The organism is Bacillus sp. GW823-FHT06A11 (assembly GCF_058795355.1).
The window spans coordinates 272,884-325,756 of record NZ_JBXAHS010000005.1 but is presented as its reverse complement, the minus strand read 5'-3'; the positions used below and the strand labels follow the sequence as shown (position 1 = coordinate 325,756).

The window sequence follows — 52,873 nt, the reverse complement described above, 5'->3', positions numbered from 1 at the left end:
CGGTGCTTTTTAGGTAGTTCTAATACAACCTTCCACACATCATTCATTTCTTCTTGCTTAAAAAATTCTTGTTCTGCCGAAGAAGACTGCTTGTCGTCACTAAAAAATCCCACTAAAGATATCCTTTTAAAATAGGATGATTTTAAATAGTTTATGGCTGTATTTCTTGTGATTTTTAATATCCACGTTTTAATGGATGAATCCTTTCGAAACGAATGCCAATGTTTAAAAACCTTTATAAAGACATCTTGTGTGATATCATCTGATAAGTGTGGATCTTTTGTAATAATAAATGAATAATTCCATACATCTTGCCAATAGTCTTTAATAACATAGTCGAGCTCGTCATGATTACATTTTCCAGTAAACTTCTGTTCCATTTCCACACCTCAAACTTATTTGAATAAACATAAAACTGCCCTCACTTTTAATATGGTTTCAATATATAGACATGATACAAGTTTCATTTGTTCCATAGCGCTTTTTTCTATATAGCTACGCTTTCTGTATTTGAATATATTGTCGTTCTTCTGTCTCTTTCTTTATTTTCTCTTGACGGTTACGTAGCTCTTCTTGCTCCCTTTGTATTTTGGTTCTGATGCAAAAACAAAGTAAAAGAGAATAAAACATATATATTCCTAACGGAATCGTATTCTATGTTACAAGTCCATCTTCTATATGATTCAAGTAATTTTGTTGTCTAAGTTGCTTACTATCAGGTATGCCTTTTTCTTTTTTCAACTACCCAATTGCTATAGAATAAGCCGGATTCTTATCGACTGTTATTACACGTGGCTTTGAAACATGAAAAGGCCGCAGCGCTTTCCTAAAAAAGCGCTTTGCAGCCTTTTCATCTCTTGTTTTGTTTAGACAAAAATCGATTGTGTTTCCTTTCGAATCAACAGTACGTTACAGGTACATCCATTGCCCTTTAACTTTAATTAAATTCCGGATTCAAACTTTCTATTTTGAGTACGTTTAATTTATAGAAAACAGATAACAACATAATTTTCTCAATAAGTAATATTCTTATTTCAATACAAAATTCTTACAATTGATGCTATACCTGTATTAAGGGGAGCGTTTTAGTTAATTAGGGAGAAAAATTGTAAAAATGATATGGGAGGAACAAAAAATGTCATTGAAAAAGAAATTAGGTGTTGGAGTGGTTTCAGCCGCTCTTGGTATGTCTTTAATCGGTGGGGGAACATATGCATATTTTAGCGATCAAGTTGTGACAAATAATACATTTGCTGCAGGTACATTGGATTTAGCTATGCAACCAACTACTTCACTTAACTTAGAAAATTTAAAACCTGGGGACAAAATATTAAAAAAATTCAATTTAAAAAATAGTGGTTCCTTAGATATTAAAGATATCATGATGAAAATAGACTATACTGTAAACGACTTAAAACAAAATAATACTACAGAAGATTTCGGTAAACATATTAAAGTACAATTTCTTTGGGATTGGGATCCTGCAAAAAGCCCTGCATACGAGACAACCCTTGCAGAACTAAAATCACAAAGTTCAGAGATTGTCTCCAAAAAAGTATTTCATTCTAAGTGGACTGAAACAGGGGGGTTAAAACCTGGGAAAATGGATTGGTTTTGGATAAAGTTTGTATTTGAAGACAACGGTACAGATCAGAACGTGTTCCAAGGGGATAGTATTGCGTTAAAAATGGAGTTCCAAGCCAATCAAACAGAGGGAAAAGAAAGATAATTTTACAAAAATATCGTTGGGAAAATGTAAAACTGAGCTTGTAATTTTTTATAATTTGTCAAATTGACCATCAAATTTCCATATAAAAAACCAGTGATACTAGTACATGTGTAGGATATCACTGGTTTTTTGAGTTTAAAATTTTGTATGTTTTGTAAAACTATTTTTCTTTCGGAAGTACAATTCTTTTATACAATTGAACTGTAATCAAGTAGTAAATCGAGTAAATTACTACGAAAATAATAATTGGTAGCCAAATACGAAAGTACGGATCAGCCAAAAGAACGCTGAACATGTTTATACCAACTAATACGTGAACAATACCCACAATTTCTGGGACTAAAAATACGAAGAATAACTCTTTATAAATCGATTGTATTAATAACTCCCTGCGAACACCAATTTTACGAAGCATTTGATAACGTGTACTATCTTTGGATGCACCGGATAGAATTTTAAACATTAAGCAGCTTGCCATCATTGCTAAAAATGCAACTCCAACGAAAAAACCCATAAATATTAGTCCGCTGGCAAAATTATGACTCACAATATACGCTTGATACTTACTATCCAATTCTTCCGCTCTCACATTTTTATATTTTGCCATCTGTAATTCATCAAGTTTTTTCCATTCTTTTATGTATGATCCAAAATCATCTGTTCTCCCCATAAACACAGTACTTTCTTTACCCTTCATACCATCGTATATGTTTTGATCTACAATTTTCATTTCATAATCAGGATACATATAATCTGGCTGGATCGTTCTGAAAGCCTGGATCCATTGTTTTGTGTTCGTCTCTCCTTGAACCCGTTTTATTGAAAATGCACCAATGGGTATTTCCTCTGAAACTTTCTCTATTTTCATACCTTGCAAGAAAGGACGATTTTTTTCTACATCTTCTTTAAGATAATAAACATACCTATCATCAACTTTGTAATGATATTCATGTTTTTCTTGAAATAAGATACCACCCAAAATTTTCTTTTCTTCCGCTGTTGGATTATGAATGACTGAATCGTAAATTCGCATTTGATCTGTCGTTTTTAGGATGTTGTTTTTAAATGCCATACCACAAGCAATTCCACCAGCACCAAGAGCCACTAAGATTGCTACTGTTGCAAGCACATTTGTTAGACCATTAATGCGGAAATTTAATTGTGCAAAAGTAAAAGCATTTAAGCCTTTTTCACTATGTTTTTTATTACTCTTTAGCTTGTTAATCATAACTGGGAGAAGTGATCCAAATATAAGGTAAGTACCAACGGTTGCTGTGATTAATCCAACGGCCATTAATCCCAAAGCAATTAGCGGATTTACATATGACATATAAATCAATGATGCATAACCAATACCCAATAAAAGAATACCAAGGAATGCAACTACAACGGTCATTTTTCCTTTTACGGCGACACGTTCAGTTTGTGCATCTGCATGTACAAGTTGCAGTACAGAAATACGCGATAATTTAATACTATTCATAATTGCTGATAATATAAATAGTACAAAGAAGTAGACGCAAGTAATAGTTATTGATGGTAGATAAAATGCTTTATAACCTTCACCAGCAAACTCGAGTTGTTTCATTAATAGTTGACCGATACCTTCTGCAAGTCCTACACCAATTGTAATTCCAATCGCAAGAGACACAGCGCCTAATACGATTGTTTCGATAAACATAAGTAATGTAACTTTATGCTTTTTTGCTCCTAACATCATATACATACCAAATTCTTTTTGACGAAGAGCTGATAAGAAAGAGTTTGCATATAAAATATAGAAAAATGTGATAACCGCTAACAAAAAGGAACCAATTTTAAAGACAGCCACAATATCCCTAATAGAAGAATTAGATTCAAGGAACGTTTTATTGGATGCTAGCGTTTGAAACATATAAAAAGTTGAAATAGAGACAATAAGACCAACAAGTAAAACAATGTAATCTTGCAACTTACTTTTTAGGCCTGACATAGAAAGTTTAAATAACATGATTGAACTTCCTTCCTTACGCTTTTTGTGTGCCTAAGTTTGCAAGCACGTCTAAAATTTCTTTATAGAATTCTTCACGGGTACCACCGCGATGAATTTCTTTATATAACTCACCATCTTGAATGAATAAAATACGCTGACAGTAACTTGCGCTGTAAGGATCATGCGTCACCATCATAATGGATACACCTTGTTCTTTATTTAAGTTTGTCATCGCATCCAGTAAACTTGTTGCATTTTTAGAATCAAGCGCTCCTGTTGGCTCGTCCCCTAAAATAATTGCTGGCTCATGCACTAACGCACGTGCTGCTGCTGAACGCTGTTTTTGTCCACCAGATACTTCAGATGGATACTTTTGAAGGATTGCTGAAATTCCTAACATATCAGCTACCTTTTCTACTTTCTGTCCAATATTTCGTGATGGGACACCCTGAAGTGAAAGTGGAAGTGCAATATTTTCGTAAATAGATAAATTTTCTAATAAGTTAAAGTCTTGGAAAATGAATCCTAATTTTTGCGAACGGAAATCAGAAAGCTCACCTTGCTTCATTTTCGTAATATCCGTACCCGCAATTTCAACAACACCGCCTGTCGCTTTATCTAACGTTGAAATTACATTTAATAATGTTGTTTTACCAGAACCAGATGGCCCCATAATTCCGACAAACTCCCCCTCATGAATTGAGAATGAAACACCTTTTAACGCGTGTGATTGGTTCTCACCTTTTTTACCGTAAACTTTTTGGACGTTTTTCACGTCTACAACTGGTTTCGTCATATATATCCTCCTACGTTTGTTTTTTCATTTCTTTAAAATAAGTTGCTATTCATATTTGCTACTAACAAAATAGTCATGTTGCATCTACCTTTTCCATAAGGCTGTCACGATGTATCCACTTGGAAGCTGTAAAGAAAATTTTATTTTAATTTCTCCACTCACCTCATCGCTTTGAATACATACATGATAAACTATAAAAATTAGGAAACACCCTGAAAAAACCTTAAGAATTCTTAAGGTTTATAAAAAAAAGCTTATGGAACCTGTAATTCCATAAGCCAATCTATTCGATTGGATGTTCAACAATAAAGGATATCCAACCTTCTTTATATTCTGCATGTATATTACCATGATGAAGTTCAACAATTCTTTTTGAGATAGCAAGCCCCAGTCCATTTCCTTGATCACTTTTTCTTGCCTTATCACCCTTGAAAAATCTTTCAAACAATTTATTAGGATCGCTAACAGGTGGTTTCTCGACTTTATTCGACACTTTCAAAATTGCTTTATTACCTATTCGTTCAAGACATACGAATAATGCCGATGGTTTCATGCTGTACTTTATCGCATTCATAAACAGATTTTCATAAACACGTACCATTTTTTCTACATCTATGAAGATAGGTATTGTTTCTTCCGTGATTGATTTTTGAACGATTAAACTTTCCTTTTCAAATATAGGAATGTATTCTCCAACTATTTGTTCCAACAAACCAGATAAATCGACTTCATTAAGATTTAACTTAGCATCTATGCCTGATAAACGAGTATATTCAAACAGCTCATCAATTAAATATCTCAGTCTCTGTGACTTTGAATACGTGGTTTCAAGGTATTCCTGTAATTGTGTGTTATTGTTGTATTGCCCTCGTTTTAATAAATCTATATAGCCAATAATAGATGTTAACGGTGTGCGTAAATCATGAGATACGTTCGTTATAAGTTCATTTTTTGTACGTTCTAATCGTCTTTCTTGTTCAAATGTATTTTCCAATTCCTTAGACATATAGTTGATATTTTGAGCAAGTTGGGTCAATTCGTCCTTCCCCTTAATCCCAATTGTCAAACCCAGTTTTCCATTGGCAATATCATTTACATTATCCGAAATGAGCTTCAAATATACTATTTTCTTTCGAACCAATATCAAAAAAAGTATGATAAAGTTAAAGATTGCGAACGCGAATAAGAAAAACAGTGCCAAATTGGCTTCAAAGATACCAAATTCTTCGTGTTTTACAAATAATGGATCTACGACGTATACCAAAATGAGGATTGTTAAACCAAATGAAATAAAAAAACTAACTGCAACAGCACCAAGAAGTTTTATAATGATCTTATTTCTAAAACTAACATTCTTCATATTTTATATCCAATTCCCCACACAGTTTTAATATAAATGGGATGTTTAGAATCCTCTTCTATTTTGTCTCTTATTTTTGTAATATGCACCATGACAGTATTGTCTGATTTATAAAAAACCTCTTCCCAAACTGCTTCATATATTTTTGCTACACTCAGGACAATCCCTTTGTTGCGGGCAAGTAGTTCGAGAATAGCAAACTCTTTTGGAGTGAGCCTTGTTTCCTTTTCCCTTACCCATACTTGACGAGTATCTGTATTCACGGTTAAGTCACCAATTTCTAGAATGCTTTTATTATGTTCTATGGACGTATTGTATTTTTTAAACCTTCTTAATTGCGATTTTACCCTAGCAATTAATTCTAATGGGTTAAACGGTTTTGATAAATAATCGTCTGCACCAGAGGCTAGACCCTGAATTTTGTCTATATCCTCAGATTTTGCAGATAGCATAATGATAGGCATATTGCGATTCTCCCTAATCTTCATGCAAGCTTCAATACCATCCATATTCGGCATCATAATATCTAAAATAATAAGATCAAATTCATTTTCTTCTAACAATTGTAAAGCTTCCATAGCATCTTCAGCTTTTTGAGTTTTCAGACCTTCATTTTCCAAATAAACAGAGATAAGATTTCTAATCTCTTTATCATCATCAACAATAAGAATTTTTAACTCCATATGATTCCTCCACATTTTTTCTCGTATTGAACAACTAAAGACATAAACAGTTGAAACATTTCTATCTTATTTTCTTCAAATTAATTCCTTAAATTATTTTGACTCCAATAAACCTTGAAATTGAAAGGGCTACACCAACTGATTTCTAGTTCATTATATACAAAAATAAGAAAATGAATTATTTTCATACTTAATCCACCCACAGGTTTGAATTCATAATTATACACTAGCGTCCAAATCTTAAAAAAAAGGGGGAAAAGTTCTTAAGAATTCTTAAGCTTTCTACAGCATTTTGTCATAAGGATATATAGCCACTCTTGAAGTGTTCACTATTAGGCCTCACCATACATGCCCATCAATCTAAAATTTTATAGTACCTCAGAACGAAATTTTGTACTAACTTGTAACAAAATACTCATTTTTTGTTTTGAGGTATTTGCATTTTTTAGCTTGATGGGCATGGGGTATCGCCACATGCCCATCAAGCTAATCAAATAAATTACTAGATACGAAATGATTCTTGTTTTAAAACTAGCAAGTGATAAAAAAGTAGGCATGCTAAAGAAGCCTATTAAAACGCGATTTTTTCGCTAGGCAGCTTGTCTATCCTTCACTGTCGTTTTATACACAATCCCTAGAATATCAAAGACGGTCATCTTCTTATACCGATGACATTTACGGCCGTTCTTTTTGAGCAGTTGATAAAGGCGATGCAGAATTTTTAAAAGTTCTTCTGTGCCAACGGATATCGCTTGAAACAGTAATGGAAAGTAATCTTTAATCATATAAATCGCTTTATATTCACTCAGCTCCTGCTTTTTCTTTTCAAACAAAAACTGACGCATTTGAAACATCGTAGAAGAACAGAGGAGAATGCCAATGAGTTGTCCATATAAATGGCACTCTAGGCGTTCTCTTTTTATATTTTGACATTCATCAATTTCAAAGAATGATTTCCACGTTTTAAACAAAATTTCAATCTGCCAACGAAGTGAATATAGTGAATGCACGTAGTTCGTCGGTACTTCTTCTAGTGACGTATTCGTAATATATACATTCATGCCCATTAAACGTTTACTTTTATCCTTCATGACAATGCCTTTCTTCTTTTCACGTATCGCTTGGTTTTTCAGACGTGTTTGTGTTTGATCATCGGTTAAACGATGGATAATGACACGTGCTGGAAGTTTCTGATTTTGGCCAATGTATGCCTCGGGGATTTCCATCGTTTCACCAGGGATTAGACCAGACAGCATTTGTGTCATATCAAGCTGGATGTATTCTGTTTGCTTTTTTAACGTACCATTGTTGAAGTATTCTGGTTCAGGGTTCTTGATATAAATGCGTGTATTCAACTTCAACCGCGAGATATAGTAAGCCTCTTTATCATGAATGGCTTGTAAGTCTCCTAAATCGAAGTAACCAAGATCACGTAAACACAAATCGCCTGCTTTTACGGTTCTAAGACAGATGGTACCATATGTTTTATCATTATTTTTTCCTGGTCCAAGCTGCACGTTAAGGAATTGACCATTAAGTAAATCGTATTCCAATTGGATTTTCACGCCTGCCTTATTACTACTCCCACCTGAACCTTGATAGTCAGTGGCGAATTGATCAGGCAGTTGAAACACTGTTGCATCTAGAATACGGATACGATTGAAAGTAGAGATTATATGTGCAGAAAGTGAGTGATTTGAACAGAGTTTTTGTGTGAGAAGAGAAGTAAAAACTTCTCGAAGAAATGCGACAGCTGCTGGATTAAAGCGTTGATTCAGTCCTTCTGGACTTATGAGTGTAGCTGTATTTGCATAAAGCTGACTACATAATTGAGTGAGAGAATCACTTGCTACATGTTGACTAATCCAAATACATAAAGCAGCCAAATCGCGTGCGCCATACTTACTTTTACGTTTTACAAACCCTGTTTCCTGTGCGAGTTGTTGAAGAACATATGGAGATAGATATCGCTGTAGTTCTTCGGCGAACAAATGAAACCCATTTTGAATCGATAGATTCATAAAAAAACGCCATCCTTTCTGTATATTTCTACAAAAAGAATAACGTTTTCTGTGAATTATGGATATAAATTTATCTTAGATTGATAGTGATATATAGTGACCCCAACTACTTTAAAAATATTACTGTACATCTAAATTTAGCACAAAGATTTATTCTCTAATCCCCAGCTAAACCAGCGTGCATGACCGTCCGTTTCTCCGACCGTTTCATTGTATTCTTTACCATTAATAAAATAATCAAGATGAAGATCTCTATCCCACATGTTATTGTAAAGGTGGAAAACATCTCGTTTCGCACCAATTTCTTTAATCTGCTTTACTAGTTTATGCTTTTCACTCTCTGGTATTTGATTCGCTACATGTGTATGGAAAACACAAATCACTGAATCCTCTGGAATTTGTTCTTCAATTTCAGAAAGAAGAGATACCCCATCGCCTTCTATAAGTTTCACTGATTGTTCTTTTAAATAAGTTGCTGCATGATCGAACATTTCAAGCCTTTCTTTATGCTCCGGCCAAATGAGCGAGCGTAACCATAAATAATCTTCCTCATCATTCAAATCATTTATATGTAAATCTAGTCCAATTCTTTCTGTGACAGGAGGGCTTTGTTGTAAAAGAAATGGTTGATTTTCACCTTTTATTTCCGATTTTAATTGAGCCTTAGAATTTATGTTACCATACACTTTCTCTGTCCCATACGAATAACAATATTGATCCCAAAATAATTGTAAACCAGCGCTTGTTCCGATTTCAATTAATGCTAAAGGTTTATTAACTTTATTAAACATATAGCAAAAACTCGGATATAAATATGTACATCTTCTTACTTCGTTTGTCTGTACTAACTTCGTTTTTAAAATAGCAATAATTTCTTCTCTATGAAGCTGGCAAAAATCTTTAAAATGGTGAAATGCCTGGTCTAAATCTTTTTCTGGAGTTGAAACGAGGCTACCGTAGTATTGTTTTAATACATGACTGTTGCCTTTCAATAATAAATAGTGAACGGCACCAAATAATAAATTTGGAATAGGCTGACCAATTTGTGCATGTGACACTAATGCAAGAATTTCCTCATCTTCTGCAATTCTTAATGATAAATTTTCATATAAATCGCTCGACCCTTTACATTCTTTTTCTGAAAAGTTTCTAAATAAGTTGGAGATTTGTTCTGGTGTAAGCATTTATAATCCTCCTGACAATAATATTAATATTCAGAATAATTTTAACATAAAACAATTCAAATATGGTATAAATATCCTTTTTGATTCTATATAACACTACAAATGAATTTTATAAAACTATCTCTACTTCAGTAGGTTCTTTCAAAACTTTTTTGTTTGAAGTAGTAAAGAAAGACCTGTTTCAATGTCGTTTTATCACAAGGAATACTCTCAATACTATGTCTAACTACATTTTATGAATGTAAGGGGAGCGATTCACATAGGTACACACATAAAACCTATAGTATTTATCGCCACATCACCATTAACTCCATCAACTTAAGAAACGGATACTTCCCAAAACAAAAAAATAAGCAGTTTTTTGTCAAAAATGTACGAAAATTTCGTCCTGGGGGTATTCGCTTTTGTTAACTTGATGGGCATGGGGTATCGCCAGCATTTTGGAAAAACCCCACGCTAAGAGTATGCAAGATTTTATACAGTTTTTTGGCTAATGCAGTAACAAACAAGAGCCCTGAACACACGCCAGGACAGGAATGTATAAAAAGATGAATAGGGTTATAGAAAAAGAAAAAGACGAAACCCTACTTTCAAAGGGAATTCGCTTTTTTCTTGCTACCGATAATTTTATGTTATGTTAACTCCCTTTGAATAAATATTCGTAGAAGTTTTTTATAAAATTCACTATAGGTTATCAAACAAGCATTTTTTCTATTAAAACATAGAATAATATAACTCTTGTTTGAGAGGAGGTATAAAAATGAGTTGGAGTAATGACTGTTGGAAACATAGTAGTCATTCTAGTAAATGCGAGGATCATAACGACTGGTGGAAACATAGTAGTCGTTCTAGTAAATGTGAGGATCATAACGACTGGTGGAAACACAAACATGATAATGATTCTTGTAGATGTAGACATCATAGAAAATGTAAATGTTTTATTATTTGTTGTCATAGTAATCGCAAACATTGGTAAGATTATTTATCATTTTTGATGAAGAATTTTAAAAAGACTTGTCCTTTATAAAAAAAGACAAGTCTTTTTATTTGCTATTAATAATAGGACGTTATGTTAACCGAGCATGAATACAATATACATATTGCATTTTATCTATATTAGATAAGAGTAACTGTATATAATAAAGATATCATTGTGAATAATATGGGGGATAGAAATGAAAAAATTTATAGTTAGTTACTTAGTATGTCTTATATTTTTTTCTATATTTACATCTAATTTGGAATTTATAAATAACTCTGAAGGTATGAAAGCATCATTTGGTTCCCCCTGGTCGATGACTCTTCTTTACATTATGTATGGGAGCATACCTGTACTTATAGGCTGTTTACTAGGAGAATTTTCTTATAGAAAAATAAAAATAAGTTATAAATTAAGTATTGGGATTCCCCTGTTTATATTATTAGGTGTTTCCTATACATATTTAATATACATTGGATTATCTGGAGCATATGTATCTTATTCTATAATGGATTTTATTAAATTTAGTCTTCCTATTACTTTGTCCTCCTTAGTTTTCTATTTTATAAGACGAATAAACTGATGTTGATCAACTTCTGATAACGATAATTATGTAAATAAGCTGTCCATATGGACAGCTTATTGTATTTTTGGCTTAGCGTGGTTTTTTTCCGAAATGCTGGCGGTACGCCAGAAAGATAAACCCATTTAAAAACATTGTAGAATTTATGACAATTAACAGTAGATTTCTTAATTTCTATATATCTTTTTATCTTAAATATGACATTAACAAAAAAAATTAACATATTTCTAGATGCATATATGTAATAAAACCTAAAAAACTAGTTAATTTTATCCGATAGTGACAGATTAAACGGAATATTGAGTATTTTCCGTCAATTAGATATATTAATAGCATAATGCTAAATCTATTAAGAGAGGTAGAATATTGATGAAATCATATAAAAAAATGGCTGTAATGATGCCATTCGCATGTATGTTAAGTATAGGAGTAGTAAGTATGCCTACTACTTCTTTTGCAGATGCTACAAAAAGTACAATATTAAATGTTAATACAAAGAGTGATAATGTTTATAATGAAGATAAGTTTATACAAGATATAAAAGATAGAATGACTCCAGAAGGTACTGCAGCTAATCCAAATACTGCAACTAAATATGTATCTAAGCCCGAATATCATACTGATGTTAATAACTTAGATATAACAGCACATTTTGATAGTTGGGGACCTACACAACAAATAGAACTACTATCATACAAAAATGATGGATTAGTAGACCAAACATGGTATTCTCCTGAAAAAAGTATCAAAACAACAGAGTCTTTTACCTATTCAAACCAAGAAGGGGTTAAATTAGGAGTATCTTCAAAATCAACGTTAGCAGTTAAAATTCCTTTTGTTGCTGAAGGCGGTCAAGAGATTACACTTTCATCTGAATTTAATTATACTCATACAAGTTCTAACACATCTACTCATGAAGAACAAATTATATTTAAATCACAGCCTGTAATTTGTAAGGCTGGTTATACCACAACATATTTTGGTATAGTGAAAGCCGCTAATTTCTCAGGAACATTTAAAACAAAATCAACAGTTCATGTTCCGAAACTATCCTACTATGATCAAAATGGATATGGATGGACGTGGCAGGAATCACGTCCTAATTTTTACAATTCAAAAGTGTATTATTTACTTACGAATGGTTCAAAACCAACACCATCATATTTGAACTTTGAATCTTATCTACAACCAGATAATAAAAATATACAAATACCAGTAGTAGATATTCAATCTGAGTTTAGCGGTGAAGGTGGTCATTATTCTGAGATATATGTTAAAGCAACTCCAATAGATGCACCAAATAAATCTGTTACACTGCCCCTTAAAGAATATCAAAATAGAGTAGCCAAAGGATTACCATTATAATAAGAACTAAATTTATATATGCTACAATCGTTTATATTTTGTTATTTCCTGTTGCAGAATCCTTGTTATAAGGATTCTTTTTTTGTATCAAAAATCTACAAAGAAAAAAGATAAGATCGGGAACACAATCTTATCTTTAGCACAAGGAGTAAACAAAGGGAATAACCATCATATTTTTATTATAATTTATTTTTGTTAATTTTGAATATTATAACTATAATTAGCAATTATATCTATATTGAGAAATTTTTTGCAAAATTAGTTATAAAATGATTCAAAACTCCAAAGTAAACTTTTACCCAAAAGTTTACTTTCATTTTAAGAAGAATAAATGCCACCAAAACAAAAAAAGCCCCAAATTTTTCTTGAAAATAAGTTGGGGTTTTTGAACCAGAAAAGTATATTTTTAACTATGAAAAAACGATAAATTTTTCCTTTTTTCCTACTTGCTAAATTCAGCAAGTAAAATTTTTTTAAAAGGATTAGGACTGTCAGTTCTACCCAAACTATTCCAATTGACAACCAACGTATGCTTGCCTCCAAGTTTACCCCCAGCAAAGGTAGTAAACCCTAGAATGCCACCTGTGTGTCCCCATATCGAGACACCGCTTGGAAGCTTAGTTTCATAGATTCCAAGACCATATCCATCCATTCCTTCTTTTCCTGTAGGCACAGTAGTAAGCATTTGTTTTAGTTGCTGTTCCTTCAGTAATTTGCCACCGAGCAAGTAAGAGAAGAATTTGTTTAAGTCGTCAGCAATAGAAATCATATCTCCAGCAGAGCTACCTGCACTTGGGTTATAATAAGTAACGTCTTTTAGCTCACTTGCTCCGTCTGGTTGGACATATCCACGGGCATGGTTAGTGCCTGGAATAACACTTGAATTGCCTGGTAGGAATGTATTCGACAATTCAAGTGGTTCAATAATCCGATTTTCAATCTCTTCCGCATAGCTGTTTCTGGTTACTTTTTCAATAAGAATGCCCAGTAATACGTATCCTGTGTTTGAATAAGACCAGCCCTCTCCTGGGGCAAAGTCTGGAGGGAGAGAAACCCCCATCTTCACTAACTCTTCAGCCGTATACGATTTTTTTATATCCGTAAAATCACCGTCTTTTGACCTTGAGTATTCAGCGATACCACTTGTATGGTTCAATATATGCCGAATAGTAATCTTGTTACCATCATATCCATTTCCTTGAATGACACCAGGCAACCAGTCTTCGATGTAGTCGTCTAGCTTCAGGCGATTCTCTCCAACTAATTGAAGTACAACTGTTGCGGTGAACGTCTTCGTCACACTCCCAATGCGAAAGCGAAAATCTGTTTTCATTGGTTTCTTGGTTCTCAGATCCGCTATTCCAGCGGCATATCCCCACGTTTTTCCACCCTCAGAAGTTTTAGCAAGTATCCCCGGGTATCCAAGTTGCAATGTATCCCGCATTGCTTGCTTGACGGAAGTACGATCTCGTTGAGTATTTGTTTGTAACGAAATAGATACATTTTGAGTAGGCTCTGCCTTTACAATTGAGGTTGATGTTGTATATAACAGGGAACTTCCAGCTATTAAAAGGGCCAGACTTGCACATGTAATTTGACTACGTATTTTCATAAGGCATTCCTCTCCTCTATTCATATTGTATAAGTGTTTGCTTACCGATCCTTACTTCCTGAAAAGACTTAGGGAAAGGCCCTCACGCATATAGATTAAAGCCCCAGTACAAAGGTATCTATCAATACCAACAATTTGAGCCATTTAAATCTCCATCCCTTCTATAACAAAATTATTCAATGGTATGAAAGCATATTATGTACCCTTAGTTATTGTTAGGATTAACACAACATGAGACATAGACCCAACCCATATTTCACTTTATTTATCCATGATATGTATTGAGAAAGAATGTAAATTCGAATCCTTTCCGTACCCCAACTATTGATCGTTTTTTTCACCTATTATAATTAGTTATTTAGAATTTCATTATAAAAAACTGTAAAAAAATAACGAGTTCCTTAACGAATAGGAAGTGGTTGAAAATATGTCTAAACGCACAATTATCTTTTTTGATATGGTGACCCCATCGCCATCAAGCTAAGGTTTTGAAGTACGCACTAAATGAAATTTTTCTTTCTCTACAGTTAGTTATTTTGAGAAGTCAGCTCATTTTTTGTTTTTGGGGTGTTTACTTTTCTTAAGTTGATGGATGGTGCTTCCCCTATAAGCTCAATAGGTCATAGTTGGAAAAAAAGTAAGGCTATGGCCTATTTTTACACGTATCTCGGCTGTATCCCTTTAACCGATGAATATTGCAAGTAAGAACGGCCCATTCAATATTTTCTATTCAAATATGATAGAATGAAGATATATCCAAAACGGAGGGAAAACAAATGAACTCAAACACAAAACAGTTTATTTATGATATCCAGCAAAGAAAGAACAATTATATAGAAAATGTATTAATAGCAATACAACACCCTCAAAAAGAGCAATCTGAACAAGTCATTCAAAATATAGTAGAGAAGATGGATATGATGATTAGTTTAGTTACTACTTACATGGCTATTGAATCCGAATCTACAAAAGAATTAAAAGAGCTTCAGGAAGAACTTATTCATGCTCAAGCATATATTCAAAAACGGAAATTTGAAGAAACACAGAGATAAAACCCTGTGTTTTTACTTGGTGGACTATGACATTAATTTTTTATAAATTTGATTATTGCTTTGGCATAATCCATACAATTTGTTGAATGCGTACAATATATGGCGCCGTATCTTCAATGAGCAAATGATCTGGTTTCACATCCTTTAATTTACCTCTTATATTGCCTCTTACAGTTTCAATAACCACATGTTTACCAATTACTGATTGTAATGTCTGATATACATAGGGATTAGGCACACTTACCATATGTTGTTCACTCAAGTCATTTCCTTTCGAATAACTCATTCTATAAGACTCCTTTCTAACTTGCATTCTTTCTACTAATATATGATATAAATCTTATAAATATACTAGAAGGATAATTCATTATAGAAACGAAAATACCATTTTAATAGAGTGCGGTTTCTATTTCTACGTTGCTAAAAAAATGATTTATATAAAGTTACTTTTACTAGTTAATAGGAGATGATAAAGGGATATTTTGAATATACATCTAGGTTGTTCCTTTCTGGATATATATCATTTTAAATACGCCCTTTATTAGAATAGTGCTCATACTTTTTTTGAGATTCCTTCGTAATACGTGCATTAAGTAAAATTGCTAACAATAAAAACACTCCATATTTTCCTCCTGTAGCTCCTATGATAATTACACTACTACAAACAAGTATAATTAATAGGATAAACGAAACTGAATAAATACGGTCATAATTCTTTGACATCTTTTCGTATTTTATGCGTTCTTTCCTTGCATCCATCTAAATTCCTCCTTTAAATTATCCATTTCACTATCAAATACATTTCGTCCTAAAAAAGGAAACAATATATCGTTATATAAATTAGTTTGTTTTTTTATCAACTAATTTATATAACGTAAAAAGAAACCCTACCAATATTAAGCTTTCTACCATGATAATCCAAACCCTCTCCTTCCTTTTAAACCCAACACCTTAAATAAAAGTAGCAGCAAACAAAAAGGATCCTCCCTTCTCTTAAAGGCTGATCCTTTTCTTCTTGCATGAAACTATTTTTAGCTATTCTTGATTAATTAGAATTACAGCTGGTCCATCTACACGAATTCCACCAACTTCGATTTTTTCATAAGGCTCAACTGTAATAGAGATGATCCCTTCTCGCTTCTTTAATTCATTACTTAATTCTTTTGTTAACATTTTTTTCATGTGTGAACTCCTTCTTATTACTTAATTTACTATTTGTATGTAAATAAAATTTAAAATGGTTTCCTGCTCTGGAAACCATTTTTTTGTAGTTGACCATATAGCGTTACCAGTTCGTTTATCAATTTTACGTAAAAAAGATAAACAATTACTAAACACTGTCTCATTAGATGTAAGAAACTCTTAAAGATAGCGGTTAAATTAATTGTTTTTTCTTCTAGAAATAATGACTTAGATAGTATATTACCTAAAACAATGAAAGCCCTACCTCTCTTTCATCCTTACGGCTCCTTGTCCGTGCCAGTGTGAATCAGGATTGCAAAAATCAAGTGACTATTTAATTGAGTTATTTGATGAAATTTCGAACGTTTGTAAAAAAAATTTGAAAATAAAAATGGATTAGATTGAAGTAATAACAAAAGAGGTTCCTACTCTAAAAGTGAGTTGAAGAAATTGAATGTCTTTGAAATGATTCGCTTTTAATACTCATCATATTCCCGAAAGATTTAGAATGTTTTCAGAGGATATAATACATTATTTATAATGAACCTTAACAGAAACTTTTTATTTGATTTTCAGTGATTCCTTTAATTAATTCTAGTTCACTGACCAAAAATCTATATGCATCATCCAACAATTTTTTTTCGCTTGTATTGAGTGCTTTTTCTTTCTTCATACGCATTAAATCCCGTACAACTTCAGCACCTTTTTGTATTTCACCTGTTTTTATTTTGTCCGTGTTCACTTTATGCCTTTGTTTCCACGGCAGTAATTTACAGGATTCTTCATGCTGAAAAATGTGTATAATGTGTTTTAATGCAAGTATATCAGTAACTGGGCGTATATTCGAATTCAATATTTTACCCGTAGGAATCATGACTTGCATATTACTGATTGACATTTTTATGACATAATACTGTTGTTTTTTTCCTGAGAATTCTTTTTCTACTATGGCTTCAATTATACCTGCTCCGTGCATTGGATAAACAATGTTATCGCCAATTTGAAACATATAATCCACCTCCATATGTGGTAACCTTCTCAAGCTTAACACATATGTTGTTTTTTATCAAAAATTTTATAATATCATAAAATTATTTTTGTTGTCAATTTATTTTTTCTTTTAAAATCAAATTAAATAAAACCAGCACAAAAACCATAAGGAATGTGTTAGATTTCCAATAAAGGGAAGGGGAATTTCCCCTCGCATATTCTGAAACCTCTACTCATTAACGTAGATCTGTTTTCCCTTGAAAACGACCAAATCGATCCCTTATTTTTTTCAATCTTGTGTGGTACTCCAAAATCTCAATTCTTGCTTTTTCTGCAAGGGGGGCAATTGGTCGTAAGTCTTTTAACCCCCAATACTCAACCACTACATCAAGTACTTGATCAAAATATTGTAGTGGTCCATAGTTTGCTTCTTTTGCAATCACAGCCATTCTATTTTCAAAATCAGGCATGACTGCACCTGGCATTTTAAAATTCCTAATTACATTGGCAATATGGTAGCAATAATTTGGTTCCAATTCTAAATGAATTCGAATAACGTCTCGATAAAACGCATAATGAAGTGTTTCATCTTTTGCAAGACGGCGTAATAATGTAGCAAGATCTGAATCATGCTTACTTGCAACCTTAGCAACATTATTGTAAAACACCATCGTTGCAAGTTCTTGTAGCGTCGTATACGTCATGGCTTCTATTGGTGTATGAAAATCAGGCTCAAATCCACCCTCAACGACTGACTTTCTTAATTCATGGATTCGCTTAGGATTCACACTTCGAGTGAGTAGTAAATATGTCTCCAATAAATTCGAATGTTGATCCTCTTCTGAGGTCCAAGTATGAATGAAGTCTGTAATAACAGAAAGGGATCCTTTAAAAGTCGCAGATAAATACGTTGTAAACCATGGCAAATTCACTTCTGTTAATAAAGCTGTTTCAATGGCCGTAATTACACCAGAAGGAAGATTAACTTGACTTTCATCCCAAGGAACTCTTTTAAAGTCCATTCCCTTATCCCATGGCAAAAACTCATGATAACCCCAGTCTATCTTCTGCGCTCTTATTTTATGTTGTTCATACATTTCTTTTAAACGTGGTTCTAATCGAAAATCTAAATCATTCGTTAGCATACGAGTGCCCCCTTTTCTTACCATGGATATTCATCCTATTTTTATCCTTAAAAATTTTCTACAAATAAATATTACTTTCCTTTTTTTAAGTTAAACATAAAAAATTTGTAACAAAATTTTTTATGAACGCTATGTTTTCATATGATTTCTTCATATAAAAAGGGATACGGAGGGTAACATTCATGGATGATGATACTCGTCATGTTGTAAATCTTGTTGAGTGTAAAAAGATGCATGACTATAAAGAATCGTTTTATAATAAGTATTGATAGTATTTTATACAAACAATCAACCTATTTAGATGTAAAATACAGTTGATGAGATAGCCTTAAACTACAATTCCCAACAAGATCAATGTACATTGGCTATGATGAGTTAGACCAAATTTTGTGAAATAGCATACAACACAAAAGGAAGAGGCGATAAACATGCAGTCAACGGAAGCGCATATGAGGGAAAAACAACGTAGAGAAAAAATAGAAATTATATTTAGTCACAGGGTAAAAGGAGAGAGTTATTTTCATGGCTCTTCCTATCAATGGAAAAACATTGTATATCAAAATTATAATAGAATACAACAAAAAGAGTTGGAAGTTGAACAACTCATTTCGAAAATGGAAAAAGCAGGGGTTCGTTTTACGCAGCACCGTTCATTCATACACTATCCCGTCATTGATTTTGTAAAATATATAGCTAAGATTTATAATGAACCTCTCGAAATACAATAATTATATTTAAAGGAAACCCTTTAAAACGTTTATTTTCGGGGCTTTTTTAACTAAAACCTTAAAAAATCATTACAACATTCTTTTTATTCTCAATACTCTTCGGTTTTGTTATAATATCAATCATAACGTATTATATTCGTTTGTATATTTTCATATTTTGGGGATTTTATTACACCAAAAGACAACTCTTAATTGGAGTTGTCTTTTATTTTTTTCGATATACACAATACTATTCTGATACAAAAACATCAAGATTCTTATAAATAAAGAAAAGTAGGATTTCTAATAAGAGAGATCCTACTTTATTTCCTCATATTCCTTCATTATTTTATAAAACGTGTTTTTCTTTAGCTCTAACATTTACATAAACATAGTAGCTGTTATTTCTCCACTTTTCCATTAAGAATAAGTTTCTTCTATCATATGCATTTGTTGTTTGCTTAGGGTTGAAAGGTTCACCTGAGGACGTCCTAAATGTTTCCCTTGAGATTTAGCTACAGCAATCCCTTCTGCTCGTCGCTGATGGATTTTTTTACGCTCTTGATCTGCAACATAGGAAAGCAAAGATAAAAATTGATCTTCCATCAACCGACCCATGTCACACATTTCACGAAATTTACGGCTATCGAACAAAGTTTCATTTTCTAACAAGGGTATGTATAGTAATGGAACAGGATAAAGCAACAAGCATTAGTGGGCATAAAATAGCTATTTTATGTCCACTAATATAAGAAATAACCCTTAAAATGAATGTCCACTAGTGTTTGTTGCGTGATTTTGTTCCACTGCTACACATACCCCATATACGTCAATGATTATCATAAAGAAATAGTGAGCTTAATGTCTTTTCTTCACCTTTACATTTATTACAAAAAATGTTATTATTAAAATTAATTATTTTTGTTCGGTGTAAAGGATTTGTAACTTTTCACCTTTATGATCACTGAGAGCAAGGATAGTATTACATTGTGTGTGTTTACACACTAGGAGGCAATACAAATGGAAAAAGGTAATGTAAAATGGTTTAATGGCGAAAAAGGCTTCGGATTCATCGAACGTGAAGGTGGAGACGATGTATTCGTTCATTTCTCAGCGATTCAAGGCGAAGGTTACAAAACTTTAGAAGAAGGTCAAGCAGTGACTTTTGATTTGGAGCAAGGTCAACGTGGACCTCAAGCTTCAAACGTACGTAAAGCTTCTTAATTTTACAAAGCAGGGAAGGCAGGCTCTTTTATGGGAGTCTGCTTTTCTTTTTTCTGTGAAACTATTTTGAGAAGTCAGATCATTTTTTGTTTTTGGATATTTGCTTTTCTTAGCTAGATGGGCATCGGGCATTTCTTTTTCTTAGCTTGATAGCGATGTAGCGGGCCCCCTATTATTAGTTCTTTAAATAAAAACAATTTGTCGAATTATATATAACTACAGCCAACATGATATACTATAAATAAAATAGCCAGAAAGGTGATGAGTTTATGTACCAACAACAAAATAATAGGGATCGAGACCAAGAAATGATGTTTTCTATACAAGGAGTCCCTACAAATAAAGTTAACATGAATCAATTACCAAAATGGATTCGAATTTTTGGTTATAGTGCTTTTACCTTTATGGCATTAAGCGGTTTAGCGATGCTTATTTTAAGTATTTTTAGAAGTTAAAAAATATCTCAATTATAAATACAACTAGCATATAAACACAAAATATGAGTTTATATTTCATAAATAGACAATAAATACAAAATAAAGAAGAATCCATAATTTGTTGGATTCTTCCTTATTTATTTTTTACTTGCTAATCCATTTGGAGATAATAGGATAATGAAAATCTTTCCCTTGTAATACACTTAATATTCCTTTAAGTGGCCCGAAAAATAACAAAATAGTTAGGATTATATAAATTGGGGCTGTCCACAATATCATGGACATATTACTCACATTGATATCGGAATGGAACATAGAAAGCATTAAAGTCCTCATTACAAAAGTATTCCATATCCATACAATAATCCAAGTGAATAGCTGATAAACAGCCGTTTCAATAGCAATTATACGAAGTTTTTTTGATTTGAATATGAAATAAAAAATTAAGGGTATATAAAAAATTGTAATGCTAAAAAAAGTGAGAATGATGAAAGATAATAAAGTAATAATATGCATCATAAGTTCTAGGTTTTTTTCCTGAGATAAATTCATTTAGACTCCTCACATATGTAGATTTGATTCTCTTAAAGTTAACGATAACTCATTATAACACGCCATCTAATGTAACAAAAAATAATTTTTTGTTGGATTTTGTTACATCTTGTATTTGGAAATATGAACTACCCTAACTGTTAAATTTGCTGTATCAAAATACTGTATCAAAAATAATCCGCAACATTATTATTACAATCGCTTTTTGTTACAGGATAATCGGATAATGGAGATAAAATACAAACTATGGCTCAAAATTACATATATCTCGGATGAACCCCGTATAGAGAGTTTATCAAACTAATAAGGTGAATGAAAAAGAGTTCAAAAAACATGTTGAAGACGGTGTAATAACAAATTTCCTAAATTAAGATCTTTAGTTTCTTTTAAAGATCTATTGTAGGTTATTTAAAATGAAAAACAAAAAGAACTTGTAGGAATCCCTACAAGGGGTCACCATACATGCCCATCAACTTAAGATTTTTATAATACCCCAAAACAAAAAAATTGCCCATTTTCGCCTGAAGATGTCAATTTTCTCGTTTTGGGGTATTTGTTTGTCTTAGCTTGATGGTGATGTGGCGAGACCCCTTAATGAGAAAATATGATATTTCGTTACCTCCCTATATGTAATATTGAATATAAAAATGTATCGTTAAAAATGGAAGCGCTCACTACAATAAAAGCATAAAGATAAATCATTAGCATCAACAACAGAGGAGGAAATAATATGGAAATCACAATGACAGTTTTAAAATTTGTAGGTTCCGTCACATCAACATCAAGTTAAAACCACTTTTAAAACATTAATAAGTACTTTTTATTTATTATAAATATGAAAGAGGCAATAAAAAACAGTAGTGCATAAAATCACTACTGTTTTTATTGTTTTTTGTAAGTGAATAATTTAAATTCCTATCTATATAATTTAAACGAATAAATAGCTCCAACGAAGAATACAAAGGCTTCAAATCAAATTTTATTTTTTAATATGATGTTACATAATACCAATTCTTTTCTACCTTTATGATTTCTTTAAAATCACTATTAAAATCCGACTTAATTGGTTTTATATCATTAAACGAATATATAAAACCTGAAAAATTATCTAATATACCACGATAAGTATAAAAGAAAATTAAAGTACTATTTTCTTTTTCTTGAACCAATACATCCCCACCATTTTTGGAAGTTGATACAAATTGTTTAGGTAAATGAATCATCTTACTATTATACTCAACATTTGGAATTAACTTTTTTTGTTCTATAAGTTCTATTACTTGTTTACGATCTTCTTTATAAATTATAAAATCTAGTTTCATATATATTTTTACAAAAGGCACATATATACAAATAATAATTATGATTAATTGTATAACTAAAGGTTTCCAGTTTTTACATTTTATAAAGTTTATAATTCCTATAATAAATATTATAAAAAATGACCCATAAATTGCAATACTAACAAACGGCATGAAAAATGGTGTAACTAATTGAACTAAATACCATTTAGTTAAATTATAAATTATTATAATAATACCGCTTATCATTGTAATTTTAGTTAATTTTTTTTTCATATTTTATACGCCCTTCCAATTTTAAATCATATTTCTAAATCATTCTATATATTTAATTAAAATGATATCATCAAAAATCGAAAAAAGAGTTCTATATTTCTAGGGGTAGTATCACACATCCATCAACTTAAGAAATTGGTAGTTCCCCAAAACGAAGAAAATTTTCGTTTTGAGGACACTTCAAAATATTAGCTTGAGGGCATAGGACTGAACCCCTAATACTTTATTTTAATAATAATTCTTTTCATAAAATAAAACCCGATTATCAGTCTAAACCATTTTTTAGATCTAACAATAACAAGTGGACATTTTTACATTTCAGATAGTCTCTTTTATTCTAATTTCTTCATTTCTTTCAGTCGTTCTATATCCTTTTCTGAAGCCTTTTCTATTTTATACAATTCATAGCTACCCTTTGTCTCATTTATCACTACAAATTCAATTTCATTCCGAATATAGCTTTTAGTTTTTCCTTTTTTATAACCAATAACATTATCTAATATAGTTTCCCCACTATCTTTTTTATATAAATTATAGCTTACAGGTGGACGACCAATTACATACTTATTATCTGAAAACCCGACTATATCATCTCTTCCTAATCCTGTCGAAACACTCCAGACAAAAATAATCTGAAATATAGAAAAAACAACAATACCGCATAAGAAAACAAATAGGATTGATTTAAAAAATAACTTTAAAAATATCCTGCCCAAAAACATTCCCTCCCATTTCATCTCGGGATAGCAAGAACTAAACGTGAGTTTTGTACGTTAAGAAACCGAATTTTTATATTGTTGAACTCAACCCCCGTCAATGCCATAAGAAAAAGGGTTACCGCAGTAACCCTTTTTCTTATAATACACGTCATTTAGGTAAGCTATGGATGAATAAAGTCAATCTATGAAATTTCCCACAATTTTTTAACTTCCACCAATTCCTGCCCATTGAATTCCATTCTATATATATCTGGTTTTGATGTCTGTAGTAAAAAATTCAAATCATACTTACTGTCATAATACCCCATCATCAAAGTCATTACAGCCCCATGAGTGCCTAATACTACTTTCTGTCCTCGATAGGTGTTTAATAATTCTTTTAAAACTTTTATAGCACGTTTCTGACATTCGACATTCGACTCTCCTCCCTTTAAAGCAAAGTCGGGATCTATGAATGACTTTTCTATCAAAGGGAATAATTCTTTATCCGACATTCGTTCCTCTTCAGCAATAAAAATTCTCTCTTTTAAGTCCTCAAATACTATAACTTCTTGTCCTATTTGCTTCGCTAACTGCTGAACAGTTAGAATTGAGCGATTGTATGGACTCGAGATAACAACGTCGATTTCCTCACCTTGTAATGCATCTGTTATTCGTTGAACATCTGATTTTCCTTTTTCAGTTAATCCTCTTGTCTCTTCTTTTCCAAATTTCGGTGAATCCCCGTGTCTCACCATATATATGAAAGTTTTCATAATTGCCTCCATTTTCCTGATTTTCTTTACAATTCCTCCCTGATATTAGCATATATATCCAAATTTGTCTCTTTCAATTAACAGAAAAACGCGCGAATTTGAAATAAATTCACGATATTTGTAAGAAAAACTCGAAGTTTTCACTATCCTCAGGTATAAAAAAACGTTATTCTTTCTAAATAAGCTAGATTAGAAAAAATAACGTTTTTTATGAATCACATGATTCAAGATAAATTACAAACATTTGACAAAGAATTATAACGAGATATTACACCTGCATTTTCAAAAAACTCGAATTCTACAAGTGTTTTTGAAATATATGCAACAAAACTCTTTTTTATAAGTCAGCTTCATTTCTTCCTATGCTATATACGATTATCATGCCAAAAGTTTAACGAAAAATGCTCAGCTTCATGATATGCTTCAAATTCATAACCTTTTGCTTTTAATCCTTCTATTATTGCTGGTATTGCTGCAACAGATTGTGGATGAATATCATGCATTAAGATAATCTCTTTGGACTTTGTTGCACCTGTAATTACACTTTCAGCAATTTTTGCCGCAGCAGCATCCACTGGCATGTTACCATATCTCCAGTCTGAAGTATCTATCGTCCAATCCCAAACTCTTAAACCACTTTCTACAACCTTATTACGAAGTGCTTCATTTAATCCAGGCGAAGAACCATATGGAGGGCGTGTTAGTTTTGGCGATTCACCAATAATATTTGCTATTAACCCCTGGTCTTCTTTCATTTCATTGACATACTCGCCATTTGTATATAACTTCTTGGAATTGTGTGTCATACTATGCATACCTACATAGTGCCCTTCTGCTTTTTCACGTTTTACTAAATCCGGATACTGCTTTACATTTGCACCAATTAAGAAAAAAGTTGCTTTCGTATCATTTTGTTTTAATATATTTAACAATTCAGCTGTATATTTTCCTGGACCATCATCAAATGTAAGATAAGCAATTTTCCTCACTTGACCATTAAATTGATTTGGTGCAGCCTTATTCATCTTCACCTTCGACTGTTCACCTGCAAGATGTACTGCATTTACTTGGCTGGCTACTGCTCTAGCCGGTGAAGTAATTGATTGAAACATAAAATACCCAATTGCGATTGCAATAATAGCCACTATTGTGACTATTATTCTTTTTACATTTAATACATTTCCCATTCTATGAAATTCCTTTCTTTAATAGCATTTCTCTATAATACTTCTATTCATATTTAAATATATTAAATTTTTTCGCTTCTACAAGTACATATTAAGAAAACTTCTACACTTGTAAGACTAACACTCTTTATTTCCACACACATCCCTATTTTTAATACCCTCTCTCCTTTCGAAATAATCCGCAATTTCATATTTTTCAGGATTACACTTAATAGACAATCTACGTAATACATTTGTTCCACATTTACAAAAAAATCAAACCAGTGTGCACCGTATATTATGGTACTCTATTAAAGAAAAGGTATATAAAATTTATCAAATCCATATGAGAATAGTTTCTTAGTTTCCATAAAACGCTGAGAATCATTACTATTTCCCATTACAACAGAAAACATCCTTTTACCATCTTATTTTGCTGTTCCTGCAAAACAGTAACCTACTGTATCTTTAAATCCAGTTTTTAATCCATCAACCCCTTGAAAATATAATATTCTATTGGGGGTCACCATACATGCCCATCAAGCTAAAATTTTGAAGTGCCCCCAAGACGAAAATTTTATTGTTTTACCGTTATTTATGAGAATTCAACTCATTTTCTTCGTTTTGGGGAGCTACCAATTTCTTAAGTTAATGGATGTGGGGCGGTATCCCTACTATTTTAATATTTACCTATCCGATTAGAACGAGGTAATTATCGAGCGAACTTATTTTTTTGAAGGGAAATGGAAATTTTATGTTAAAATAAATATACAGATTGTGGAATGTTGTACTTGAACTGATGAAGAAGTTTAGTAGAACAAGATTTTTAATAAATTCAATCGACGGAAAATTTTAAACATATCAAATTCTAGGAGGGACAAATGGAAACAAAATTAGGTGTAAAAAGTGAAAACAAAATTAGTGATATAAAACCAATTACATTGTATCTTTTCGTATTTTACCTCGCTTGGACTTTTAAAGAATTATGGTTAGCAAAATATATTCATTTATTTGGCGATACTACTGCAGCTTTTTTGACTGCGTTAATTAAGATTTCCATTTGGATTGTTCCAACTTGGTTATACATAAAATATTATTTAAAGACTAATCCAATTGGCTACTTAAAAATAAATATCAATGTGAAAAAAGGATTATTTTTTGGGGTAGTTCTTTCATTGCTACTTGGTTTATATTTTGCCTTTGAAACCTATATGCTTAATAATCAAACATTTGACTTCACATTATCTTTCAACAACTATCTTAATGCTATTCTTTTAGTAGGAATTACAGAAGAGATTGTATTTAGAGGATTAATTCTGCAAGAGATTGGTAAAAGATTACCTTTTTGGAACGCCAATCTTATCACAGCTTTCTTATTTTTAGCAATACACTATCCAATCTGGATTTATAACGGGGATTTTTTAAATTTATGGAGTCAAATATATGTTTTTCTTCTTGGATTAATTTTTGGGTTTGTGTTTAAAAAGACAGGTTCGTTATGGTCGGTTGTTATATTGCATTCATTTCATAATTTTTTTGTTAGTATCACTTAAAACAAAAAATACATAATTTACTTTCCACAACTTAAGTGTGCATCTTGTTTAAAAATAAAATTAAACACACCGAAAACGCTTGGAGATTTCTCCAAGCGTTTTGATAGCATAGTTAAACCATTTATGTGGTTCAGCTCATCAAGAAAAAACGAATTTGTATCCATAAAACGAAAAAAACGCTATTCTTTTTGTAGAAATATACAGAAAGGATGGCGTTTTTTGTATGAATCTATCGATTCAAGATGAGTTTCATTTGTTTGCTGAAGAACTAGAGCGATATCTATCTCCACATATTCTTCAACAACTCGCACAAGAGGTAGGTTTTGTAAAACGTAAAAGTAAGTATGGTGCACGAGATTTGGCTGCCTTATGTATCTGGATTAGTCAACAGGTAGCAAGCGATTCTCTTACTCGATTATGTAGTCAGCTTTATGCAAATACAGCTACACTTATAAGTCCAGAAGGACTTAATCAACGTTTTAACCGATGTGCTGTTTTATTTCTACAACGTGTATTTTCCCTTTTAATCAAAAGCAAATTAAACGATTCGTCTCAAATCTCAAATCAATACACCTCTTATTTTCAACGTATACGTATTTTAGATGCTACTATTTTTCAAGTACCCAATCATTTAGCTTCTATTTATCCTGGTTCAGGAGGATGTGCACAGACAGCTGGTATTAAGATTCAACCAGAGTATGATTTACATAGTGGGAAATTCCTCAATTTTCAAATGGAACCAGGTAAAAATAATGATAAAACCTTTGGTACAGAATGTTTGGATACCTTACGACCAGGAGATTTATGTATCCGAGATTTAGGATACTTTTCTCTAAAAGATTTAGATCAGATGGATCAACGAGGGGTATTCTATGTTTCACGGTTGAAATTAAATAATAGAGTATATGTGAAAAATGAATCTCCAGAATTCTTTCGGGATGGGACAGTAAAAAAGCAATCTTTATATGCTTTACTTGACCTTGAACATGTCATGCATCAGATAAAACCAGGAGATACTTATGAAATTCAGAATGCCTATGTTGGACAACAAAAATTACCCTCACGGGTTGTAATATATAGACTCACATCAACTCAAGTTCATAAACGTAGGAAACAGCAAACTTATGTTGAAAAGAAAAAAGGGGTTACATACTCTGAAAAAAGTAAACGTTTAACAGAAATCAATGTTTATATTACCAACATCCCATGGGAAATTGTTCCGATGGAACATGTTCACGAGATTTACTCTCTACGTTGGCAAATAGAGATTGTATTTAAAACATGGAAATCTCTTTTTGGTATCAATCATTGTCACAATATTAAGCGAGAGCGTCTAGAATGTCATCTTTATGGACAGTTAATCGCTATTTTTCTTTGTTCTTCCACTATGTTCAAAATGCGACAGCTGTTACTACAGAAAAAACAAAAAGAATTAAGTGAATATAAAGCAATTTATATGATTCAAGATCATCTGTACTTAGTATATGAAGCTATACAACAAGACACTCAAGAAGTATCAAAAATTTTTCTTCGTCTGTTTGACCTCTTACAGAAAAACGGACGGAAATCCCATCGATATGAGAAAAAGACAGTTTTTGATATTTTAGGCGTTGTTTATCAGTGCACTATATCCAATATAAATAAAAAAATTGCATAACTTTTAAAAATAAACCTTATTAAGGTTTATTTGGAATGCGTATTTTTAAAAACAAATAAACAAAATATCAAGCATGTAGGCAACAAGAACGGAAGTTCATGGAATACCCAACCTTAGCTTGATGAGCATGGGGGCACCATATCATTGCGAGAAAATTGTAGGTTTAGACACAAAACAAGTGTATAAATTTAGATGGTAGTATAATTTCAAAAGTGGATCAGATTTTTTATTATGACTAAAAAATCTGATCCACTTATTTGTGTCCCTAAAAATAATCATATTTGAAAAAATTAATAACTGAACTTTCATTCATCGTTTAATAGACTTTTACTTTTTCTGTTCTATATGAATATATTTTCTTATTTTTCTGTAATATTCACAAAACTAACGGCTCCCTTGTTCTTAGTTCCTAAAACCATATTCAATTTATCTATTTCCTTACTTAATTCTGGTGCTTTTCCTTGATTGACTAAATTAAGATTCCCAAAAGATTTATTAAAAGATAGAATCTGTCTAGTTTTTTCTTTCCCATTTATTTCTTTAAATAATGTATCATCTACAATTAATAGGATTTCATTGGATTCACCACGATATGGAGATAGCCATACATCTCCTTTGTATTGAACATTCATTTTTTTGTTATCGAATGTTAATTCTTTTAAGTCTTTATATTCTTTATTTGCAAATATGATAGTTTCATTTTCCCCTATTTTTGGTAACGAATCGAGAGGGTCTGAAGATAGGAGCCCCTCGTTATTATCCCTTTCACGTATAAGTCCCTTTTTATTCATTTTTTCAGCAGTTGTTCTACTAATAAATAGTAAATTACTAGTAGCAGTATCCATAGAACCCCCAAAATTAGTCGGTAGCTTTATGTCGAGCTTGTTATTATCTATCGTCCCTTCTTTTAATTGATATAGGTCTTGTGAGCTTGTTATATCTTTGTATGAGTCAATTATAGAGCTTCTTGTTTGTTCGTTTATCGCTCCTACTTCTATTGAAATTCCATTTGCTGGAGAGTCTTTTGTACCAAATAATGAACATGCTCCTAACATGGTAATCGAAATACCAGCTACTATTAATAATCCAATTCTTTTTTTCAACCTATATTCTCCTTCATTTAATTATATTTAAATTAAAAAATCGTTTTATACATTTTTTTCAAATATTGAGCACGAACAAAGTAAAAATATATAATTTGTAAAACTAAGAAACAAACCAATACTATAACGGAACTACCCAAGACTGAAAAATTAGCTAACTTTTGCAAGGCCATAAAAGCTACGGCACTATGGGTAATTGCTATTACAATGGGTAAAAAGAATAGTAATGCAAGTTGACGTGTCACAATTTTCTTTAATTCAGGTTTACTTAAACCAACTTTTGCTATCATTTTATATTGCTGCTGATTTCGTTCTAAGTCTGTGTATAATCGGAAATATAAAAAGCTTGCAGCAAACGTAAAGAAAACAATACCTATTAATACACTCATGATAGATGCCAGTCCAAACCCTTGCTTCATAGCTATCCATGTAAAAATTAAAGTCGAAAATTGATATGATTCGTTGTATACCCTAGGATCATTTATATCTTTATTCCCTTTCTGTAAGGAAGCCAAGATTTTTTCAGCAACTTTTTTTGTTTTCTCCCAATCTTTCACAACAAAACCATTGATAGTGAATTGACCGTATTGATTCTCTGGATCCACAATCATTTGATTATATACAGAATCCGGAATAATAATTGTCGTTATGTTTGTATCTTGTAGTTCTTTTGGCGTTAGTATTTTATTTACATGCATAGCTTTTTTTATATTTCCATGCAACAATTGGAAGTTATTTTGTTTAGATTTTGTATTAGTGACTTTTCTTGATGGTATGACAAAACTTTCATTTTCATCTTTTAAGCTTTCTTTTTCAAAATCAAATGCCTCAGCTAACTTATTATAATCACTTATTTTTATAACACTTAATAAAACATTACTGTTATAAATGGTATCCGAAATTTGTTTGATTGAATAAGTCACTCGTTTGAAATTAAACCCGCCATCATTGAGTTCACTTTCAATCCTTTTTATATGTTCTTTTTCTAAATTGTTATTATTATAAGACCGATAAGAAAATGCAAAAGGGCTATCCGATTCAGCCATGGATGAATTTCCTAATCCCATACAAGTCCCCACTGCAGTGAAGGCAACAGCAGAAATAATAGTTACCATAAAAAACATTTTTGCATTATCTTTTAATTGATACACTAAATCTGAGATGGTGAGTATGTTTGTTTTCTTAAAGAAAATATTTTCCCTTTTCTTTAATACACGTAACACATACACACTGAGTTGTGTAAATAAGAAGTACGTTCCAAGTACAACAAAGCTCACCCCTGTCGCCAACATGGATAATACATATTTCACATCCTTGTAATGAATTGCGTTAACACTATGGAAAACAGCTGTATATCCTAATCCAATACAAATTAGTGCGAACAAAGATAGCCAAAGGGATGCTTTTGGTTCAGGCTTTGGCTTTTCTTCTGCTTTTATTAATTCTACTAATTGCTCTACATTTATTAGTCGAGAAGTAAAAAGTGAAATGAATAAAAATAGTAATAAGAATGCTCCAAATGTTATCCCAATTGCTTTAAATGGCATGTAAAATGGAAGTCCTTTATCAATCATTAACAGATTGTTGCTCATAATTAAGATAAACTTAGAGAACGCCATTCCAATTGTAATTCCTGTTAAAATAGAAGCGGTACCAATTATTATATTTTCAATAAATACTAATTTATTCAACTGTAAACGCGACATCCCATGTAGCATTAGAATTCCAAAATCTTTTTTTCTTGTTTTTAAAAATGCACTTACAGAATATAAGATAAAGAAGAATGAGAAGAAAAATATTAACCCCTGCGATATCTGTAATCCTGACTTTGCAAATGTATTGATTGTTATACTGGCAGCAAGATCCCCTTGTAAATTAGGATGAAATGCAAGTAATGCATAAGTAAAGAAAATCATAATAGCAAACGTACTACTTAAAAAATGAGCCAAATATGTTCGTTTACTTCGAATGACGTTATTAAATGCGAACTGTCGAAAAGTCATTTGCATTTCCTCCTAATAATGCTAAAACCTCTAGAATTTTTTGATAAAATACTTTGCGATTATCTCCACAATAAATCTCATTGTATAACTGTCCATCTTTGATAAACACAATTCGATCACAATAACTTGCAGCCATTGCATCATGTGTCACTAACATCATCGTTGTGCTATTTTCTTTATTAAGCTTTGTCAATAATTCCATCACATCACTAGCAGATTTTGAATCCAGATTTCCTGTAGGCTCATCCGCAAGTAATAATTTCGGATTATGAATTGTAGCTCGTGCGATAGCTGTTCTTTGTGCTTGCCCACCAGAGATTTCATACGTACGTTTATCTAATATTTCAGTTATCCCTAGTTTTTCAGCAATAGCTTCCACTTTACCTTCCATTTCTCTAGGGCTTACACCATCAAGCGTAAGTGAAAGAACAATATTTTCTTTCACTGTTAATGTATTAAGGAGATTAAATGATTGAAAAACAAACCCTAATTCACGTCTTCGAAATAAAGACAACTGATCTGGAGATAACAGATATGGATTTTCTCCATGAATTAATACTTCTCCTGATGTTGGAGCATCTATAGTAGAAACCATATTTAATAGCGTTGTTTTACCACTCCCAGATGGTCCCATAATTCCTACAAATTCACCTTTGTTTATTTTTAAATCAATATGGGATAATGCTGTATAAGAAATTTTCCCAGAATAAACTTTCCCTAAATCTGAAACATGTAGTATCTCCACAAGTATTTCACCTTCCATTTCTCTTTTCGATACATGAAGTGTAACTTATATATAGTATGTCTCATATCGATTTCCCTAACATTTATCTAACAAGTTTGTAAGATTCAAAAGAAAAACCGATGAAAGGTATACCTTCCATCGGTTAACGAGATGCATACGGGAATATGATTCTAATTTTTGTTCCCTTACCTACCTCAGATTCTAGCTCAATCTTATGATTTAATTTTTCACATACTTCTTTAACAAGATATAATCCCATTCCCGTAGACTCTTTAAATTTCCTACCATTTTCTCCAGTATAAAATGGATTGAAAACACGTGGTAAATCAGCAGAAGGAATACCAACCCCATAATCTTTTACTTCCAAAATAATTGCTCGTCCCTTTGAAAACGCCGATACTATTACTTTTTCTTTCTTACTTGACGAATATTTAATTGCATTTGACAGTACTTGATTGAGTATAAATCGAAACCATTTCTTATCTGTTTCTACAATAAGATTTGGATCTACTTTTACTTCTGGATACACATAACTACGTATAAATAGACGTTTATTTTCATGAATAGCAGAATCAATCATTCCCAATAACTGCAATCTGTTCACTTGAAAATCTTGTTCAAATGTTTCTAAGCGAGCAACATATAAGACCATTTCTAGTCCTTTTTTGATTCTTTCCGTTTCTTCATTAATACTGTCAAATCGTGAGTCTTCTGCATCTTGTGTAATTAACTCAATAACAGAAATAGGTGTTTTCATTTGATGAACCCATTGATTCATAAAAGTCATTTGCTCTTGTTGTTTTCGTTCCCATTTTTTTAATTGGTTTTGATAATATTGATATTGAGATTGTAGTAATGTTTCTAAGGCCATTGATAATGGAGTCAAATCACTATCTTTTATTGACTCATTTAAAGTTTCCATTGGTGTTGATAGACGCTTATAGAATGAACGATGACTATAATAACGATAGATTAAATAACCCATCAATAAAAAAACACCCAAAAATACTGAATATAATGCTGTCAAAATATGTGGATAGCCATCAAACCAATATATAAAAAGAATGATAAGCAATTGGGCAAATGTATAAAAAATAAGTGGAATATGTTCTTGTAAAAATAATTTCATTATTCCTTTCCTTCCTTTTTCCAAGTAGCATGCAAACGATATCCAGCACCACGAACCGTCTCCAATGCGTTTTCGATACCTAAATCTTGCAGTTTCTTTCTAATTCTACCTATATTTACACTCAATGTATTTTCGTCTATATATGAACTATCCCATAATTGTTCTAAAATCACTTCACGTTTTACAAGGAGCGGAGACTTTGTTATCAATATCTCTAATAAAGTTGTTTCTTTTCTAGTAAGTAAAATTGTCTTATCATTTAATTGAAGTTCCATTCTTTCTGGGAACAGGAATAATCCCGATTGCTCAACTATTCGTTCTTTTACTTTAGGAGCATATTCACCGTATGCTCTTCTGAGTTGACTACGAATTTTAGACATTACAACCTCATAATAAAAAGGTTTCGTAATGTAATCATCACCACCATTTTCTAAAGCCATAACTTGATCCATCTCTCCACTCCTTGCAGATAGAAATACAATTGGACAAGTAGAAATAGCTCGTATTTTACGACACCAATAATAACCGTCAAAATTAGGTAAATTCACATCTAATAGCACTATATCTGGTTTTATCTCTTGAAATATATCTAAGACATTTTCGAAGTCCTCTATAATAACACTTTGATATCCATATTTTTTAATATGAGTTCCCAGTAATTCAGCAATTTTTATATCATCTTCTACAATCATGATTGTATTCATAACGTACTCTCCTTTAATTTAGGCGCAATTTCTAAAGTTCATTTGTTATTTAATATTTTACTTATGTAAAAAAGATGATATCTTACCTCCCCCCTTTAATGCAATAAGTATCCAATAAAGCGTATATTTGTTGTTATTTAATTAATAATTTCAATAGGGATTGTTTCTATCTTTTTTCTTTGCTTAAGTAGATTCTTTTTAATATACACAAAAAGACCGTCACAGTATTGTGACGGATACACGAGAAAATATTAATAACTAATTACTATTATTATTTATTTGTCACTTTTAAAGCTTCTAACACTATCTTTGTTACTTCTGCAATAAACTTATCATCGTATTTAGCATCCTCTTTATCATGTTTAGAAAGTATCGAAATTATTTGGTGATCGAATAATTTCGATATCATTTCGGATTCCATAAGATTCCAAGTCAGTCTTATCAGCTACTTCCCATCCTCCTGGAACTCCAGCACGAATTAAGTTGTCTCCTGTAGTATTCCTTTGCATCCAATCTATTAATAAATCCCGTTTCTCAGTTGAAAGTACATCTCCTATCGTAAAATTCTGAAGACTAGTTGCTAATGCTTTTGGGGTACTAGTATCATGGGCGTCTCCTGGATGCACTACGTTTAACTCTGATTTAAAACGTTCAGTATTTGTAACGGCATCTCTTATTTCTCTCATTGAGTTTTGGAATTCTCTAGGTCGACCTAATTGTTTAAGAATAAGATTCTGTGCATTATTATCACTATATTGGAGGGAAGCATCTGCAAGCTCTTTCAGAATCATACCTGTATCAAAATTCTTCAATAAAATAAACCCGGTTTATTTCGTATGCAAACCTTTAAATTCCCTACATGTAGCCTAAAAAAGAAATAACTTCTACTATAAATTGATGTTGTATTTTCTTAGCTTGATAGCGATGTGGTACTACCCCACATCCATCAACTTAAGGTATATTTTTATACAAAATGCGGTCTTTCCATATAGCTTTTTATTATCTTTTATAGATTTTATAAAAGTGGGCATATCAAATAAATCCTGACGGGCTTCAATTTTTTACTATGCTACATGATGAGTAGAAGTGGTATACTCATACACAACACCCAAAATATCAAAGACTGTCTTTTTCTCATATCGATGAGATTTTCGTCCGTTGTGCTGTAGGAGGTTAAACAGACGAAGGAGAACCTTTGATAATTCTTGGGTGTTTTTGTGTAATGCTTGGTAAAAAAGTGAAAAATAATCCTTAATTATGTAAATCGCTTTATATTCACTTAGCTCTTTCTGTTTCTTCCGTAACAGGAGTTCTCGCATTTTAAACATGGTAGAAGAACATAATAGAATACTAATGAGTTGCCCATAAAGGTGACATTCTAATCGTTCTTGTTTAATAGATTTACAACGATGAATTTGAAACCAAGATTTCCATATTTTAAATAACAGTTCAATTTGCCAACGTAGTGAATATAAATCATAGATTTTCTCTTTTGGTACCCATTCCGTAGGAATGTTTGTCATATATACCGTAATACCTTGTAAAAGCTTCGTACGCTCTGTATAAGTAATTCCTTTTTTCTTTTCGCGAATAGCTCGGTCACGTAGGCGTTTCTGTTTTTGCTCCTCGGTACATCTATAAACCACAATGCGAGTAGGTAGTTTGTCTTTACTCCCTACATAAACATCATGTAATTCATACACTTGGCCAGGTTGTAATTGTGTCATGATGTCTTCCAAATGAATTTGTATATATACCGGTCTCAATTGAGTGGGCTTTGTTTTAAATACAACTGTTTCGAACTCTTTTCTGTATATTTTAGTTGGTAACTTAAGACGTGATAAATAATATCCTTGCTTGTCTTGAATAGACTTAAAGTCTTGTAAACGAAAATATCCTAAGTCACGAATATATAGTTCATTCTTTTGTGCCATGCCTGTTCGAGTCGCACTATATGCCTGATCACTTCGTTTTCCTGGTTCAATTTCCACATCAGAAAATTCCCCACTCAACAAGTCATACTCTAGTTGAATTTTCACACCAGCTTTATGACTGCATCCTCCGGCACCAGGATAAGTAGCTGCGAATCGATCTGGAACTTGGAAGGTTGTAGAATCAAGGATGCGAATGCACTCAAAGTAAGCTGAAAGAGAATGAGAAATCTTAGATAAACCTCAAATTTTAGGTTGTAGAAGTGTAGTAAATACAGTTCGAAAGAAAGCTACAGAAGCTGAGTTAAAGCGTCGATTAAGTCCCTCCGGACTTAATAAAATTCCTGTTGAGGTTTCTAACTGACTACAAAGTTGAGTAAGAGAGGTAATAGCGACTTGTTGATTTAACCATACACACAAAGATAAGAAATGGTGCCCATGGCACTTACGTTTTCGTTTCATCCCGCCTGCTTCTATAGCTAATTGATTAAGTGTAGCAGGAGACATATATCGATATAACTCTTCGGCAAATAAAGATAACTCTTGTTTTTGATGGATATTCATAAAAAGTACGTCACCCTTTCTCATTAATATAAGAGAATAGTAACGTGCTTTTAACTCCAAAAATAGTCTATATACGGATTTGGAATAAAGTCACGAAGTTTAAAAAAGACGTGTTGTTTTAATAAGGTGCAACGCTTTTGCTCGAGATTACTTATCTAGAGCTTGTTTTATTGAACTAACAGGGCAGGTTACTTCAATAAAAAGAGGGGTTTTAGTGACAAAAGCTAATTCTTATTGCTATAAACAATTATATAGGGAAGTGTTTACATTGATAAATTTTTTTAAATATAACTGGCAAGTAAGAGACGAATGGTTTGAATGGTGTAATCAACTATCAAATGAAGAGTTGATAAAAGAGCGAACTGGAGGAGTAGGAAGTATTTTATATACCCTTTTTCACATTATTGATGTTGAATATAGTTGGGTTCGTGGTATTCAAGGTAAAGAAGACATAGTAGTTGAATTTGCTGATTATGATACACTTGAGAGGGTTAAATCTCTTTCAGATAGATTCCGGAATGAAATAGCTGAATTTCTCAAAAAAAATTTAGATGAATTAAAAGAGAAAGCTGTATGTGTTGCTTGGGATGAAGATAAATATACTGTTGAGGAAATATTACACCATATAATTGCTCATGAGATTCACCACATTGGTCAACTCTCTGTTTGGTCAAGAGAAATAGAACTCAACCCCGTACCTGCTAACTTTATTGGAAGAAAGTTTAAATCCATTCATTCTTATTAAACTAAATGGAGCGTTAATGGTATAAGGAAAATTAAATTAATCAGACTTTTTTATAAAAAACAGTTCTGGAAAATAAAAGAGAGCCATCGTTTTGTTCAATTACTGTTTAAAACAATGGCTTTTTATATGCATTGAAATTATGGGTTTAGAATGATTTTTTAACCAAACTTTATTTTAGACCTGCACCAAATCCTTAAGTTGATGGATGTGTGGTACTACCCCATGCCCATCAAGCTGAGATTTTAAGACATCCCCAGAATTAAAACTTCATTATTTTGCAGTTAAAAGACAAACAAAAAAGGTCCTTAACAATTTGTTAAGGACTACGGAATAAAGCCGCAATTTGGGTTGAAACCCAATCAGTTTGTAGAAAATAAATTGCAACTATAATAGCAATTGTATTCCCAAAAGCAATGTTTCAAATGGATTTTAGCATACCTGTAACTGTAATGGTATCAATAAAATATGGATTGGATTACAAATACTGGCTTCAAAGACTAAAAAAAACCTGCATGTCTAAACCATGCAGGTTTTTTTTAATCTTTGTTTTTCATAATGTAAGAAACCAGACGAAGGATTTCAAGGTATAACCATACTAATGTCATCATAAGTCCTACTGCACTGTACCATTCCATATACTTCGGTGCTCCACTTTGAGCACCATTTTCAATTGAATCAAAATCTAGTAATAGATCTAGTGCAGCAACAATAATTACAATCGTACTAATGATAATACTAATTGTCCCACCTTGGTGAATATATGGAACAGTTAACCCTAAGATGCCCAGTAAGAAAACAATAAAATACATAATAAGAATTCCAAGTGTTGCAACCGTTACAACCGCACGAAACTTTTTAGTTACTTTTACTACTCGAGTTGCATATAACACTAACATGGCAAATAAAATTGAAATTGTCAGTAATACGGCAGTTAAAGCGATAGAATCTCCAAATCGCATTGTATAAAATGCTGAAATACTTCCTAATAAAATCCCTTGTAATACTGCGTAAATTGGTGCACAAATTGGTGATATACGAGGAATGAATATAACTACAAATGCGACAATTATAGTAACTACCACAATTCCAATTAATACAGGTATCTTCATTGTCCCTTGTGTCATCTGTACGTATGAATAGACAGACGCTGCAAGAAGTAAGGTAAGTAAAATAAATGTTTTTGCTATCGTTCCACCAATAGTCATCGTAGAAGCATTTGTCTTCTCTTTATGAAATTTTTCTTTTTTTAATATTGGATTAGTTGTTCTCATTTTTTCCTCCTAAATACACTCTACCTTTAAAGTGGATCTTTATATTTCTAATTTTTTATCAATGATACGCCCTGTAATAGCTGCTAGGACTATTATGAATATGCAAGTAAAACATACATCTAAAATAGTAAACCCTTCACTAGGATACAGTGATGTGTCAATAAAACCATTGTTATCTATGAATCCCGTACTCTTTATGGTGATTACATATTTCTCTAATTTACTTAAAACGTCCAGTATAAATGTTTGGATTATTAAAAATAAAGCAAAGAGAGTTATTGATAAAAATCCTTTACTCACTGATGACTTTATAGGAATAAGTTTTATAATTACCATGATGAAATAACAGGAAATTAATATACTCATGAAATCGATTCCCCATAACAAAACGGAAAGTATGTGATGTAGAATTCCATATGCATATAACTTATGAAATTCTTGTTGGTAGCCTTCGGTTACTTTTGCTCCAAGGTTACTTTGAGAAAAATAGTATAGAAAAATTAAGCCTATTACTAATAAAAGAATAAACATTAATGTGAAGAAAAATAAATTTGCATATATATACTTTTTTCCTGAGATGGCTGTATAACGAATCATCGTATTTTTTAGCATTTTATTGAAAGAAGGCAAAGCTATTAAAAGTAGTAAAAATGCAGCGCCACCTATGATGAATATAAATATACCTAATGTTATATCCTTTGTAAGTTGATTTGTTACCTTTGATAACCCCACCATCTTAAATAAAAGAAGTAATGAAATAGTAATAAATCCAAGGTAAAATACAACAATTCTTTTTCTATTGCAATTAAATAAATAGCGGAAAAGTGGGTTCATTTCTCAAAAACCTCCTTAAATAACTCATGTACTGCTTTACCATGATGAAAACGAATTTCTTCTACATTTTCATGTAATACAATCCCGCCGTCTTTTAAAAAGATTACCTCATCAAATATATTTTCGATTTCCTCTATTAAATGTGTTGAAATAAGAATGGTACTATCTTCACGATAAAATTTAAGAATTAAATCTAATACATGCTTTCTAGAAACAAGATCAATTCCACCTAATGGTTCGTCTAATACATATAACTTTGCTTTCCTTGAAAAAGTTAATATAAGCTGTAATATTCCTGTTGTTCCTTTTGATAAGATACTTATGTTCTCTTCTAGAGGTATTTTAAACTCGATTATCAAATCTATTGCATGCTGTAAATTAAAATCAGCATACATATCTCGATAGAACAACAAGGCATCTTTTACAGTCATCCATGTTTCAAAAACGGGATTATCGGGCATAAATGAAACGATTTCTTTGGTTGATAATCCCACCTTGTTATTTTCAATTCTAATACTTCCTTTAGAAGGAAATCGTAAACCCGAAATCATTTTTAATAATGTCGTTTTTCCACTACTATTTGGACCAACAAGACCGATAATTTTTCCTTCTGCTATTGTTAAGCTTACATCTTGAATCACTGTTTTCAAATTATAATTTTTCCATAAATTTTCAATTTCGAGTAATTCTTTCATTCATTTCCCTCCTTTTTCTTTTCTAAAGAAGAACAAAGTATGGATATAATTTCTTCTTCTGTAAATCCTAAGTTATTCATTCCATTTATAAAATTATCAAGCAACTCTTTTGCCATTTCTTTGCGTAGCTCTGTAATTTTTTCTTCATTCATGGTTACAAATCTTCCTGTTCCTCTACGTGTCTCAGCAATACCTTCCCTTTCTAGCTCTTGAAACGTACGTTGAATCGTATTTGGATTGACTTGTAATTCACCCGCTAATTCACGTACAGCAGGAATTTTTTTACCTGGCGCCAAATGTCCTGTTACAATTTCTTTTTTGATGTATTCCATTACCTGAACATAAATAGGGATATTAGGAGAAAACTCAGTTTTCATTTCTTTCCTCCTCTGTATTAGTGTACTAGACAAATAGTACACTAATGTAAATTATATGTAAATAGTTATTTTGAAAACCGTAACAAATGGAAGGTGATATATTTAGTGAATGCATGTAAACACCCAAGCACCAAAAACGACCGTTTATGGTATTTTACTTATTTCTATCCAGATTGAGAAAAATACTATTCAAATTTAGTTTCAAAACTTATACCCAAAATAAATGATCCTAACATATTAGTCATATACAATATGTTAGGATCGTGATATTTTAAGTATTTTTTGGATTTAGGTCTTGATAAACTTGCCAGTGGTCGTTGTGATAATTGCGGCAACACCGCATTTAAAAGTTCCGTTAAAGATTTCATCTTCTTAAGAGAATGCCGTCAATGTGGTATGAAGAAAATCATATAGCCCTATCCTAAGGGCTTTATTCATTCTTTTATATTTTTAAGGAGTATTAGTCTTTACTATAACTCTTAGTATTAATCCTTAAATCAACTCATATAACTTCAAAAAATATATTATAGTTTCTTCTATTTGATTATTTGTCTCACTATAAGGAATATCTACAACTGGTAGTCCAATCCCCCAACAAAAATTTCGTTTTATTTTATCTCGTAGCATTCGCTTTCTTGAGCCCTTAAATCCCCCAAAGTATTCAGATTTCATATATTTATAATGTTGTATACCATTATATTCTATAGCAAATAGAGGATATTTACCTTGGCAAACAACAAAATCCATTCGATAATCATATTCAAATCCAAGTTTTTTAAGGGATAGTTCTTTAATAAAAACTATATCGTTTTTAATTAGAAAATATGTAATAAATTCCGCTCCATAAGACTCTTTATAACTTCTGTTGCAGCTAGGACAATTTTCGCCATCCTTTTTGATCTTAATGGGTGCTACTTTCCACTCATGCCCACGAAAGCATACATGTACCCCCTTAAGTCCTCATTGATTTATAGGGCCCAATAAAAGTAATATCAGACCTATTATTTGCTAAATAGTCTATATATTTTTGATGATTAGGTGATATATTCTCATCTATCTCTTTTCTTATTAAATGTAAACACCATACATATTTACTATCCTTATTCTCTTTATTGATTACATAAGACTGTATTAATTGAATATCTTTTTTCTTTTCAAGATTTTGAAGGTACTCTACGTATTGTGTTAATTCAGCAGGTCCTCTAGATTTTTTTTTATAAAAATGTATACAACCATAACTGTCTTTTACTAAAAGAATTATTATTCCTCTAAACACCATAAAGTTCATCCTTTTATTATAAGTCGTATTAATTTAATAAAATCTCATCATAATTCTGCATCAAAACGATCCGTATTAAGCCGTATCCCAATCTATGTATTACCCTATTTACTTCAAATTGCAACACGTTTGCGGTATCCTTGCCCTATTTACTTCGACTTGCAACACGTTTGCGGTATCCTTGCCCTAATCAAGATAAATATGATAGAACCAGCAGCTTAAGTCATTAAATATAATATTTAAAAATGGATATGCTTAATTGCATATCCATTATCAAGATAGTATACATTTTCCTTGCACATACTTTCTTCCTACTTATATACTTACCTTCGCTTCTCCAATATCCTGATTTTTAATTAAATTTAAGTAAAAATGTGAGACAGTTGTATTGTAATAAGGAGAAATGAAAATAAATGATAGATTAAACGTAAACATTCCTATAAATGCAGCTAATAAAAACCAACCAATAAATGATAGCCAAAGAACAAATAATTTTAACTTTTGTCCTTTCATTATTCTTTTACTTTCTCTCAGTGCTTCACTTGCTGTATAATCAGGATTCTCAACTAATATGTAATACGACATGGAATAAGAAAAATATTTAATAATACCTGGAACAATAAATAATAGGCTCCATAAAAAAATAAAAATAGCTTGCATTAAACCTAACTTCATTGATTTAAACAAATTCTTCTTTTTAAATCCTGAAAATACATCGTCTACCTTAACTTCTTCTTGTTTCCCTAAGTGTAAAGTAAAAACAGAATATCCATAATTAAAGATACCTTGAATGACACTGTAAATTAGGAAACATCCCCCCCATAAACCAATATAACTTAGAATAAGTACAGCAAATGCTACCGGATCTACTTGTGGTTGCCCACCTATTGAATAAATAATGCATCAGGACCAATTATCCCGATAAACAGTACAAATATTAAATACATAAAAAAGGCGATTGCTGATGCACTTAAGGTTGGTACAAAATAGAATAAAGCTGATACTCCTATACCTCCCCCCATTTCCCATCTAACGAATTCAATGCTGCTTTCTTTAAGTTTCCGATCATACTTGTATCCCCTTCTTTTTTCTTATTTTCCTTTACTGAAAAAATAAAAGAACTTGTAGCAAGGCCCCGCTACAAGTTCTTTTAGCCAAATACTTTAGCTCATCGAAAAATTATTTATTCTACACAATCGGGGGTAATGCCTAAAATATGGTTTGTTAACATCATTATATAACATAATTATGAATTTTCGTTAAAAATTCTATATATTTAGACAAAAAACCTCCACTTTTTCACCTATTTTTTTCATATAGTTTTATCTATTAAAGATACGTAAAAATCAACTGTACTAATTGAATCCAAAGTTTATTTAATGAATATGAAAAGACCACCTACAAAATTTCATAGGTGATCTTTTTGTGATTTTGCACTTGTGCACTACTTTAAAAGTATGACACAAATTTATCTTTTTTGTTAAAGACTTATTTCTACAAAACAATTCTGGGAGCATAAATTAATTCTTTCAGCATATGAATACTTCGAGTATTATATCATCACTTATTCTTAAATAAAGGTGCTATTTTATCGATCCGATTTGTCCAAATTCCACCTGTATAATCTTCAGGAATACGTTTTATATCTTCGAATGAGTCAAATCCACTTGAAAATCCAAATCCATTTCCACCTACAATGATAACGCGAGTATCTGCTTTATCCATTCTATTAAGAAAACGATTCGGCCATCCCCAAAGCCAAGGAGCTACTTTGTCTGGAATATGTAACTCTCCATGCTTCAGACTCGATGGCATGTAACCAGTCCACCCTAACGCAATATAAGTAAGAAGATCCTTTTTCATAGTTGCTTTTGACATTGTTCGTAAACTAGGGATACGCTCCTCAATCGCAGCAATTGGTTTATCACCACCATATACAGTTAGTTGCTCAAGGCGTTTTGCTGGTAGTTTCTTAAGATAAGCAGCCAATTGTATTCCTTCATTTTCATCATCACTTTTGATATGAATAAGAAAAGAACGATCTGGAAAATGGTTAAGTACTTCATCGAGTGTTGGCATAAGATTAATCCCTTTACCACGGAACGGGAATGTTTTCCCCCCATCAGCTGTATAACCGTATCCAATATCAAGTGCTTGTAATTCTTTTGTTGTAAAATCTCTTGTAACGCCTTTACCATTAGTACGGCAATCAAGCGTCCAGTCATGAAAAATAACAAAATTATTATCTTTAGTTGGTTGAACATCAAACTCTACTAGATCAGCTCCAGCTTTAAATGCAGCTTCCATAGATGGAATTGTATTTTCTAAATAAGAGTGTTCAGGTTTATTTATACGTTCTGCTGTACATGTATCACCCTCAATCCCATCCATGCTGAATGTTTGTGAAAGTCCTCGGTGAGCAAGAAGAATAGGAGCCCCCTCGTCCCTTTTAGCAAAAAAAGAACTGTTATTTACATAAACAAATACAAATAGGATAAGAATTATCCAAGTCGTTTTACGTTTCAGTAACCTTTTTATTTTATTCATTATATTCCCCTCTTAACTACTCATTGAAGTCATTTAAACAATGTTAGACTTTTTAAATACTGATAAATGTTACATCCTATCTTACTACATTGCAATGGATTACATTGGAAATTATAGGTTAGTACTTTGATATGAAGTGGAAGAAATTGAGTTTAACATATTATGATACTTTTTCTATTAGGTAATTGTATGTCTTATGCATGGATTTGAAAAAAATTATAGTGTTTTCTTCTCCTTCGATTAATGAAATTCAATTGATTTTTAATAAAACTATTTAAATTACGTTTTTTTATTTGCTCTAACAGGGGTCTCGCCACATACCCATCAAGCTAAGAAAAATAAATACCCCAAAATGATAATTTTAAAGACTTATTTGCGGAATACCGCTCGGATTTTCATTTTTGGGAGTATAGGTGGTTGGAATATAGCAGAATCCAATGACAATAAAGTTAATCAAATATCCCTATTTCAATCAACCAGCAGGTTGGTTGAAATAATAGTACGAGAAAAAGTGATAAAGCGAGTGCGATTAATTTTTTCATTTTCATTGCGGTAGTCATTCTATGTATGGCGTAAAATAGACATTTACGTTTGTCATGCTCCTATTATGGAAAAGCAATTTGTATTTTCCCTGTAGTCAACCTGTAGTTTGTCTGTAGCGGAGAAAATCAAAAAAGACCGGCAGGAATAACCCTGTCGATCAAAGTGATAAAGCTAGGTTGCTAACATCAGGGGTGCAGGCGCCTCATAACAAAATGGCTGAGATAAAACAAATAGGCGAAATATAATACTACGAATACAGTTACTACCAAGGCAAGTATATTTACAACCTTAACAGTCCTATTTTTGAAAATCTTGAACAATAAAGCATAAATACCAATGCCGATTACCCCTCCAAGCGTATTGTCAAGTACATCAGTAATATCGCTTCTTCCTATTGCGAAAATAAATTGTATAGCTTCAAACGCCAATGTCAAAGCAACAATTGGAAGAACTTTCTTCATAAAAGGCCATTTACTTTTTAGTATACAAATATATATACCTAAAGGGATAAAAATAAGTATATTATCTCTTATTTCTCTAAAATCAATAGTTCCGCTGTCATCAAAAGACCCCTGAAATGGAATCAGATTGATTACTCGTATCCCGTCTGGTATTTCAGAAGAAAAAAACGGTAATTTGAAGAGAATGACGCCTGTCAACAGCAGCATATATATTACAAACAATGCAATTGTAAGTTTATTTCGGTTTTCTGATTTCATTATTTTTCTCCTTGTGTTATTTATGCCTTTGGCAAATCCATCCAAAATAGAACGCCATCCGGAACGTTTTCCAAAGCATATTCAATGTTCATTACTTCCAACGTTTTCCGCACGATGGTCAAGCCTAAACCGTTGCGCCCACTTTTCCGCCCCCTCACTTTATCCATACGGTAGAATGGGTCAAATAACTTAGGCAGAACTGTAGCGTCTATCCTTGCATCTGTGTTTAGTATACAAAGGCGATATTGTTTAGCCGCAGGCTCGCTCCATATCCTAATTTCACCGCCTATAGGCGTATTCTGTACTGCGTTCAAAATGATATTGGAAAGTGCTTTTTGAAGCATTTTAGAATCGACAAGGCAGTTTTGTCCGTCAGGAATGTCCATAACAATGCACTGACCGTTTGCTTCAGCTAATATCTGAAAGTCAGGCAGTATGTCAGCCACTAATTGCCTAACTTTCAGTTTTTCAGGATCTTGAGAGATTTTCCCATCGCTCAAGTTGACAATCTCCAGTATCTCGGAAATCACATCGTCCTGCGCCTCCATCATCTTCACGCATTCGCGCAGGTATTTGGGATGATCTTTGTAATCACCTACATTTTCGAGCATACCCTCCAGCAAGATACTTGTTGCCGCGATAGGCGTTTTTAGCTCATGTGAAGCCGCCGAAAAGAAATATCGCTGTGCTTCCTCCATTTCCCTTACCCGCAGGATTTCATTTTCTAACCGGGAAATGGTATCTTTCAACTTATCGTACATAGAGTGAATGTCACGCGACAAATCGCCTAATTCATCCCGGCGTATAGGCAGGCTTTGCGATACGTCTTCAAGCCTTGTCATTTTCCCGGCGTCATCCGCCAGTCGCTTGATTGGGTTGGTTATCTGCCATGCAAAAACATACGCGCACACAAGGCAGAGGGCGAGTATAATGGCAAACGCGACCAATGCCTGCACAATTATTTCATTGTAAAAGGCAGTTAATCCCGGTCTGGTCTGGGCGACGACAGAATAACCGAGGGCTTTATCATTATGCACCACATAGTAAAAGTCACCATTGAAATTATCCGTGGTATCAGCACCCGGCGTAGCGTAAATCACGCCGCGATTATCATCTATAATGCAAAACTCAAATGATTGGTTGTTGTCACGAAACCTTTGCGCTGCTGCGGGGATATCGTTATAATCACTATTTTTTACTCTATTGACCAAAGGCTGATAGGACACTACTATTTGTTCCTTTTCAACTGCTCTGTACAGTGTTAAGAATTGACTTGAAAACAATGCGGCAGTTACGAAAACAATCAACAGCATAGCAACTATCGTATAGGCAAAAGTCTTAACAAATATCCCATTCTTTTTCATGAAGTTTCCTCCAATCGGTAGCCCACTCCGCGTACTGTTTTGATGATATTATCCGGTAGCTTCGCCCGTAGGTTTTTAATGTGAGTATGCACAGTGCTGCCATCACCGTCAAAATCGTAGCCCCACACGCGGGACAAAATAACTTCATGAGATAGTGTTTTTCCGTTTTTTTGCACCAGTAGCATTAAGATTTCAAACTCTTTAAGGGTCAAAAGTAATTCTTCGTCGCCATAAAAAACCTTGAAATCTTCCGGCAAAAGAGTCAGCTTGCCATAGTGAATTTCCTTTGCCGCCGCACCGCTGCGACGTAGCAGCGCCTCCACACGTTTCAGCAATAGCTGAATCTTGAACGGCTTAGTCACATAATCGTCCGCTTCCGCATCAAACGCTCTGATTTGATTCTCATCATCAGAAAGAGCAGTCATCATCAGAACCGGCGTATTATTCAGCTTACGGAACTCCCTTAAAAGCTCATGACCGTTCATTCCCGGCAGCAAGATGTCAAGAATGACAAGCTGATAGGTGTTATCATAAAACTTGGTATGCGCTTCATCCCCGTTAAAACAGGCATCCACCTTATATCCCGCTCCAGATAAAAAGACTTTTACTGCATTGCAAATATGCTCATCGTCCTCGACAAGCAGTATTCGTATATCCATAAATGTATACCTCCGAAAAAAGGATAACACAGCAATCTGTATTTTCCCTGTAGTTTTAAGATTTATTTCATTCGTCCATCAACAAGTTTTACGGTATTCTCTGGAATAGCCCATGTCCAGCCGAGCGATATTCACCTATAATCCTGCCTACTTACATAAAAGCTGTATCCGACGATCTGAAATGCCCCATTTCTCACTGGCTTCTTTCGCTGTCACCAAAACTCATTACCAAAAACAAAGTGCCGAAATATTGGGGTTACGCCTTCAAATAATTCTTCAATTTCTTTTTCGTTTATTAGAACTTTCCTCCTATTTATTCAAATCTAAGAATTCATTTTACATCACTTTTAACTTTATTTTTTCACGTGGTAAAAATTAACAAAATAAAACCAAGAGATTTACTTTTGTTTTTAAATGACTTTATTATCAATATACAACACCCACCATTAAAATAAGGGTCAAAACCTTTGCCTATAAGGAGTACTGCCACATGGCTATTCACTTAAGAAAAGTCAACACTTCAAAAATAAAAAAAGAACTAATTCCTTAAAATTAACAACTATAGAGAAATTAATTTTTCGTTTAGAGGGTAATTAAAAACCTTAGCTTGATCGCGCGAGACCCCTATTAGCTGAATAGCAATGTGGAGTTACCCCTAACATATGGATAGAAGTGTTTTCAAACAACATTATTTTAAAGCAGTCATTTATTTGCAACAAAACAAAATATTTTATGTATTATGTGAAGAACAATAAATTTCAATTAAAAATAGGGAGAAATAAGAATGAAAAAATTAAAAATGAGTATGATGGCATTTGTAACGACGTTGTTAGTAATGTTGGTCCCTTCTTCTACGTTTGCAAACACAATAGAGCCTTTTAGTTCTGGATGGGATTACTTAGGAGAAGAAACGTTATATTCAAATGGTGCTGAAAGTTATGTATATGCCTCGACTGGTGGAGATTACAAGATTTGCCGAGCAGCTGAAGTAGGTTCAACTAGTAAGTTAAAAGTTGAATTATGGGAGTACGATCCTGATAGCTACAATGATTATGTAGGCGTACGATATTTAGGACCCGGTGAATGTGGAGTTTTCAGAAATATTGGTGGCTTTGTGGATGGAGGAAATGAAGCGGAATTTTTTGCGAAATCAAGATCTAGCAGTAAGATGCATTTAATCTTTTTTGATTAATTCATTAACAAAATGTTCCGCTCTCTGTTTACTAACTATATTGTCTTCTGTTAACTTAAATCGTTAAACAACTTTATCTTTTAACTCTGTTCTTAATTTTAAGATAGTAATCACATCACTTTTCAAACGAAATAAATTAGTGTTTTACACTTTCTCAATATTACAGTATGAAATTTCTTATATAATTAAATTATTCTGTTTATTTATTTTATGTATCTGTTCCCTTTGAACCCTACTATTATAGGGTTCCTTTTTTTATAATCATATATTTATTAATTAATTTATCAATTTCCTGACTTAAATGGAGGACTTTCGTATGACTAAAGCCATGTTTATTTACCAGTTCTACTAATTCTAATTTTTTATTTTCTATTAGATCATTTAACTTCGCTACTAACATAAACTTCTTTCTTTCACACTCCCCTGAACAAAATAAAAAGAGCTGCTCCCAGCTCTTGTATAATAAAAATCTTTATTATTGCAGTGTAAAATTTACCATATTCTATTATAAGTGAATATACATAAAGCCAACAACAATAATTTTAGTGTATTTAGAAATAAAAAAGCAGCAATAATTCATTACTGCTACAACTTCTTTATAAATTCGTTATTAATAAAAAAATATTCTTCTGGTTCATCAGCTTCACCATACCAAGCCTCCAGCTTTATAATATGTTCTGCTACTTCTTTTAATATCAAATTCATAAATAATGAGATAGGTGTCACATTATATTCTTTATCTCTGTAATTCTTTAAATTAGCTATAAATGACCATTCATTACCTTTTAATTTTGTATAATAGTCATTCTCTTCTTCCCAGTTTCCTACGTGCCACCTCATATATAGAAAATAATCTTCTGCAAATGCTTCATTTATCTGTTTCTTTGTAAATGGAATATTTTTACTATGATTAACTTTTATGTATTCTTTAACGAATGGAAACATTAAAGCAGCTTCTTCCCAATTTCCTGTATTTGTTAATTCCACCAATCCTTTATATTCATCTTTTATAATTACTTTATCTCGAAAGGCTGTATACATTTCAAAAGAAAATTTTTTCCCCTCTTAAATTCATTATGAATTTGATTAACATATATACTTAACTACACAATAGAAGGTTTTAGAAATCGTATTACGTTTCCCTTTTCACTAAATTCACTCTCATTGTTACAATTCTTTGAGGCAAGATCCACTATATAACTCTCTGAAATTTTAAACGTTCTTTCCTCATTAAACATTGTCAAAGGAACTGATACTCCAACATTATTATCTAAATGACTTAGTACCATTACAGGGATAGTTTCTCCTTTTAATAAATCAACATATGAGGTCTTAACTTTATAATAATGCCCTTCTAAAAAATGCATTTTTCCGTTTATTAAATCCACTGCAACTCCATTATTACAATACGCTAAGTTTTGATTTAAAAAATGAATATCGTCTGATACTTTAATAAATTTCATCGTTTTATTATCAAATATATAGTAACCATCTCTTACTACAAAAAGATTATGTGGATTGATAAACTCTAGCAGATAATGTGTAATTTCAAAACTAGTATCTCCCTCAATCATTTCTCTGTATTCTACATAAAGTTTTTCTAACTTTTTAAATGTACTTAGTTTGATCCCCTGATTTGGTCTTGATGCAAGTGTTAAGTCATCTAATACCCATTTAGCTACATATGTTGACGTTGGAATCATTTACAATTTACCCCCTTGAAAATTCTATATATGAACATATAAACTATTTAAATTTAATAAGTTGGGCTCTACTTAAAGTATAGGCAGAATCTATTTAATAACTAAGATAATTCTCTAACTTTTTCATATTTACTTCTTATAAATTATAATTATCAAACTCCTACTATGAAATTTTTAATAATCAAAAAATTAATACAATTTGATGTAGCTATTTGGCTGTATAAAAATAAATCAACTATCAATTAACTGGATTTACACTTTAAAAAATGTACAAATCGTTCCTATTATTTCGAGACAATTCAAATATTTGAAAAGAAAACCCTACACAGAAAATCATATATGGATATTATGATTATATTTTATGTAATTACATGTGAGATTCTAAACGATATTTACGTCCTTTCAGAGACAGTATGCCCTTGATTATTTGGTGTATAAAAATATATTAAACATATAGTACGTGAAATTTTTAAAGAACACTTTAGGAGGTTTTAAGTACATGGAAAATGTTGTTCTAATTATACGGAATTCAGATTTATTAAAATCTATGGATAAGATATTAGCTAATTCTAAATCTGCAGAAAAATTACATGAATTACTAAATACGTCAAAAACTAGAATTTATTGTTTTGTCTAATTCAATAAGCACGAATATCATCACATTCAGTATCTATATAGTTTAACTCTACAAATTGCACATCTTTTTGGCGATTTAACAATTCTATTTTATTCATATTGTTCCAATCAAATACTTCTGCATGAGAAACTAAGCATTTTGCTTTCACAGTAGTTGTAATTCTCAGAAGTTGTTCTCTATTCTGCCATGTTGATATAAGACATGGCATCTCTAGCTCAATTAAAACTTTTTCTCCTACGGTAAAAAAATTCATTACACTGGGTGCATCTGATTCAAAAATTTCACATTCTGTTGTTTTTGAAATGACTTCTGCCCAACCATTTAAATAGTCAATACCTTTTAGCATAATGGGCAGCTGCTCTATCATTTCAACTTTTTGTGTTATAACCTCCAATAATAAGGTTTCAGCTAAAATATCAATCTTTTCTTGTTCCAATATTAAATTCCCTCCTTAATCGACGAAACAAAGAAATATTTTCTATATTATATTATGAATTGATCTATAAAAGAAAAATAAATGAATGCTCTATACAATTCTATTTAACATAACGCATTATAATCGATAGCAAGAAAAAAACGGATCCCTCCTCTAAAAAGGAATCCACCCTTTCATCATGTACTTCTATACTTAATTTATTTTCTTTGCTCTTGCAACCTTCCACAAAGCCACAATTAGTATAAGGAGTGGTATTCCCTGAATGAAGAGAAATCCTCCCGAAAAATAAAGCACACGACTCACTAGAGGAGGCGCTGTTGCCGACTCACCCGCAAAATAAGCCCCATAATTAGCCGCCACACCTGCATAATCAGCTATCCCACCTATAAGAAAAGCCGCTGGACTTGTGATTAGATTTATCCCTAAACAGACCATTATCGATGATAGGTTTTTAGTCTTAATTTTTGGTGAAACAGACAAGAAAAATAAGAATAACGCAGTGCCGTTTATAAGAAGTAGTGGTATTACATAATAAATCCCCATAATTCCCCTCCATGGCTTTAATTGTACCATCAGCAAGGATTGATTTGAACAAATAGGGTATTTATGTAAGTCAGATATAGTGTCTCATTATCAGTAACAAGAAAAAAAGCCCTGATCAGGGCTTTTTTTAAGATTACTATCATGAAATTT

50 protein-coding genes and 7 pseudogenes are annotated in these 52,873 nt (G+C 32.2%); 13 read left to right on the top strand and 44 right to left on the bottom strand.

Annotated elements, in window-relative coordinates:
• Together AC1Q8L_RS23800 and AC1Q8L_RS23795 are read right to left on the bottom strand one after the other, a co-directional pair.
• On the bottom strand, positions 1-380 hold a 380-nt coding region (locus tag AC1Q8L_RS23800; protein ID WP_208730037.1), incomplete at its 3' end, for an RNA polymerase sigma factor.
• Positions 381-675: 295 nt separating this feature from the next.
• Positions 676-942: pseudogene (locus tag AC1Q8L_RS23795) on the bottom strand (DDE-type integrase/transposase/recombinase); the annotation flags it as partial.
• A 193-nt stretch (positions 943-1,135) separates the two neighbouring features.
• On the opposite strand from AC1Q8L_RS23795, the gene AC1Q8L_RS23790 reads away from it, so the two are divergent.
• On the top strand, positions 1,136-1,729 hold the full coding sequence (locus AC1Q8L_RS23790) for a TasA family protein (RefSeq protein ID WP_000053759.1): 594 nt from the start codon (positions 1,136-1,138) through the stop codon (positions 1,727-1,729).
• A 160-nt stretch (positions 1,730-1,889) separates the two neighbouring features.
• On the opposite strand, the gene AC1Q8L_RS23785 is transcribed toward AC1Q8L_RS23790, so the two are convergent.
• From AC1Q8L_RS23785 to AC1Q8L_RS23760, 6 genes are all read right to left on the bottom strand, one after another.
• The gene (locus tag AC1Q8L_RS23785; RefSeq protein WP_097853974.1) at positions 1,890-3,719 is read right to left on the bottom strand and encodes an FtsX-like permease family protein; all 1,830 of its coding nucleotides are present in this window, start codon (positions 3,717-3,719) and stop codon (positions 1,890-1,892) included.
• 16 nt (positions 3,720-3,735) lie between these two features.
• Positions 3,736-4,497, bottom strand: coding sequence for an ABC transporter ATP-binding protein (locus tag AC1Q8L_RS23780; protein WP_000165834.1), 762 nt, complete (start codon positions 4,495-4,497; stop codon positions 3,736-3,738).
• Between the two features lie 283 nt (positions 4,498-4,780).
• On the bottom strand, positions 4,781-5,857 hold the full coding sequence (locus AC1Q8L_RS23775) for a HAMP domain-containing sensor histidine kinase (RefSeq protein ID WP_000800291.1): 1,077 nt from the start codon (positions 5,855-5,857) through the stop codon (positions 4,781-4,783).
• Positions 5,854-6,540, bottom strand: a complete 687-nt coding sequence (locus AC1Q8L_RS23770) for a response regulator transcription factor (RefSeq protein ID WP_000420702.1) — start codon at positions 6,538-6,540, stop codon at positions 5,854-5,856. Before AC1Q8L_RS23770 ends, AC1Q8L_RS23775 begins: the two co-directional genes overlap by 4 nt.
• A 590-nt stretch (positions 6,541-7,130) precedes the next feature.
• A complete protein-coding gene (locus AC1Q8L_RS23765) occupies positions 7,131-8,561 on the bottom strand; it encodes an IS4 family transposase (protein WP_084065842.1) in 1,431 nt (476 codons plus the stop codon).
• 137 nt (positions 8,562-8,698) lie between these two features.
• The gene (locus AC1Q8L_RS23760; RefSeq protein WP_016136153.1) at positions 8,699-9,745 is read right to left on the bottom strand and encodes a DUF2332 domain-containing protein; all 1,047 of its coding nucleotides are present in this window, start codon (positions 9,743-9,745) and stop codon (positions 8,699-8,701) included.
• A gap of 760 nt (positions 9,746-10,505) precedes the next feature.
• Here AC1Q8L_RS23760 and AC1Q8L_RS23755 point away from each other — a divergent pair.
• From AC1Q8L_RS23755 to AC1Q8L_RS23745, 3 genes are all read left to right on the top strand, one after another.
• A complete protein-coding gene (locus AC1Q8L_RS23755; protein ID WP_080017766.1) occupies positions 10,506-10,721 on the top strand; it encodes a hypothetical protein in 216 nt (71 codons plus the stop codon).
• Between the two features lie 199 nt (positions 10,722-10,920).
• Positions 10,921-11,307, top strand: a complete 387-nt coding sequence (locus AC1Q8L_RS23750; RefSeq protein ID WP_000713582.1) for a hypothetical protein — start codon at positions 10,921-10,923, stop codon at positions 11,305-11,307.
• Between the two features lie 369 nt (positions 11,308-11,676).
• Positions 11,677-12,672, top strand: coding sequence for an ETX/MTX2 family pore-forming toxin (locus AC1Q8L_RS23745; RefSeq protein ID WP_097853973.1), 996 nt, complete (start codon positions 11,677-11,679; stop codon positions 12,670-12,672).
• Between the two features lie 442 nt (positions 12,673-13,114).
• On the opposite strand, the gene AC1Q8L_RS23740 is transcribed toward AC1Q8L_RS23745, so the two are convergent.
• Positions 13,115-14,284, bottom strand: a complete 1,170-nt coding sequence (locus AC1Q8L_RS23740; protein ID WP_072941647.1) for a serine hydrolase domain-containing protein — start codon at positions 14,282-14,284, stop codon at positions 13,115-13,117.
• A 776-nt stretch (positions 14,285-15,060) separates the two neighbouring features.
• On the opposite strand from AC1Q8L_RS23740, the gene AC1Q8L_RS23735 reads away from it, so the two are divergent.
• Positions 15,061-15,336, top strand: a complete 276-nt coding sequence (locus AC1Q8L_RS23735) for a hypothetical protein (RefSeq protein WP_001087724.1) — start codon at positions 15,061-15,063, stop codon at positions 15,334-15,336.
• A 52-nt stretch (positions 15,337-15,388) separates the two neighbouring features.
• On the opposite strand, the gene AC1Q8L_RS23730 is transcribed toward AC1Q8L_RS23735, so the two are convergent.
• The 5 genes from AC1Q8L_RS23730 to AC1Q8L_RS23710 all read right to left on the bottom strand — a co-directional run bounded on the left by AC1Q8L_RS23730 (position 15,389) and on the right by AC1Q8L_RS23710 (position 18,653).
• Positions 15,389-15,622 (bottom strand): YuzF family protein, encoded by a 234-nt coding sequence (locus AC1Q8L_RS23730; protein ID WP_000122390.1) that lies wholly within the window; start codon positions 15,620-15,622, stop codon positions 15,389-15,391.
• Positions 15,623-15,861: 239 nt separating this feature from the next.
• Positions 15,862-16,095, bottom strand: coding sequence for a hypothetical protein (locus tag AC1Q8L_RS23725; protein WP_000340038.1), 234 nt, complete (start codon positions 16,093-16,095; stop codon positions 15,862-15,864).
• 276 nt (positions 16,096-16,371) lie between these two features.
• Positions 16,372-16,518: a BC1881 family protein gene (locus AC1Q8L_RS23720; protein ID WP_000738547.1), complete on the bottom strand. Its 147-nt coding sequence runs from the start codon at positions 16,516-16,518 to the stop codon at positions 16,372-16,374.
• Between the two features lie 547 nt (positions 16,519-17,065).
• On the bottom strand, positions 17,066-17,527 hold the full coding sequence (locus tag AC1Q8L_RS23715; RefSeq protein ID WP_000486320.1) for a CarD family transcriptional regulator: 462 nt from the start codon (positions 17,525-17,527) through the stop codon (positions 17,066-17,068).
• A gap of 217 nt (positions 17,528-17,744) precedes the next feature.
• Positions 17,745-18,653 (bottom strand): acyl-ACP desaturase, encoded by a 909-nt coding sequence (locus AC1Q8L_RS23710; RefSeq protein ID WP_000957112.1) that lies wholly within the window; start codon positions 18,651-18,653, stop codon positions 17,745-17,747.
• 428 nt (positions 18,654-19,081) lie between these two features.
• Between AC1Q8L_RS23710 and AC1Q8L_RS23705 the strand changes: the two genes are divergently transcribed.
• Positions 19,082-19,381, top strand: a complete 300-nt coding sequence (locus AC1Q8L_RS23705; RefSeq protein ID WP_001192002.1) for a hypothetical protein — start codon at positions 19,082-19,084, stop codon at positions 19,379-19,381.
• Between the two features lie 297 nt (positions 19,382-19,678).
• Here AC1Q8L_RS23705 and AC1Q8L_RS23700 read toward each other — a convergent pair.
• Positions 19,679-20,038: pseudogene (locus AC1Q8L_RS23700) on the bottom strand (recombinase family protein); the annotation flags it as partial.
• A gap of 342 nt (positions 20,039-20,380) precedes the next feature.
• Between AC1Q8L_RS23700 and AC1Q8L_RS23695 the strand changes: the two are divergent.
• Both AC1Q8L_RS23695 and AC1Q8L_RS23690 read left to right on the top strand, forming a co-directional pair.
• The gene (locus AC1Q8L_RS23695; protein WP_000410775.1) at positions 20,381-20,584 is read left to right on the top strand and encodes a cold-shock protein; all 204 of its coding nucleotides are present in this window, start codon (positions 20,381-20,383) and stop codon (positions 20,582-20,584) included.
• 269 nt (positions 20,585-20,853) lie between these two features.
• On the top strand, positions 20,854-21,039 hold the full coding sequence (locus AC1Q8L_RS23690) for a hypothetical protein (RefSeq protein WP_000284738.1): 186 nt from the start codon (positions 20,854-20,856) through the stop codon (positions 21,037-21,039).
• Between the two features lie 126 nt (positions 21,040-21,165).
• Here AC1Q8L_RS23690 and AC1Q8L_RS23685 read toward each other — a convergent pair whose 3' ends face one another.
• The 6 genes and pseudogenes from AC1Q8L_RS23685 to AC1Q8L_RS23660 form a co-directional block, all read right to left on the bottom strand.
• Positions 21,166-21,573, bottom strand: a complete 408-nt coding sequence (locus AC1Q8L_RS23685) for a magnetosome magnetite crystal formation protein family (RefSeq protein ID WP_001054346.1) — start codon at positions 21,571-21,573, stop codon at positions 21,166-21,168.
• 986 nt (positions 21,574-22,559) lie between these two features.
• Entirely contained in the window at positions 22,560-23,150 is a 591-nt protein-coding gene (locus tag AC1Q8L_RS23680; RefSeq protein ID WP_000728237.1) for a hypothetical protein, read from the bottom strand.
• Between the two features lie 332 nt (positions 23,151-23,482).
• Positions 23,483-23,866 carry a hypothetical protein gene (locus tag AC1Q8L_RS23675; protein ID WP_000532580.1) on the bottom strand — a complete coding sequence of 128 codons (384 nt, stop codon included), beginning with the start codon at positions 23,864-23,866 and terminating at the stop codon, positions 23,483-23,485.
• 185 nt (positions 23,867-24,051) lie between these two features.
• A complete protein-coding gene (locus tag AC1Q8L_RS23670) occupies positions 24,052-24,624 on the bottom strand; it encodes a histidine phosphatase family protein (protein ID WP_000846734.1) in 573 nt (190 codons plus the stop codon).
• A 365-nt stretch (positions 24,625-24,989) separates the two neighbouring features.
• The gene (locus tag AC1Q8L_RS23665) at positions 24,990-25,811 is read right to left on the bottom strand and encodes a peptidoglycan-N-acetylglucosamine deacetylase (RefSeq protein ID WP_098817622.1); all 822 of its coding nucleotides are present in this window, start codon (positions 25,809-25,811) and stop codon (positions 24,990-24,992) included.
• A 290-nt stretch (positions 25,812-26,101) separates the two neighbouring features.
• Positions 26,102-26,308, bottom strand: a pseudogene (locus tag AC1Q8L_RS23660) (D-alanyl-D-alanine carboxypeptidase); the annotation flags it as partial.
• A gap of 363 nt (positions 26,309-26,671) precedes the next feature.
• On the opposite strand from AC1Q8L_RS23660, the gene AC1Q8L_RS23655 reads away from it, so the two are divergent.
• On the top strand, positions 26,672-27,343 hold the full coding sequence (locus tag AC1Q8L_RS23655) for a CPBP family intramembrane glutamic endopeptidase (RefSeq protein WP_492339510.1): 672 nt from the start codon (positions 26,672-26,674) through the stop codon (positions 27,341-27,343).
• A 223-nt stretch (positions 27,344-27,566) separates the two neighbouring features.
• Positions 27,567-29,000, top strand: coding sequence for an IS4 family transposase (locus AC1Q8L_RS23650; RefSeq protein WP_001053935.1), 1,434 nt, complete (start codon positions 27,567-27,569; stop codon positions 28,998-29,000).
• 359 nt (positions 29,001-29,359) lie between these two features.
• Here AC1Q8L_RS23650 and AC1Q8L_RS23645 read toward each other — a convergent pair whose 3' ends face one another.
• The 7 genes and pseudogenes from AC1Q8L_RS23645 to AC1Q8L_RS23615 all read right to left on the bottom strand — a co-directional run bounded on the left by AC1Q8L_RS23645 (position 29,360) and on the right by AC1Q8L_RS23615 (position 37,179).
• Positions 29,360-30,103, bottom strand: a complete 744-nt coding sequence (locus AC1Q8L_RS23645) for a lipoprotein BA_5634 family protein (RefSeq protein WP_000745951.1) — start codon at positions 30,101-30,103, stop codon at positions 29,360-29,362.
• A gap of 32 nt (positions 30,104-30,135) precedes the next feature.
• Positions 30,136-32,106, bottom strand: a complete 1,971-nt coding sequence (locus AC1Q8L_RS23640; RefSeq protein WP_097853972.1) for an FtsX-like permease family protein — start codon at positions 32,104-32,106, stop codon at positions 30,136-30,138.
• Complete coding sequence (locus tag AC1Q8L_RS23635) at positions 32,081-32,851, bottom strand: ABC transporter ATP-binding protein (protein ID WP_002153727.1); 771 nt, start codon at positions 32,849-32,851, stop codon at positions 32,081-32,083. Before AC1Q8L_RS23635 ends, AC1Q8L_RS23640 begins: the two co-directional genes overlap by 26 nt.
• A gap of 142 nt (positions 32,852-32,993) precedes the next feature.
• Positions 32,994-33,980 carry a sensor histidine kinase gene (locus AC1Q8L_RS23630; RefSeq protein ID WP_000765323.1) on the bottom strand — a complete coding sequence of 329 codons (987 nt, stop codon included), beginning with the start codon at positions 33,978-33,980 and terminating at the stop codon, positions 32,994-32,996.
• Entirely contained in the window at positions 33,980-34,684 is a 705-nt protein-coding gene (locus tag AC1Q8L_RS23625; RefSeq protein ID WP_001092331.1) for a response regulator transcription factor, read from the bottom strand. Before AC1Q8L_RS23625 ends, AC1Q8L_RS23630 begins: the two co-directional genes overlap by 1 nt.
• A gap of 271 nt (positions 34,685-34,955) precedes the next feature.
• Positions 34,956-35,493: pseudogene (locus AC1Q8L_RS23620) on the bottom strand (serine hydrolase); the annotation flags it as partial.
• A gap of 255 nt (positions 35,494-35,748) precedes the next feature.
• Positions 35,749-37,179: pseudogene (locus tag AC1Q8L_RS23615) on the bottom strand (IS4 family transposase).
• 268 nt (positions 37,180-37,447) lie between these two features.
• Between AC1Q8L_RS23615 and AC1Q8L_RS23610 the strand changes: the two are divergent.
• On the top strand, positions 37,448-37,924 hold the full coding sequence (locus AC1Q8L_RS23610; RefSeq protein ID WP_033667686.1) for a DinB family protein: 477 nt from the start codon (positions 37,448-37,450) through the stop codon (positions 37,922-37,924).
• Between the two features lie 536 nt (positions 37,925-38,460).
• On the opposite strand, the gene AC1Q8L_RS23605 is transcribed toward AC1Q8L_RS23610, so the two are convergent.
• The 4 genes from AC1Q8L_RS23605 to AC1Q8L_RS23590 are packed head-to-tail and all read right to left on the bottom strand — an operon-like array spanning position 38,461 to position 41,101.
• A complete protein-coding gene (locus AC1Q8L_RS23605; RefSeq protein WP_025118355.1) occupies positions 38,461-39,195 on the bottom strand; it encodes a Bax inhibitor-1/YccA family protein in 735 nt (244 codons plus the stop codon).
• Between the two features lie 39 nt (positions 39,196-39,234).
• A complete protein-coding gene (locus tag AC1Q8L_RS23600; protein ID WP_492339509.1) occupies positions 39,235-40,029 on the bottom strand; it encodes an ABC transporter permease in 795 nt (264 codons plus the stop codon).
• Positions 40,026-40,724 carry an ABC transporter ATP-binding protein gene (locus tag AC1Q8L_RS23595; RefSeq protein ID WP_025118353.1) on the bottom strand — a complete coding sequence of 233 codons (699 nt, stop codon included), beginning with the start codon at positions 40,722-40,724 and terminating at the stop codon, positions 40,026-40,028. The genes AC1Q8L_RS23600 and AC1Q8L_RS23595 overlap by 4 nt, the downstream gene beginning before the upstream one ends.
• Positions 40,721-41,101 (bottom strand): GntR family transcriptional regulator, encoded by a 381-nt coding sequence (locus AC1Q8L_RS23590; protein ID WP_025118352.1) that lies wholly within the window; start codon positions 41,099-41,101, stop codon positions 40,721-40,723. The genes AC1Q8L_RS23595 and AC1Q8L_RS23590 overlap by 4 nt, the downstream gene beginning before the upstream one ends.
• 312 nt (positions 41,102-41,413) lie before the next feature.
• Between AC1Q8L_RS23590 and AC1Q8L_RS23585 the strand changes: the two are divergent.
• Positions 41,414-41,515: pseudogene (locus AC1Q8L_RS23585) on the top strand (DUF8096 family protein); the annotation flags it as partial.
• Positions 41,516-41,593: 78 nt separating this feature from the next.
• Here the strand turns inward: AC1Q8L_RS23585 and AC1Q8L_RS23580 are convergent.
• The 7 genes and pseudogenes from AC1Q8L_RS23580 to AC1Q8L_RS23550 form a co-directional block, all read right to left on the bottom strand.
• Complete coding sequence (locus tag AC1Q8L_RS23580) at positions 41,594-41,848, bottom strand: DUF2726 domain-containing protein (protein ID WP_492339508.1); 255 nt, start codon at positions 41,846-41,848, stop codon at positions 41,594-41,596.
• 205 nt (positions 41,849-42,053) lie between these two features.
• Positions 42,054-42,380, bottom strand: a complete 327-nt coding sequence (locus AC1Q8L_RS23575) for a hypothetical protein (protein WP_492339507.1) — start codon at positions 42,378-42,380, stop codon at positions 42,054-42,056.
• Between the two features lie 315 nt (positions 42,381-42,695).
• Positions 42,696-43,449: pseudogene (locus AC1Q8L_RS23570) on the bottom strand (DUF975 family protein).
• 491 nt (positions 43,450-43,940) lie between these two features.
• Positions 43,941-44,927, bottom strand: coding sequence for a glycerophosphodiester phosphodiesterase family protein (locus AC1Q8L_RS23565; RefSeq protein ID WP_492339506.1), 987 nt, complete (start codon positions 44,925-44,927; stop codon positions 43,941-43,943).
• A 728-nt stretch (positions 44,928-45,655) separates the two neighbouring features.
• Entirely contained in the window at positions 45,656-46,189 is a 534-nt protein-coding gene (locus AC1Q8L_RS23560) for a VanZ family protein (protein ID WP_109102886.1), read from the bottom strand.
• 20 nt (positions 46,190-46,209) lie between these two features.
• The gene (locus AC1Q8L_RS23555; RefSeq protein ID WP_492339505.1) at positions 46,210-47,553 is read right to left on the bottom strand and encodes a sensor histidine kinase; all 1,344 of its coding nucleotides are present in this window, start codon (positions 47,551-47,553) and stop codon (positions 46,210-46,212) included.
• Complete coding sequence (locus AC1Q8L_RS23550; RefSeq protein ID WP_492339504.1) at positions 47,550-48,212, bottom strand: response regulator transcription factor; 663 nt, start codon at positions 48,210-48,212, stop codon at positions 47,550-47,552. The genes AC1Q8L_RS23555 and AC1Q8L_RS23550 overlap by 4 nt, the downstream gene beginning before the upstream one ends.
• Positions 48,213-48,996: 784 nt before the next feature.
• Between AC1Q8L_RS23550 and AC1Q8L_RS23545 the strand changes: the two genes are divergently transcribed.
• Positions 48,997-49,404: a YndA family protein gene (locus tag AC1Q8L_RS23545; RefSeq protein WP_000734339.1), complete on the top strand. Its 408-nt coding sequence runs from the start codon at positions 48,997-48,999 to the stop codon at positions 49,402-49,404.
• Positions 49,405-49,642: 238 nt separating this feature from the next.
• Here AC1Q8L_RS23545 and AC1Q8L_RS23540 read toward each other — a convergent pair whose 3' ends face one another.
• From AC1Q8L_RS23540 to AC1Q8L_RS23520, 5 genes are all read right to left on the bottom strand, one after another.
• On the bottom strand, positions 49,643-49,804 hold the full coding sequence (locus AC1Q8L_RS23540) for an aspartyl-phosphate phosphatase Spo0E family protein (RefSeq protein WP_074593997.1): 162 nt from the start codon (positions 49,802-49,804) through the stop codon (positions 49,643-49,645).
• Between the two features lie 185 nt (positions 49,805-49,989).
• Positions 49,990-50,445: a hypothetical protein gene (locus AC1Q8L_RS23535; RefSeq protein ID WP_492339503.1), complete on the bottom strand. Its 456-nt coding sequence runs from the start codon at positions 50,443-50,445 to the stop codon at positions 49,990-49,992.
• 62 nt (positions 50,446-50,507) lie between these two features.
• The gene (locus AC1Q8L_RS23530; RefSeq protein WP_000613330.1) at positions 50,508-51,107 is read right to left on the bottom strand and encodes a hypothetical protein; all 600 of its coding nucleotides are present in this window, start codon (positions 51,105-51,107) and stop codon (positions 50,508-50,510) included.
• A 638-nt stretch (positions 51,108-51,745) separates the two neighbouring features.
• Complete coding sequence (locus AC1Q8L_RS23525; RefSeq protein WP_000434467.1) at positions 51,746-52,180, bottom strand: hypothetical protein; 435 nt, start codon at positions 52,178-52,180, stop codon at positions 51,746-51,748.
• A gap of 192 nt (positions 52,181-52,372) precedes the next feature.
• Complete coding sequence (locus AC1Q8L_RS23520) at positions 52,373-52,723, bottom strand: hypothetical protein (protein WP_029948484.1); 351 nt, start codon at positions 52,721-52,723, stop codon at positions 52,373-52,375.
• Positions 52,724-52,873: the final 150 nt, after the last annotated feature.

Coding starts and splice junctions, on each gene's coding strand:
- AC1Q8L_RS23670 (WP_000846734.1), bottom strand. CDS start 24,624: ATGAAAACTTTCATATATATGGTGAGACACGGGGATTCACCGAAATTT.
- AC1Q8L_RS23770 (WP_000420702.1), bottom strand. CDS start 6,540: ATGGAGTTAAAAATTCTTATTGTTGATGATGATAAAGAGATTAGAAAT.
- AC1Q8L_RS23695 (WP_000410775.1), top strand. CDS start 20,381: ATGGAAAAAGGTAATGTAAAATGGTTTAATGGCGAAAAAGGCTTCGGA.
- AC1Q8L_RS23595 (WP_025118353.1), bottom strand. CDS start 40,724: ATGAAAGAATTACTCGAAATTGAAAATTTATGGAAAAATTATAATTTG.
- AC1Q8L_RS23680 (WP_000728237.1), bottom strand. CDS start 23,150: ATGAAAAAAAAATTAACTAAAATTACAATGATAAGCGGTATTATTATA.
- AC1Q8L_RS23710 (WP_000957112.1), bottom strand. CDS start 18,653: ATGCTAACGAATGATTTAGATTTTCGATTAGAACCACGTTTAAAAGAA.
- AC1Q8L_RS23630 (WP_000765323.1), bottom strand. CDS start 33,980: ATGAAATTATTTTTACAAGAACATATTCCACTTATTTTTTATACATTT.
- AC1Q8L_RS23775 (WP_000800291.1), bottom strand. CDS start 5,857: ATGAAGAATGTTAGTTTTAGAAATAAGATCATTATAAAACTTCTTGGT.
- AC1Q8L_RS23730 (WP_000122390.1), bottom strand. CDS start 15,622: ATGAGTTATTCGAAAGGAAATGACTTGAGTGAACAACATATGGTAAGT.
- AC1Q8L_RS23550 (WP_492339504.1), bottom strand. CDS start 48,212: ATGGATATACGAATACTGCTTGTCGAGGACGATGAGCATATTTGCAAT.
- AC1Q8L_RS23735 (WP_001087724.1), top strand. CDS start 15,061: ATGAACTCAAACACAAAACAGTTTATTTATGATATCCAGCAAAGAAAG.
- AC1Q8L_RS23715 (WP_000486320.1), bottom strand. CDS start 17,527: ATGTTTCAAATTGGCGATAACATTGTTTATCCAATGCACGGAGCAGGT.
- AC1Q8L_RS23685 (WP_001054346.1), bottom strand. CDS start 21,573: ATGAATTTATCTCAGGAAAAAAACCTAGAACTTATGATGCATATTATT.
- AC1Q8L_RS23780 (WP_000165834.1), bottom strand. CDS start 4,497: ATGACGAAACCAGTTGTAGACGTGAAAAACGTCCAAAAAGTTTACGGT.
- AC1Q8L_RS23565 (WP_492339506.1), bottom strand. CDS start 44,927: ATGAATAAAATAAAAAGGTTACTGAAACGTAAAACGACTTGGATAATT.
- AC1Q8L_RS23580 (WP_492339508.1), bottom strand. CDS start 41,848: ATGGATTTTGTTGTTTGCCAAGGTAAATATCCTCTATTTGCTATAGAA.
- AC1Q8L_RS23740 (WP_072941647.1), bottom strand. CDS start 14,284: ATGAAAATACGTAGTCAAATTACATGTGCAAGTCTGGCCCTTTTAATA.
- AC1Q8L_RS23690 (WP_000284738.1), top strand. CDS start 20,854: ATGTACCAACAACAAAATAATAGGGATCGAGACCAAGAAATGATGTTT.
- AC1Q8L_RS23545 (WP_000734339.1), top strand. CDS start 48,997: ATGAAAAAATTAAAAATGAGTATGATGGCATTTGTAACGACGTTGTTA.
- AC1Q8L_RS23750 (WP_000713582.1), top strand. CDS start 10,921: ATGAAAAAATTTATAGTTAGTTACTTAGTATGTCTTATATTTTTTTCT.
- AC1Q8L_RS23665 (WP_098817622.1), bottom strand. CDS start 25,811: ATGGGAAATGTATTAAATGTAAAAAGAATAATAGTCACAATAGTGGCT.
- AC1Q8L_RS23640 (WP_097853972.1), bottom strand. CDS start 32,106: ATGACTTTTCGACAGTTCGCATTTAATAACGTCATTCGAAGTAAACGA.
- AC1Q8L_RS23590 (WP_025118352.1), bottom strand. CDS start 41,101: ATGAAAACTGAGTTTTCTCCTAATATCCCTATTTATGTTCAGGTAATG.
- AC1Q8L_RS23760 (WP_016136153.1), bottom strand. CDS start 9,745: ATGCTTACACCAGAACAAATCTCCAACTTATTTAGAAACTTTTCAGAA.
- AC1Q8L_RS23600 (WP_492339509.1), bottom strand. CDS start 40,029: ATGAACCCACTTTTCCGCTATTTATTTAATTGCAATAGAAAAAGAATT.
- AC1Q8L_RS23755 (WP_080017766.1), top strand. CDS start 10,506: ATGAGTTGGAGTAATGACTGTTGGAAACATAGTAGTCATTCTAGTAAA.
- AC1Q8L_RS23625 (WP_001092331.1), bottom strand. CDS start 34,684: ATGAATACAATCATGATTGTAGAAGATGATATAAAAATTGCTGAATTA.
- AC1Q8L_RS23540 (WP_074593997.1), bottom strand. CDS start 49,804: ATGTTAGTAGCGAAGTTAAATGATCTAATAGAAAATAAAAAATTAGAA.
- AC1Q8L_RS23555 (WP_492339505.1), bottom strand. CDS start 47,553: ATGAAAAAGAATGGGATATTTGTTAAGACTTTTGCCTATACGATAGTT.
- AC1Q8L_RS23530 (WP_000613330.1), bottom strand. CDS start 51,107: ATGATTCCAACGTCAACATATGTAGCTAAATGGGTATTAGATGACTTA.
- AC1Q8L_RS23720 (WP_000738547.1), bottom strand. CDS start 16,518: ATGAAAAAAATGTTAACAAAAGAATTAAGTAATGAATTAAAGAAGCGA.
- AC1Q8L_RS23650 (WP_001053935.1), top strand. CDS start 27,567: ATGAATCTATCGATTCAAGATGAGTTTCATTTGTTTGCTGAAGAACTA.
- AC1Q8L_RS23705 (WP_001192002.1), top strand. CDS start 19,082: ATGCAGTCAACGGAAGCGCATATGAGGGAAAAACAACGTAGAGAAAAA.
- AC1Q8L_RS23765 (WP_084065842.1), bottom strand. CDS start 8,561: ATGAATCTATCGATTCAAAATGGGTTTCATTTGTTCGCCGAAGAACTA.
- AC1Q8L_RS23725 (WP_000340038.1), bottom strand. CDS start 16,095: ATGGATGCAAGGAAAGAACGCATAAAATACGAAAAGATGTCAAAGAAT.
- AC1Q8L_RS23560 (WP_109102886.1), bottom strand. CDS start 46,189: ATGAAATCAGAAAACCGAAATAAACTTACAATTGCATTGTTTGTAATA.
- AC1Q8L_RS23575 (WP_492339507.1), bottom strand. CDS start 42,380: ATGGTGTTTAGAGGAATAATAATTCTTTTAGTAAAAGACAGTTATGGT.
- AC1Q8L_RS23790 (WP_000053759.1), top strand. CDS start 1,136: ATGTCATTGAAAAAGAAATTAGGTGTTGGAGTGGTTTCAGCCGCTCTT.
- AC1Q8L_RS23655 (WP_492339510.1), top strand. CDS start 26,672: ATGGAAACAAAATTAGGTGTAAAAAGTGAAAACAAAATTAGTGATATA.
- AC1Q8L_RS23520 (WP_029948484.1), bottom strand. CDS start 52,723: ATGGGGATTTATTATGTAATACCACTACTTCTTATAAACGGCACTGCG.
- AC1Q8L_RS23745 (WP_097853973.1), top strand. CDS start 11,677: ATGAAATCATATAAAAAAATGGCTGTAATGATGCCATTCGCATGTATG.
- AC1Q8L_RS23785 (WP_097853974.1), bottom strand. CDS start 3,719: ATGTTATTTAAACTTTCTATGTCAGGCCTAAAAAGTAAGTTGCAAGAT.
- AC1Q8L_RS23535 (WP_492339503.1), bottom strand. CDS start 50,445: ATGTATACAGCCTTTCGAGATAAAGTAATTATAAAAGATGAATATAAA.
- AC1Q8L_RS23605 (WP_025118355.1), bottom strand. CDS start 39,195: ATGAGAACAACTAATCCAATATTAAAAAAAGAAAAATTTCATAAAGAG.